General features: G+C 30.9%; 62 protein-coding genes, 1 riboswitch and 1 other annotated feature (2 of these 64 running past the window's edge). Of the genes, 10 read left to right on the top strand and 52 right to left on the bottom strand.

Annotation, left to right across the window (positions count from 1 at the left end; genetic code table 11):
- The 7 genes from ACK2WN_RS00815 to ACK2WN_RS00845 all read right to left on the bottom strand — a co-directional run.
- Nucleotides 1-869, bottom strand: the 5' portion of a protein-coding gene (locus tag ACK2WN_RS00815) for a coenzyme F420-0:L-glutamate ligase (protein ID WP_300527865.1). 322 nt of this gene lie to the left of the window's left edge; the window shows 869 of its 1,191 coding nt (coding positions 1-869); its start codon is at nucleotides 867-869; the stop codon falls past the left edge of the window.
- 130 nt (nucleotides 870-999) lie between these two features.
- On the bottom strand, nucleotides 1,000-1,521 hold the full coding sequence (locus ACK2WN_RS00820; RefSeq protein WP_329999817.1) for a hypothetical protein: 522 nt from the start codon (nucleotides 1,519-1,521) through the stop codon (nucleotides 1,000-1,002).
- A 1-nt stretch (nucleotide 1,522) separates the two neighbouring features.
- Nucleotides 1,523-2,026: a pantetheine-phosphate adenylyltransferase gene (coaD, locus tag ACK2WN_RS00825; RefSeq protein ID WP_118548241.1), complete on the bottom strand. Its 504-nt coding sequence runs from the start codon at nucleotides 2,024-2,026 to the stop codon at nucleotides 1,523-1,525.
- Complete coding sequence (rsmD, locus tag ACK2WN_RS00830) at nucleotides 2,019-2,588, bottom strand: 16S rRNA (guanine(966)-N(2))-methyltransferase RsmD (RefSeq protein ID WP_329999816.1); 570 nt, start codon at nucleotides 2,586-2,588, stop codon at nucleotides 2,019-2,021. The genes coaD and rsmD overlap by 8 nt, the downstream gene beginning before the upstream one ends.
- Nucleotides 2,589-2,662: 74 nt before the next feature.
- Nucleotides 2,663-4,729: an ATP-dependent DNA helicase RecG gene (gene recG, locus ACK2WN_RS00835; protein ID WP_416154547.1), complete on the bottom strand. Its 2,067-nt coding sequence runs from the start codon at nucleotides 4,727-4,729 to the stop codon at nucleotides 2,663-2,665.
- 102 nt (nucleotides 4,730-4,831) lie between these two features.
- Complete coding sequence (locus tag ACK2WN_RS00840; RefSeq protein ID WP_329999814.1) at nucleotides 4,832-6,466, bottom strand: DAK2 domain-containing protein; 1,635 nt, start codon at nucleotides 6,464-6,466, stop codon at nucleotides 4,832-4,834.
- Between the two features lie 10 nt (nucleotides 6,467-6,476).
- Complete coding sequence (locus ACK2WN_RS00845; protein ID WP_329999812.1) at nucleotides 6,477-6,827, bottom strand: Asp23/Gls24 family envelope stress response protein; 351 nt, start codon at nucleotides 6,825-6,827, stop codon at nucleotides 6,477-6,479.
- 384 nt (nucleotides 6,828-7,211) lie between these two features.
- On the opposite strand from ACK2WN_RS00845, the gene rpmB reads away from it, so the two are divergent.
- Nucleotides 7,212-7,400, top strand: a complete 189-nt coding sequence (gene rpmB, locus ACK2WN_RS00850; RefSeq protein WP_006440038.1) for a 50S ribosomal protein L28 — start codon at nucleotides 7,212-7,214, stop codon at nucleotides 7,398-7,400.
- A 258-nt stretch (nucleotides 7,401-7,658) separates the two neighbouring features.
- Here the strand turns inward: rpmB and pyrR are convergent, their stop codons facing one another.
- The 5 genes from pyrR to ACK2WN_RS00875 all read right to left on the bottom strand — a co-directional run bounded on the left by pyrR (nucleotide 7,659) and on the right by ACK2WN_RS00875 (nucleotide 11,851).
- Nucleotides 7,659-8,192 carry a bifunctional pyr operon transcriptional regulator/uracil phosphoribosyltransferase PyrR gene (gene pyrR / locus ACK2WN_RS00855; RefSeq protein ID WP_118548249.1) on the bottom strand — a complete coding sequence of 178 codons (534 nt, stop codon included), beginning with the start codon at nucleotides 8,190-8,192 and terminating at the stop codon, nucleotides 7,659-7,661.
- A gap of 63 nt (nucleotides 8,193-8,255) precedes the next feature.
- Nucleotides 8,256-9,212 (bottom strand): RluA family pseudouridine synthase, encoded by a 957-nt coding sequence (locus ACK2WN_RS00860; RefSeq protein ID WP_416154548.1) that lies wholly within the window; start codon nucleotides 9,210-9,212, stop codon nucleotides 8,256-8,258.
- A 29-nt stretch (nucleotides 9,213-9,241) separates the two neighbouring features.
- Nucleotides 9,242-9,694: a signal peptidase II gene (lspA, locus tag ACK2WN_RS00865; protein ID WP_300527879.1), complete on the bottom strand. Its 453-nt coding sequence runs from the start codon at nucleotides 9,692-9,694 to the stop codon at nucleotides 9,242-9,244.
- Nucleotides 9,695-10,102: 408 nt separating this feature from the next.
- Nucleotides 10,103-11,104: a tryptophan--tRNA ligase gene (gene trpS, locus ACK2WN_RS00870; protein WP_201416114.1), complete on the bottom strand. Its 1,002-nt coding sequence runs from the start codon at nucleotides 11,102-11,104 to the stop codon at nucleotides 10,103-10,105.
- 48 nt (nucleotides 11,105-11,152) lie between these two features.
- Nucleotides 11,153-11,851: a 5'-methylthioadenosine/adenosylhomocysteine nucleosidase gene (locus tag ACK2WN_RS00875; RefSeq protein ID WP_416154549.1), complete on the bottom strand. Its 699-nt coding sequence runs from the start codon at nucleotides 11,849-11,851 to the stop codon at nucleotides 11,153-11,155.
- Between the two features lie 54 nt (nucleotides 11,852-11,905).
- Nucleotides 11,906-12,115, bottom strand: a binding site (T-box leader).
- A gap of 184 nt (nucleotides 12,116-12,299) precedes the next feature.
- Here ACK2WN_RS00875 and ACK2WN_RS00880 point away from each other — a divergent pair.
- On the top strand, nucleotides 12,300-12,626 hold the full coding sequence (locus tag ACK2WN_RS00880) for a putative heavy metal-binding protein (protein WP_300527888.1): 327 nt from the start codon (nucleotides 12,300-12,302) through the stop codon (nucleotides 12,624-12,626).
- 321 nt (nucleotides 12,627-12,947) lie between these two features.
- Here ACK2WN_RS00880 and ACK2WN_RS00885 read toward each other — a convergent pair whose 3' ends face one another.
- Complete coding sequence (locus ACK2WN_RS00885; protein ID WP_300527890.1) at nucleotides 12,948-13,598, bottom strand: ECF transporter S component; 651 nt, start codon at nucleotides 13,596-13,598, stop codon at nucleotides 12,948-12,950.
- A gap of 168 nt (nucleotides 13,599-13,766) precedes the next feature.
- Nucleotides 13,767-13,910: riboswitch (FMN riboswitch) on the bottom strand.
- Between the two features lie 152 nt (nucleotides 13,911-14,062).
- On the opposite strand from ACK2WN_RS00885, the gene ACK2WN_RS00890 reads away from it, so the two are divergent.
- The gene (locus ACK2WN_RS00890; RefSeq protein ID WP_006440030.1) at nucleotides 14,063-14,278 is read left to right on the top strand and encodes a heavy-metal-associated domain-containing protein; all 216 of its coding nucleotides are present in this window, start codon (nucleotides 14,063-14,065) and stop codon (nucleotides 14,276-14,278) included.
- 103 nt (nucleotides 14,279-14,381) lie between these two features.
- On the opposite strand, the gene ACK2WN_RS00895 is transcribed toward ACK2WN_RS00890, so the two are convergent.
- From ACK2WN_RS00895 to ACK2WN_RS00905, 3 genes are all read right to left on the bottom strand, one after another.
- Nucleotides 14,382-15,026 (bottom strand): cyclase family protein, encoded by a 645-nt coding sequence (locus tag ACK2WN_RS00895; RefSeq protein WP_416154550.1) that lies wholly within the window; start codon nucleotides 15,024-15,026, stop codon nucleotides 14,382-14,384.
- Nucleotides 15,027-15,181: 155 nt separating this feature from the next.
- The gene (locus ACK2WN_RS00900) at nucleotides 15,182-17,590 is read right to left on the bottom strand and encodes a histidine kinase dimerization/phospho-acceptor domain-containing protein (protein WP_416154551.1); all 2,409 of its coding nucleotides are present in this window, start codon (nucleotides 17,588-17,590) and stop codon (nucleotides 15,182-15,184) included.
- Nucleotides 17,565-18,284, bottom strand: a complete 720-nt coding sequence (locus ACK2WN_RS00905; RefSeq protein WP_329998458.1) for a response regulator transcription factor — start codon at nucleotides 18,282-18,284, stop codon at nucleotides 17,565-17,567. Before ACK2WN_RS00905 ends, ACK2WN_RS00900 begins: the two co-directional genes overlap by 26 nt.
- Nucleotides 18,285-18,594: 310 nt before the next feature.
- Between ACK2WN_RS00905 and ACK2WN_RS00910 the strand changes: the two genes are divergently transcribed.
- Nucleotides 18,595-19,425 (top strand): histidinol-phosphatase HisJ family protein, encoded by an 831-nt coding sequence (locus ACK2WN_RS00910; RefSeq protein ID WP_300531051.1) that lies wholly within the window; start codon nucleotides 18,595-18,597, stop codon nucleotides 19,423-19,425.
- 229 nt (nucleotides 19,426-19,654) lie between these two features.
- On the opposite strand, the gene ACK2WN_RS00915 is transcribed toward ACK2WN_RS00910, so the two are convergent.
- The gene (locus ACK2WN_RS00915) at nucleotides 19,655-20,290 is read right to left on the bottom strand and encodes an HAD family hydrolase (protein ID WP_300531048.1); all 636 of its coding nucleotides are present in this window, start codon (nucleotides 20,288-20,290) and stop codon (nucleotides 19,655-19,657) included.
- 316 nt (nucleotides 20,291-20,606) lie between these two features.
- Here ACK2WN_RS00915 and ACK2WN_RS00920 point away from each other — a divergent pair, with 316 nt between their 5' ends.
- A complete protein-coding gene (locus ACK2WN_RS00920; protein ID WP_300531046.1) occupies nucleotides 20,607-20,807 on the top strand; it encodes a helix-turn-helix transcriptional regulator in 201 nt (66 codons plus the stop codon).
- Nucleotides 20,808-20,901: 94 nt separating this feature from the next.
- Nucleotides 20,902-21,369, top strand: a complete 468-nt coding sequence (locus ACK2WN_RS00925) for a DUF6773 family protein (protein ID WP_300531043.1) — start codon at nucleotides 20,902-20,904, stop codon at nucleotides 21,367-21,369.
- Between the two features lie 178 nt (nucleotides 21,370-21,547).
- On the opposite strand, the gene ACK2WN_RS00930 is transcribed toward ACK2WN_RS00925, so the two are convergent.
- From ACK2WN_RS00930 to rsgA, 3 genes are all read right to left on the bottom strand, one after another.
- Nucleotides 21,548-22,198: a thiamine diphosphokinase gene (locus ACK2WN_RS00930; protein WP_300531040.1), complete on the bottom strand. Its 651-nt coding sequence runs from the start codon at nucleotides 22,196-22,198 to the stop codon at nucleotides 21,548-21,550.
- A gap of 61 nt (nucleotides 22,199-22,259) precedes the next feature.
- A complete protein-coding gene (gene rpe / locus ACK2WN_RS00935; protein WP_270839929.1) occupies nucleotides 22,260-22,913 on the bottom strand; it encodes a ribulose-phosphate 3-epimerase in 654 nt (217 codons plus the stop codon).
- A gap of 3 nt (nucleotides 22,914-22,916) precedes the next feature.
- Nucleotides 22,917-23,798, bottom strand: coding sequence for a ribosome small subunit-dependent GTPase A (rsgA, locus tag ACK2WN_RS00940; RefSeq protein ID WP_300531036.1), 882 nt, complete (start codon nucleotides 23,796-23,798; stop codon nucleotides 22,917-22,919).
- 307 nt (nucleotides 23,799-24,105) lie between these two features.
- On the opposite strand from rsgA, the gene ACK2WN_RS00945 reads away from it, so the two are divergent.
- The gene (locus ACK2WN_RS00945) at nucleotides 24,106-25,215 is read left to right on the top strand and encodes an acyltransferase family protein (RefSeq protein WP_300531033.1); all 1,110 of its coding nucleotides are present in this window, start codon (nucleotides 24,106-24,108) and stop codon (nucleotides 25,213-25,215) included.
- Between the two features lie 261 nt (nucleotides 25,216-25,476).
- Here ACK2WN_RS00945 and pepI read toward each other — a convergent pair whose 3' ends face one another.
- From pepI to ltaE, 17 genes are all read right to left on the bottom strand, one after another.
- The gene (gene pepI / locus ACK2WN_RS00950; protein WP_300529769.1) at nucleotides 25,477-26,361 is read right to left on the bottom strand and encodes a proline iminopeptidase; all 885 of its coding nucleotides are present in this window, start codon (nucleotides 26,359-26,361) and stop codon (nucleotides 25,477-25,479) included.
- A gap of 187 nt (nucleotides 26,362-26,548) precedes the next feature.
- Nucleotides 26,549-27,280, bottom strand: a complete 732-nt coding sequence (ymfI, locus tag ACK2WN_RS00955; RefSeq protein ID WP_416154552.1) for an elongation factor P 5-aminopentanone reductase — start codon at nucleotides 27,278-27,280, stop codon at nucleotides 26,549-26,551.
- An 82-nt stretch (nucleotides 27,281-27,362) separates the two neighbouring features.
- The gene (gene pknB, locus ACK2WN_RS00960; RefSeq protein WP_416154553.1) at nucleotides 27,363-29,258 is read right to left on the bottom strand and encodes a Stk1 family PASTA domain-containing Ser/Thr kinase; all 1,896 of its coding nucleotides are present in this window, start codon (nucleotides 29,256-29,258) and stop codon (nucleotides 27,363-27,365) included.
- 18 nt (nucleotides 29,259-29,276) lie between these two features.
- Nucleotides 29,277-30,023, bottom strand: coding sequence for a Stp1/IreP family PP2C-type Ser/Thr phosphatase (locus ACK2WN_RS00965; protein ID WP_118548297.1), 747 nt, complete (start codon nucleotides 30,021-30,023; stop codon nucleotides 29,277-29,279).
- Nucleotides 30,024-30,042: 19 nt separating this feature from the next.
- Nucleotides 30,043-31,071: a 23S rRNA (adenine(2503)-C(2))-methyltransferase RlmN gene (gene rlmN / locus ACK2WN_RS00970; protein ID WP_416154554.1), complete on the bottom strand. Its 1,029-nt coding sequence runs from the start codon at nucleotides 31,069-31,071 to the stop codon at nucleotides 30,043-30,045.
- A 13-nt stretch (nucleotides 31,072-31,084) separates the two neighbouring features.
- The gene (gene rsmB / locus ACK2WN_RS00975; protein WP_416154555.1) at nucleotides 31,085-32,410 is read right to left on the bottom strand and encodes a 16S rRNA (cytosine(967)-C(5))-methyltransferase RsmB; all 1,326 of its coding nucleotides are present in this window, start codon (nucleotides 32,408-32,410) and stop codon (nucleotides 31,085-31,087) included.
- An 863-nt stretch (nucleotides 32,411-33,273) separates the two neighbouring features.
- Complete coding sequence (locus ACK2WN_RS00980) at nucleotides 33,274-33,981, bottom strand: zinc metallopeptidase (RefSeq protein ID WP_416154556.1); 708 nt, start codon at nucleotides 33,979-33,981, stop codon at nucleotides 33,274-33,276.
- A 15-nt stretch (nucleotides 33,982-33,996) separates the two neighbouring features.
- On the bottom strand, nucleotides 33,997-34,731 hold the full coding sequence (locus ACK2WN_RS00985) for a DUF116 domain-containing protein (RefSeq protein WP_416154557.1): 735 nt from the start codon (nucleotides 34,729-34,731) through the stop codon (nucleotides 33,997-33,999).
- Nucleotides 34,732-34,739: 8 nt separating this feature from the next.
- The gene (fmt, locus tag ACK2WN_RS00990) at nucleotides 34,740-35,669 is read right to left on the bottom strand and encodes a methionyl-tRNA formyltransferase (RefSeq protein WP_416154558.1); all 930 of its coding nucleotides are present in this window, start codon (nucleotides 35,667-35,669) and stop codon (nucleotides 34,740-34,742) included.
- A gap of 11 nt (nucleotides 35,670-35,680) precedes the next feature.
- The gene (gene def, locus ACK2WN_RS00995; RefSeq protein ID WP_329982358.1) at nucleotides 35,681-36,121 is read right to left on the bottom strand and encodes a peptide deformylase; all 441 of its coding nucleotides are present in this window, start codon (nucleotides 36,119-36,121) and stop codon (nucleotides 35,681-35,683) included.
- Nucleotides 36,122-36,191: 70 nt separating this feature from the next.
- Nucleotides 36,192-38,684, bottom strand: coding sequence for a primosomal protein N' (gene priA, locus ACK2WN_RS01000; protein WP_416154559.1), 2,493 nt, complete (start codon nucleotides 38,682-38,684; stop codon nucleotides 36,192-36,194).
- A gap of 73 nt (nucleotides 38,685-38,757) precedes the next feature.
- A complete protein-coding gene (coaBC, locus tag ACK2WN_RS01005) occupies nucleotides 38,758-39,960 on the bottom strand; it encodes a bifunctional phosphopantothenoylcysteine decarboxylase/phosphopantothenate--cysteine ligase CoaBC (RefSeq protein WP_300529801.1) in 1,203 nt (400 codons plus the stop codon).
- A gap of 1 nt (nucleotide 39,961) precedes the next feature.
- Nucleotides 39,962-40,231, bottom strand: a complete 270-nt coding sequence (gene rpoZ / locus ACK2WN_RS01010; protein WP_300529788.1) for a DNA-directed RNA polymerase subunit omega — start codon at nucleotides 40,229-40,231, stop codon at nucleotides 39,962-39,964.
- On the bottom strand, nucleotides 40,225-40,848 hold the full coding sequence (gene gmk / locus ACK2WN_RS01015; protein WP_006440003.1) for a guanylate kinase: 624 nt from the start codon (nucleotides 40,846-40,848) through the stop codon (nucleotides 40,225-40,227). The genes rpoZ and gmk overlap by 7 nt, the downstream gene beginning before the upstream one ends.
- Before the next feature lie 51 nt (nucleotides 40,849-40,899).
- Nucleotides 40,900-41,781, bottom strand: coding sequence for a YicC/YloC family endoribonuclease (locus ACK2WN_RS01020; RefSeq protein ID WP_416154560.1), 882 nt, complete (start codon nucleotides 41,779-41,781; stop codon nucleotides 40,900-40,902).
- A gap of 3 nt (nucleotides 41,782-41,784) precedes the next feature.
- Nucleotides 41,785-42,618, bottom strand: a complete 834-nt coding sequence (gene dapF, locus ACK2WN_RS01025; RefSeq protein ID WP_416154561.1) for a diaminopimelate epimerase — start codon at nucleotides 42,616-42,618, stop codon at nucleotides 41,785-41,787.
- A 667-nt stretch (nucleotides 42,619-43,285) separates the two neighbouring features.
- Nucleotides 43,286-44,317, bottom strand: coding sequence for a low-specificity L-threonine aldolase (ltaE, locus tag ACK2WN_RS01030; protein WP_416154562.1), 1,032 nt, complete (start codon nucleotides 44,315-44,317; stop codon nucleotides 43,286-43,288).
- Between the two features lie 379 nt (nucleotides 44,318-44,696).
- Between ltaE and ACK2WN_RS01035 the strand changes: the two genes are divergently transcribed.
- Nucleotides 44,697-45,497, top strand: coding sequence for an SDR family NAD(P)-dependent oxidoreductase (locus tag ACK2WN_RS01035; protein ID WP_416154563.1), 801 nt, complete (start codon nucleotides 44,697-44,699; stop codon nucleotides 45,495-45,497).
- A gap of 341 nt (nucleotides 45,498-45,838) precedes the next feature.
- Here the strand turns inward: ACK2WN_RS01035 and ACK2WN_RS01040 are convergent, their stop codons facing one another.
- From ACK2WN_RS01040 to ACK2WN_RS01110, 15 genes are all read right to left on the bottom strand, one after another.
- The gene (locus ACK2WN_RS01040; protein ID WP_329998430.1) at nucleotides 45,839-46,471 is read right to left on the bottom strand and encodes a hypothetical protein; all 633 of its coding nucleotides are present in this window, start codon (nucleotides 46,469-46,471) and stop codon (nucleotides 45,839-45,841) included.
- Nucleotides 46,472-46,484: 13 nt separating this feature from the next.
- Nucleotides 46,485-47,126, bottom strand: coding sequence for a CPBP family intramembrane glutamic endopeptidase (locus ACK2WN_RS01045; RefSeq protein WP_329998428.1), 642 nt, complete (start codon nucleotides 47,124-47,126; stop codon nucleotides 46,485-46,487).
- Between the two features lie 239 nt (nucleotides 47,127-47,365).
- Nucleotides 47,366-47,578, bottom strand: coding sequence for a hypothetical protein (locus ACK2WN_RS01050; protein ID WP_416154564.1), 213 nt, complete (start codon nucleotides 47,576-47,578; stop codon nucleotides 47,366-47,368).
- 32 nt (nucleotides 47,579-47,610) lie between these two features.
- Complete coding sequence (locus ACK2WN_RS01055; RefSeq protein ID WP_416154565.1) at nucleotides 47,611-47,883, bottom strand: type II CAAX prenyl endopeptidase Rce1 family protein; 273 nt, start codon at nucleotides 47,881-47,883, stop codon at nucleotides 47,611-47,613.
- 150 nt (nucleotides 47,884-48,033) lie between these two features.
- Entirely contained in the window at nucleotides 48,034-48,234 is a 201-nt protein-coding gene (locus tag ACK2WN_RS01060; RefSeq protein ID WP_416154566.1) for a hypothetical protein, read from the bottom strand.
- Between the two features lie 237 nt (nucleotides 48,235-48,471).
- Nucleotides 48,472-48,660 (bottom strand): hypothetical protein, encoded by a 189-nt coding sequence (locus tag ACK2WN_RS01065; RefSeq protein ID WP_416154567.1) that lies wholly within the window; start codon nucleotides 48,658-48,660, stop codon nucleotides 48,472-48,474.
- A 48-nt stretch (nucleotides 48,661-48,708) separates the two neighbouring features.
- Nucleotides 48,709-49,344, bottom strand: coding sequence for a lysostaphin resistance A-like protein (locus tag ACK2WN_RS01070; RefSeq protein ID WP_416154568.1), 636 nt, complete (start codon nucleotides 49,342-49,344; stop codon nucleotides 48,709-48,711).
- Between the two features lie 125 nt (nucleotides 49,345-49,469).
- Nucleotides 49,470-49,655, bottom strand: a complete 186-nt coding sequence (locus ACK2WN_RS01075; RefSeq protein WP_416154569.1) for a hypothetical protein — start codon at nucleotides 49,653-49,655, stop codon at nucleotides 49,470-49,472.
- A gap of 47 nt (nucleotides 49,656-49,702) precedes the next feature.
- Nucleotides 49,703-50,347, bottom strand: coding sequence for a lysostaphin resistance A-like protein (locus ACK2WN_RS01080; protein WP_416154570.1), 645 nt, complete (start codon nucleotides 50,345-50,347; stop codon nucleotides 49,703-49,705).
- 287 nt (nucleotides 50,348-50,634) lie between these two features.
- Complete coding sequence (locus tag ACK2WN_RS01085) at nucleotides 50,635-50,835, bottom strand: hypothetical protein (protein WP_416154571.1); 201 nt, start codon at nucleotides 50,833-50,835, stop codon at nucleotides 50,635-50,637.
- Nucleotides 50,836-50,865: 30 nt separating this feature from the next.
- Complete coding sequence (locus ACK2WN_RS01090) at nucleotides 50,866-51,504, bottom strand: lysostaphin resistance A-like protein (RefSeq protein WP_416154572.1); 639 nt, start codon at nucleotides 51,502-51,504, stop codon at nucleotides 50,866-50,868.
- A gap of 210 nt (nucleotides 51,505-51,714) precedes the next feature.
- Nucleotides 51,715-51,930: a hypothetical protein gene (locus ACK2WN_RS01095; protein WP_416154573.1), complete on the bottom strand. Its 216-nt coding sequence runs from the start codon at nucleotides 51,928-51,930 to the stop codon at nucleotides 51,715-51,717.
- 56 nt (nucleotides 51,931-51,986) lie between these two features.
- Nucleotides 51,987-52,598, bottom strand: coding sequence for a lysostaphin resistance A-like protein (locus ACK2WN_RS01100; RefSeq protein ID WP_416154574.1), 612 nt, complete (start codon nucleotides 52,596-52,598; stop codon nucleotides 51,987-51,989).
- A 199-nt stretch (nucleotides 52,599-52,797) separates the two neighbouring features.
- Nucleotides 52,798-54,129, bottom strand: a complete 1,332-nt coding sequence (locus ACK2WN_RS01105) for an ATP-binding protein (RefSeq protein ID WP_416154575.1) — start codon at nucleotides 54,127-54,129, stop codon at nucleotides 52,798-52,800.
- Nucleotides 54,123-54,860 (bottom strand): LytR/AlgR family response regulator transcription factor, encoded by a 738-nt coding sequence (locus ACK2WN_RS01110; RefSeq protein ID WP_416154576.1) that lies wholly within the window; start codon nucleotides 54,858-54,860, stop codon nucleotides 54,123-54,125. The genes ACK2WN_RS01105 and ACK2WN_RS01110 overlap by 7 nt, the downstream gene beginning before the upstream one ends.
- Before the next feature lie 156 nt (nucleotides 54,861-55,016).
- Between ACK2WN_RS01110 and ACK2WN_RS01115 the strand changes: the two genes are divergently transcribed.
- Together ACK2WN_RS01115 and ACK2WN_RS01120 are read left to right on the top strand one after the other, a co-directional pair.
- Nucleotides 55,017-56,786 carry an Rqc2 family fibronectin-binding protein gene (locus ACK2WN_RS01115; RefSeq protein ID WP_300528605.1) on the top strand — a complete coding sequence of 590 codons (1,770 nt, stop codon included), beginning with the start codon at nucleotides 55,017-55,019 and terminating at the stop codon, nucleotides 56,784-56,786.
- A 116-nt stretch (nucleotides 56,787-56,902) separates the two neighbouring features.
- Nucleotides 56,903-57,671: the 5' portion of an aminopeptidase P family protein gene (locus tag ACK2WN_RS01120; protein ID WP_329998415.1), read on the top strand. Its footprint extends 311 nt past the window's final position; only the first 769 of its 1,080 coding nucleotides appear in the window; it begins with the start codon at nucleotides 56,903-56,905; its stop codon lies off the right edge, out of view.

The raw sequence follows: 57,671 nt of genomic DNA on the forward strand, positions 1-57,671 counted from the left end.
ACTGGATCTTTGAAAGCTCCATCTCCGTATACCATAACTTCTACGTTTTTACCAGTTCTTTCTTTGAACTGTTTCTGAACTTCTTCAACGAAATCTTTACAATCTCTTGGGAATAATTTTACAGTTTCTTCAGTTGATTTATTAGTTCCTAGTAATCCGTAGTTTTCATTGAATCCACTTCCGTTTACTGATTTAGTTAATATGTCATCAAGACCTATTACAACTTCAGCTCCTGCTTCTTTAAGTATTCTCTTAGTTCTTTTTCTTGTGTGTATATCACAAGTTAAAACATTTTTAGTGTAGTTTAATATAACTTTTGGGTTGTTAGCGAATATAACTTCTACTTCAGCCCCAGCTTCTCTTATTAATGAAGCATAGTAATCTACATAGTCAACACCTGTGAATGTGTGTTTATTTTCTCCAAATAATTCTCTATATTTTTCAAGAGTAAGTACATCTGAGTATGGGTTAACACCTTTTTCATCAAGAAGCTCTATATCAACTAAATGATTTCCAACTTCATCAGATGGGTAGCTTAGCATAAGAACTACTTTTTTAGCTCCTCTAGCTATACCTTTTAAGCATATAGCGAATCTATTTCTACTTAATATAGGGAATATAACACCTATTGTTTCTCCACCTAACTGAGCTTTTACATCTTCAGCTATATCATCTATTTTTGCATAGTTGCCCTGTGCTCTAGCTACTATTGCTTCTGTAACAGCTACAACGTCTTTATCTCTCATTTCATAATTTTCGCTTTTAGCTGCATCTAATACAGATTCTACTACTATTGTTGCTAGATCGTCTCCTTCTCTTATGATTGGAGCTCTTACTCCTCTAGAAATTGTTCCTACTTTTCTCTCCATATTGGTATCACCTTTCTTTATATAAATTAATTGGTTTTAACAAATTTATCGTAAAATTTTATATCTATTAATAAACAATCCTTAACTAGTATATAAAAAAATTAGGTTAATGGCAAATATTTTTTGTTTTTTACTTAAATTCTTCGCGATTTTTTCTAATTTCGTCTAAAATAGTGACTATATGCTCTTCAACTTCAGATAAAAGTTCGTCAGCATACTCAGCAGTACCAACTTTTATTTCTTCAGAAACAGCTTTTGCATTGCTGATTATTTTCTGTGCTTTTTCTTCTGCTTCTAAAACAGGTTTGCTGCTATTTATATAATCGTTTACAGCATCTTCTGTATCTAGTCTTATTTCTTCAGCCTCAGCCTTAGCATCTTCTATTATTTCTACTGCTTTCTTTTCAGCATCGTCTAACATTTCCTGAGCTTCAGCTATTGCTCTGTTCATTATATCTTTACTTTCTTCGGCTACACTCTTAGCCTGTTCAAGTTCTCTTGGAAGAGCTCTTTTTATATCGCTTATTATATCTAGTGCATCCTGTCTTTCTATACTACACTTGTGAGAATTAAACGGTACTGAAGAAGCCTCCTGAATAAGAAACTCTAATTCTTTTATAAGGTCTATTATGTGTGAATCTTCTATATGCATACTATATCTCCTTTTTATTCATCTTAATTTTTAATTCTTTTAGCACCTGCTCTGGAACCAAATTTTGTATATCTGCTCCAAAAGATAGTACCTCTTTTATAAGTGAAGAGCTTATGAAAGAAAATTTAGTATTGCTTGGAAGGAAAATAGTCTCTATAGATGAATCTAGTTCTCTATTCATATGAGCCATCTGTAATTCGTAGTCTACATCTGCAGCACTTCTTATTCCTCTGACTAATGCATCTATTCCATTCTGCTCGCAATATTTTACAAGTAACCCATCAAACGAGATTACTTTTACATTGTCTAAGTCAGATGTACAGTCCTCTATTAATTTTATTCTCTCTTCTAAAGTAAATAATGCTTTTTTATTAGGATTTATTAATATCCCTACTTGAAGCTCTCCAAAAAGTTTTGACGCCCTTCTTATAATATCTAAATGACCATTTGTAATAGGGTCAAAACTACCAGCAAAAATAGCTTTTTTCACATTACATTTATTCATCGCTATCCTCCACACTTAGCTTATAAAAACTAAGTACTGTTATTCCATATTTTTTTTCCTTTACCTTGACTATATTTCCTATCTCGTCTGGTAGCTCATCTTTTTTATCATGCTCTACCACAATCACTCCATCCTCAGAAAGTATCTGGTTCTTATCTATTCTTTCTATACAGTCTACAAAAAGTCCTTCATAATATGGCGGATCTAGCATAATTATATCAAATTCTTGTTTTTTAATACCCATATCAGATATAACATTTTTATAATCCTTATTTATTACTGTACTTTCCTGCTCAACTCTAGCCTTTTTTATATTAGACTGAATTATCTTTATACTTTCCTTACTCAAATCTGAAAATACGCAATGTTCAGCCCCTCTAGATAGACATTCTATCCCAAGCGAACCCGATCCTGCAAAAAGGTCTAAAACATTTGCATCCATCACGTATGAATTTATTATATTAAAAAGTGATTCTTTTACTCTATCAGTTGTAGGTCTTACACTCTGATCCTTAGGTGGATTAAGTTTCAATCCCCTAGCTTTTCCAGAAATAACTCTCACGTTTTTCTCCTTTCAATTCAAATTATCATATCTATTATTATATCATATAGTAACTACTATTGTATTGATATAAATTAATTCATAGTTATATCTTTTTCTATTTTATCTTTAAATTTAGATTCTATTTCTCTTTTCAATCCTCTATATTCTTTAAAATCTAAAGTAGGATCTTCTCCAATTATAATTCTAGCCTCTTGCTGCACAGTCTTTAGTATTTTCATATGCTTAAATAAATTTGCAACTTTAAGCTCCGGAACACCGTGCTGCATAGTTCCAAAGAATTCTCCAGGACCTCTTATCTCTAAGTCCTTCTCAGAAATTTTAAATCCATCGTTAGTTTCTTCCATTATGTTCATTCTTTTTCTACAAACTTCACTATTTGATCCATAGATTAAAACACAATAAGATTGATGTTTTCCTCTACCAACACGCCCTCTAAGCTGATGTAACTGCGCAAGTCCAAATCTCTCTGCGTTTTCTATAATCATAAGAGTTGAGTTTGGCACATTTACCCCAACCTCTATAACCGTCGTTGACACAAGGATATCTAATTCGTGGTTTTTAAATGCTGTCATAATAGTATCTTTTTCAGATGGTTTCATCTTTCCATGAAGTAGCCCAACTCTTAAATCCGGGAAGAAATCTCTTTTTATTTCTTCAGCAGTTTCTGTAGCAGAAGTTATATCTAAAGTTTCACTTTCCTCCACAAGTGGACAGACTATATAAACCTGTCGTCCCTTGTCTACCTCTCTTCGCACAAGTGAGTTGTACACCTTACCTCTTTTTTTCTTTTCGACAGCTATTGTTTCTATAGGCTGTCTTCCTGGTGGAAGCTCGTCTATTATAGAAATATCCAAATCTCCATAAAGTATTAGCGCAAGAGTTCTCGGAATTGGAGTGGCTGTCATAACAAGTATATCTGGACTTTCACCCTTAGAAGATAATTTTCCTCTCTGTCTAACCCCAAAACGATGCTGCTCATCTGTTATAACAAGTCCAATATTTTTAAACTCAACATTATCTTCAATAAGTGCGTGAGTCCCTATAAGAATATCTATCTCTCCATCTTTAGCCCTCTGTAATATACCTTCCTTTTGTTTTTTAGTAACACTTCCTGTTAATAGCTCTACATTTATTCCAATATCTTCAAATGTTTCTGTAAACGACTCATAATGCTGCTGTGCAAGTATCTCAGTTGGAGCCATAAGCGCACCTTGATATCCATTAAACACACACTCAGCAAGTGCTAGAAGTGCGACAACCGTCTTACCACTTCCGACATCTCCCTGTACAAGTCTATTCATAACTTTTTCTGAGCACATATCGTCAATTATTTCATTTAAAGCTCTATTCTGCGCTCTTGTAAGGCTAAATGGCAATGACTTAAGCACCTCATCTAATCTCTGATTTCTTTTGAATAATATACCTTTTTCATCGCTACTTCCACCCTTGTACATAAACAGTCCAAGCTGTAGTACCAATAATTCTTCAAAAATTAATCTGTATAGAGCAATTTTTAAAGACTCTTTATCTTTTGGAAAATGAATATTTTTAATTGCATATTCTATTCCACACAATCTATATTTCTTTAAAATATATTCCGGCATATATTCTGGTATTTTTATATCCTTACTTTCAAATACCATCCTAACCGTATTCATAATATCTTTATTTGTAACACCATAGCTAAGTGGATAAACTGGCACTAACTTTTCTATATTTTTAGGTGATGCGGATAAGTATTCTAGTTCACACGAATTAAGCTCTACAAATCTACCATTTTTCTTTACCTTTCCAAATGCTAGTATACTATCTCCTACTCTAAAAGTATTTTTTATATACTCCCTATTGAAAAAAGTAAGCTTTGCAAATCCTGTATCGTCTTTTACATCTATTCTAGTTATAGTCATCCCTTTTTTAGGTGTATAGCTCTCTATATTTGTTATCAGCGCCTTTACAGTCACTTTTTCTTCATCTTCAAGCTGAGCAATTTTTTTGATTATACTTCTATCTTCAAACTGTCTTGGAAAATAATAAAGTAGATCTTTTATCGTATAAATTCCAAGTTTATTCAATTTTTCTGCTTTTTTAGGACCTATTCCCTTAACATACTGTATGCTCTCATTTATTACTCCGAACAAATTTATCACCTGCCTAAATTTTTATTCTTCTTAGAGCAAAATAAATCAAAAAAAATCCTGTACAACATATATCTCAGTCATACAGGATTGATTTACTTATTTTTATTCAACTGATATTAGGTAGTAGTAAAGAGGCTGTCCACCGTAGTAAAGTTCTACATCTATGTCCTCGAATTTTTCTTCTAATTCTCCTCTTAACTCCTCAGCCTGTTCTTCTGTAACATCTTCACCGTAGAATAATGTTATTATAGCTGAATCTTCATCAACTAATTTTTCTACTAGTTTCTTTGCTACTTCATCAACTTCGTCACCAGCTGCAATCATTTCTTTTTCAGCAATACCGATTATATTACCTTCTCTTATTTCTATTCCATTCATTACAGTATCTCTAACTGCAAAAGTAACCTGTCCTGATTTTACATAGCTTAATGCTTCTACCATGTTAGCTTCATTTTCTTCAGCTGTAGCTTCTGGATTAAATCCTACAAGTGCACTTACAGCCTGTGGAATATTTTTAGTAGGTATTACTATTATATTTTTATCGCTAAGTTCTTTAGCCTGGTTAGCTGCCATTATTATATTGCTGTTATTTGGTAATATGAATATATTTTTAGCATGTATTTTATCTATTGCTTTCATGAAATCTTCAGTACTTGGGTTCATAGTCTGCCCACCTTCGATTACATGGTCAACACCAAAATCTTTAAATATGCTAGCTAATCCATCACCCATAGAAGTAGATATGAATGCAAATTCTTTTTCTTCTACTGGTTCTTCGTATTCAGCGTTTTCTGCAACACCTTCAAGTATATTTTCATGCTGCATTCTCATATTTTCTATTTTTATTGTTAATAACTGTCCGTATTTTAATGCTTCCTGAAGTACGTTACCTGGTTCGTTAGTATGAACGTGTACTTTTATAACACCTTCATCTCCAACTACTGCTAAACTATCTCCATATCCTAGCATTATATCTCTTATTCCAGCATCGTCTATTTTATCTGATTCTAATATAAATTCAGTACAGTATCCGAATTTTATATCTTCTGTAGATGTAGTATCTGCTGATGATAGAGATACATTTTTAAGTTCTGCTTTTTCTGCTGTTGCTGGAACTACTGCTTTTCCAACTATTGCAAGATAGAACCCTTCTAATATAAGTGTTAACCCTTTACCACCTGAGTCTACAACCCCAGCGTCTTTAAGGTTTTTAAGTAGGTTAGGAGTATTTTCTAATGATACATTAGCTTCTCTAACTACTTTTCCTAAGAATTTTTCAATATTATTTTCTCTCTTAGCTAATTTAACCGCATATTCAGCAGTTTCTCTTATAACTGTTAGTATAGTACCTTCTACTGGTTTTATAACAGCTTTGTAAGCAGTATCTGAACCACCTTTTAAAGCTTTTGCTAAATCCACAGTTGAAAGTTTTTCTTTACCTTCAACAGATTTTCCTATACCTCTGATTATCTGTGATAATATAACCCCAGAGTTACCTCTAGCACCCATTAAAGATCCTTTTGATAACGCCTTTGCTATTTTAGTTATATCGTCTTCTCCTACTTTTTCTAATTCCTTCATTGCATAAGATATAGTAAGTGACATATTTGTACCAGTATCTCCATCTGGAACTGGGAATACATTTAGTTTATCTACTAAATCTTTACTATTCTGAAGATTATTAGCACCCGAAACAAACATTTCTCTGAATGCTTTGGCTTTTATATATTCGGTCATTTTTTTCCTCCTATTTTACTCTTATACCCTGTACATTTATATCTATTTTAGTTACTTTAACTCCGATTAATTTTTCGACTGTGTATTTTATTTTATCTATTATATTGTTAGCAACTGTAGATATATTAATTCCATACTGCATTATTACGAAAAGTTCTATTTCGACAGAATTATCTTCAGTTTCTTCTACTTTTACACCTTTTGTCGCATTTTCACCCTTTAAAAGTTCAACTATTCCTTTAGTTCTTGATGCAAGTCCAACTAGCCCATAACTTTCCATAGCTGCTCTATATGCAACCTGTGCTATTACATGCTTATCTATTTCTATACATCCGTATTCATTTATTATTTTTGCGGTCATGGTTCTGAACCCCCTCTTAAAAGTTTTTTGCCAATTTAATTTTATCCTCGGCAATAAATACATAAAGTATCTATTTTCTAGTCGATATAAACAATATGATACTATAATCTGGTTATAATTTAAACCTATATAGCATATAATAATCTAACTTTAACAATAATATCAAGTCTTTTTATCAAATAAACTTTTTTATTTTTACAAATTAGAAAACTTTTTGTTTACATTATCAGCATTTATATATATAATTTTATATGATAAATAGATATTCTTCAATATCTTCAAAAGAAATATATTTTTTTCTTGCAAAACTTTGTTGTTTATGATATTATAAATATGTTTTTAGTCTTTAAATAGTTATTTATTTTTTAAGGAGGTGCACGGTAAATGTCAAGAGTATGTAGCGTATGTGGTAAAGGTAAACATTCAGGAAACACAGTATCACACTCAAATAAACACAACAAAAGAACTTGGTCTGCAAACTTAAGAACTGTTAGAGTTGTAGAGAACGGAACTCCAAAAAGAGTTAAAGTTTGTACAAGATGCCTACGTTCTGGAAAAGTTGAAAGAGCTTAATTAAAATTTTGTTCGTGAGATCAAAGGTCTACCAAAAAGGGTAGACCTTTTTTTATTGCTTAATATATGGAAAAGAGTGAAGAAATATGTCATTTCCTTACACGCACGTCGAAGCCTGGAGAGAAGTTTGTCTATGCCTTCAATCCCCGAGAGATATTAACCTATAAATTTTGATTTAACCACTCTAATTAAGAAAGAGATTTATAGTAGATTAGGCAAAAAAATAGCTGTTGCAAATTATTGCAACAACTACATTTTTTATTCATTGATTGTTACTGAGTCTTCTCCATCAATTTCTGATAGTTTTACAGATATAAATTCATTTTTTGATGTCGGTACGTTTTTTCCTACGTAATCAGCTCTTATTGGTAGTTCTCTGTGTCCTCTGTCAACAAGTACAGCAAGCTGTATTGCTTTAGGTCTACCATTATCTATTATATAGTCTAACGCTGCTCTTACAGTTCTTCCTGTGTAAAGAACATCATCTATAAGTACAACAGTTTTTTTGTCTATGTCAAAAGAAGTATTGTCGTCGCTTAAGTTTCCTTCTACTCTTCTTTCGCTTATATCATCTCTATATCTACTTATATCTATATCGCCAACTGGTAGCAATTTACCTTCTATTTCTTCTATTTTTAGCTGAACTCTCTTAGCTAGAGGAATTCCTCTAGTCTTTACTCCAACAAGAACAAGGTCTTCTATCCCCTTATTTTTTTCTATTATTTCATGACTTATTCTAGTTATAGCCCTCGCCATAGCTTTTTCATCCATTAACTGAGCCTTTTCTATCATATCAAACTCTCCATTCCGAAAATATTTAATCAAATAATCTTACTTAAATATTAATTTCTTATATTATTTTCTTAATTTCTCCAACAGCTTCTGGAAATAATCCGGTAGCTCTGAATCAAATTCTATGTATTCCTTTGTCGTAGGATGTATAAATCCTAATTTTTTAGCATGAAGTGCCTGACCATTTAATTTTATCTTTGAATTTTTAGGTCCGTACACTGGATCCCCTACAAGTGGATGATTAATAGACATCGCATGTACTCTTATCTGATGAGTTCTTCCCGTTTCAAGCCTAGCTCTGACGTGCGTATATCCATTAAATCTTTCAATCACCTCAAAATGAGTCACAGCTCTTTTTCCATTTGGAACGATAGCCATCTTTAATCTATCTTTAGGATTTCTCCCTATTGGTCTATCAACTGTAACATTATCTTCTTTAAATACACCGTGGCAGATAAATTCATACTCTCTCGTTATAGAGTGATCCTTTAGCTGCTCAGCAAGACAATTATGTGCATTGTTGTTTTTTGCAATCATAAGTATCCCAGAAGTGTCTTTATCAATTCTATGTACTATCCCCGGTCTTATAACACCATTTATAGAAGAAAGATTTCCTTTACAATGATATAAAATAGCGTTAACCAAAGTACCCTCGTAGTTTCCAGGCGCAGGATGAACTACCATCCCCTGAGGTTTATTTACTATTATAATATCATCATCCTCATATACAATTTCTATTGGTATATCCTGTGGTACAACCTCCAAAACCTTAGGCTTTGGAATTTCTATCACAATCTTATCTTCCTCTTTTACAAGATATTTAGCTTTTTCAATTTTTCCGTTTACAGTTACCTTTTTATCTTTTATTATCTTCTGAATATAGCTCCTAGACATATCGACGAACTGGTCCGCAAGATAAATATCTAGTCTATCCCCTTCCTCGTCTTCTTCTACTAAAAATTCTCTTATCTCCTCGCAGCTAACATCAGATAATTTTTCTTCATTTATATTATCTAACATCTTACCTCCTATTAAACACAGTTTCTAATTTACTCCTTCGAATCCGAATACTTCCATATATAGAAGCACAGCAATATTGTTCCACATACAACAAGAATATCGGCAAAATTAAAAACATACTGCCAAATTATTCTAAAATCAAAATAATCCACAACAAATCCCAGTCTAAGTCTGTCTATTAAATTACCTATCGCCCCAGAAACAATCATTATAATAGACGCTTTCCCAATTATGTTTATTTTTTCCTTATTCTTATGTAGCCAATAAAGTCCGATTACTGTAGCAAGTCCAGCTATTATCACAAATATAATCTGGTTATTCTGAAGCATTCCAAATGCTGCTCCTCTATTTTCTACATAAGTTAGATGAAACACACCATCTATAACAGGTATACTTCCTTTTTCTTTAAGTACATTTAAAACTCCGTACTTTATCGCCTGGTCAATACCTATCAAAATGGCAATTATTACTTCATATATCAAAAAACCACCCCTATTTTTAGTTATTATACTTTCATACATAGTTATACATATTCTATTATATCACAATAGCATATTACTTTATTATTTGTTTTTTATATTTGACATTGATTTTTTTATAACATTTTCTTGATAATTTCTTGACACTTTTATAATTAAATTGTATAATTTATTTATAGATTGAAAATAACAGATTAACCTAAATATAATATAAATTGTTAATCTTTGATTCTACTTTCCCCAAAAGTAGTAATAACCTTACCCTTTTGATGAGCTTCGATGGCTCATTTTTTTTACGCAAATTTACTTCCTACAAAAACTATGTACAAAAATAAGGACTTGATTCAGTTAAAAATTTTAATCGAAAACAAGTCCTCTTTTTACTATTAAAATATTAAATTCGTCAATCTATTAATATTTTCTTTCTAAGAAACCAACTTTTTTGTATACTTTTCTAAGAGTTTTTCTAGCTTTTGCTTCAGCTTTTTTAGCTCCTTCACAGTATATTTTTTCAAGATATTCTTTATCTTCTAATAGAGATAAGTATTTCTGTCTCATAGGTTCTAATACGCTTATTATAACTTCAGCAGTATCTGCTTTGAATTCTCCGTATCCTTTACCTTCGTACATCTTAACTATCTCATCTATTGATTTTCCTGATAATGCTGAGTATATATCAAGAAGATTTTTTATACCTGGCTGTTCTGGTGAATATCTTACCACACCTTCAGAGTCAGTCACGCATTTTTTAATTTTTCTTCTTATTGTATCTGGATCATCTTCAAGAAGTATAAATCCATTTACATTTTCATCAGATTTACTCATTTTTTTAGTAGGATCCTGTAAGCTCATTACTCTTGCTGCTTCTTTTGGATAATATCCTTCTGGTATTTTGAATGTATCTGAATATCTATTGTTAAATCTATTTGCTAAATCTCTAGCTAATTCAAGGTGCTGTTTCTGGTCATCACCAACAGGTACTAAATCTGTCTGGTAAAGAAGTATATCAGCTGCCATTAAAACAGGATATGTAAATAAACCTGCATTTAAGTTAGCTTCAGATTTCCGCGCTTTATCCTTGAACTGAGTCATTCTGTTTAACTCACCCATGTATGTCATTGTATTTAATACCCACATTAATTCAAGATGTTCTTTAACATGTGACTGTATAAATATAATATTTTTTTCTGGATCTAGTCCACAAGCTATATACTGAGCTAATAATTTTTTAGCATTTTCTCTAAGAACTTTTGGCTCCTGAGGAACTGTTATAGCGTGTAAATCTACAACACTAAATAAACATTCGTATTCGTCCTGAAGTTTTGTCCAGTTTTTTATTGCTCCTAGATAGTTACCTAATGTCATTTTTCCTGATGGCTGAGCACCACTAAATATTACCTTTTTTTCGCTCATCGTAATCCCTCTTTCTATTTTAGACTTATATATTTTCAAATTTTAAAATTATACTGTTTCAAGCATATCCATAACTATATTTGCTGAAGTAATAGCAGCTTTTTTAGAGAATTCTTCAAAAGTAACATCTGCACTTCCGTCCGCTTTATCAGACATAGCTCTTATTATAACGTATGGAGTTTTGTTTAAGTAGCAAACATGAGCCATTGCAGCTCCTTCCATTTCACAGCAGAATCCACCGAAGTCGTTTACTAATTCGTTTTTAGTTTCCATATCTGCAACGAATAAATCTCCAGTAGCTATTCTACCTTTCATAACATTGTGTCCTTTATTTTCTTTAACTGCTGCATCAAAAGCTGCATTTATTAATCTTTCATCAGCTTTAAATTCTGAGCAATCCATTCTTGGTATAGTACCTTTTGGATCACCAAATGCTGATGCATCCATATCGTATTCTATTGCATCTGTTGAAATTACTATATCATTTACGTCTAATTCGTCATTTAATGCACCTGCAACACCTATATTAACAAGAGCTTCTGCACCAAATTCGCTTATTAATATCTGAGTACACATAGCAGAATTTACTTTCCCAACTCCACATTTAACAACTATTACGTCTTTTCCTCTTAATTTTCCAACGTAGAACTCAAGTCCTGCTTTATCTACTTTTTCTTCTAATTCTATTTTTTCAAGAAGTAATGCTACTTCTTCTTCCATTGCACCTATTATTCCTATCTTGTTCATAATATCCTCCTAAAATTAATTTTTCCAATAAAAAAACGCCCTCGTGTTAAAAAACACTAGGACGATATTACCGCGGTACCACCTAAATTATACACTTATCGTGTATCTCTCAAACTGCGTAACGTGCAGTGACGGTTCGGCTACTATAATTCACCTATCTCCTCGTGGACCCATTCACCGAATCTATTTATGCTGCAATCTCAGCTACTTGCAACTCTCTGTATCAAACTCAACTCGACTACTCTCTCCAGTCTTAGGATTTACAATTTAAAATTTTCTATATTTTTATCATACAAGCAATCTTTTTTTATGTCAAGAAAATAAATTTAAATTTTATCTAAATTTCCAAAGGAATTTTCTTCTTTCCATAGAATATATAAATAAACCAAAATTAATATAATTTGGTTAAAATCAAAATAAATTTTACCTATAAAAGGGGGACAAGATTATGATAGTAACTACAACACCATCAGTAGAGGGATACAAAATAGTTGAGTATAAAGGAATAACTTACGGAGAAGTTGTTTCAGGGGTTAACTTCTTCAAAGACTTTGCAGCTGGATTATCTAATATATTCGGTGGAAGATCAAATTCTTACGAAGACGAATTAAAAAATGCCAGAGAAAAAGCTCTTGAAGAATTAGAAGGAAGAGCAGCTGCAAAAGGTGCAAATGCAGTTGTTGGAGTTGACACAGACTATGAAGTACTAGGTGCTGACAATGGAATGCTAATGGTAACAGTATCTGGAACAGCAGTAGTAATAGAGAGAATATAAGAGAAAGGGCAAGAGTGTAACTGCTCCTTGCTCCAGGCTTCATCTTATATACTTACTTACAGGTTAAGCTAAAAACAAATTTAAACTTAATAAAATTTAATTATACAGAAAAAGGTTGTTACAAAATTTGTAGCAACCTTTTTTGTAAACTATTTACATTCTTCATAAGTTTTTCGTTGGAATAATTTATTGTATAAAAGAAGAGGGTTATAGCAAAAACTACGACAATCTACAGACGCCATGCAACATATAAATGTGTTACATATATGGGCATGGCGTCGAAGCCTGGAGTGTTTTTGCTATACCCTCTTCTTTGCTATATTATATTATTCCTTTCATTGCTAGTACTAGCATTACACATGTTACTATTACTAATACCGCTACAGCCATTACACCTGGATGTACTATCATTTTTGGTGCATCTTTAGCTTCTGATTTTAACACTGTTCTTCTAAGTGCTGATACTATTGGTTTATATATTAATAAAATTATTGCTGAGTCTATTCCACCTTTTATTAAGTTGAATGGCATTATCGCTGGAACTAAAAGTTTTACAACTTCTGCTCTTGGAATTCCCATATATATTGGTGTTACTAAGTAGTTCCATAACATCATAACAACTGTAAGAAGTACTGTACCACTTACTAAACCTATTATAGAACCTCTTAAAGTTCTATCTTTTTTGTATATAAAAGCTGCAGTACAAGAAAACGCACAAATAGAAATTATATTCATTACAAGTCCTATTATTCCATCTTCACTTATAGTTAAAAATTCGATAAACGCTGTTACTACTGCTACCATCAATGACATGAACGGTCCCCAAATAAATCCACCTATTGTTATAATTACGTTCTTTGGATCATACTCTAAGAATAATACCATTGGTATTCTTATGAATAATACCGCTGCAAATGCCAGTGCACTAAGCATTGCCACCCTTGTCATTGTTTTTGTCTTGCTTTCCATCATCTTTCATCACTCCTAAAATTTAAAATAAAAAACACCTGATAGACTAAGTGTCTTTCAGGTGTTGTAACTCTCTATTATAAAAATATCTTTTGATTATTAGTATGTAAAATATAACCTAAATAGGATTTATTTTGCACAATAAAAAATCTAACTAATAGATAATTATTAACACATCTTCTCTCATCCAGACTATACTGTCGGTTTTGGAATTTCACCAAATCCTGAATTGAACTTATGCCAATTCCTGCGTTTAAAAAAACGCTCGCGGACTATACCGCCGGTCGGGAATCTCACCCTGCCCTGAAGACATCTTAACTAATTCAGTTGTCTATTATTAAATTAACACAAATAAAAAATAAAATCAATACCATATTGACTTTATTGACTAACAAACATATAATCAAATTATAGTGATTTATACCCCTACTAGGTATATTAAGTATTAAAACTTGGAGGATAAATATATGAAAAAAATAATAAAAATAGATGGCATGGGATGCCAGCACTGTGTAAATAGAATAACTGAAGCACTTTCTGCTATAGATGGTGTAGAAGTATTAGAAGTTAGCTTAGAAGACAAATCTGCAACTGTTGACGTAGAAGAATCAATAACTGATGAAATTTTAATGGAAGCTATAGATGAAGAAGGATTTGAACCTATAGAATGTTTCTTAGCATAATCTATTAATTATAAAATCTAACATAGTTCACCAATTTAAATTAATCATAAATAAAAAGAGCTTTTTCTCCATACAAGATTAAGCTCTTTTTTTATTTATATATTTACTCAAACCAAGCAACCGCCCTAACTGGTGCACCATCGCTATTTTCTACTTTTAACGGACAACAACTAAAATTAAAAATTTTATCTCCACAAAGTTCAAGATTTTTTAGATTTTCAATATTTACAATATCCTTATCTTTAAACAACTTCTTATGTCTTGTAAGTTTTTCATCTGAAACAGGATCTATCCCTATCGTATCAAATCCAATTCCTTTATAATTTCCATTAAGCACATAATCTAAAACTTCATCGTTCACACATGGATAATCTCCAAAATATTTATCAGTTCCCCAATATTTATCCCAACCAGTGTTGAACAATAAAAAATCAACTTTCTCAGCTTTTTTACCGTATTTCAAAATACAGTCTAATGTAATATCCTCGCCTTCATTTAAATCTCTACAATCTATCACAAGTCCTTTTCCTATAAACTGGTTCGCAGGAAACTCGTCTAAAGTCGTTCTATCTGGATATATATGTGCTGGTGGATCCATGTGAGTCCCTACATGAGAATATATACTAATAGAAGTTTCCCTAAAACCATCTTTTTCATAATTACTTGTGTTAATTAACTTTGGCATTTCTGTACCTGGAAAAACTGTCATTTCTTCTTTTATTGTATAAGTTAAATCTATTGCTTTCATACTCTTCACCTCTTAATACTCTAGCTTGATTATCATTTTAATTATATCATATACAAAATTTTTAATTATATAATAAAAAGTAGGATGAACAAATTATCTCTCAAAGCTCATCACTTATTCGATAATCGCCATCCTACTTTTCTAAAACAACTTATTTAATTTTTACTTTCCTGCTTACTTTCTTCTTTCTTTAAATTTCTCTCATTCTTAAAAGTAAGCACTACCTTAAATAAATCTCCATCTGAGCTTACCTTCATCTTACCGTCCTGAAGCTCTGTGAAGCTCTTAGCTATTGCAAGCCCAAGTCCACTTCCCTCAGTATTTCTCGATTTATCCCCTCTAACAAATCTTTCTGTTAGATTTTCAACATCTCCGTTTAATTCCTCTGCAGAAATATTTTTAAACTCTATCTCTGTATTTTCTGCATCTCTCTTAACATTTATGTATACTCTAGTGTATGGCATTGAGTATTTCGAGATATTAGATATTAAGTTAGAGAATATGCGGAAAGTTCTCATACTATCTAATTCTAGTATCACCTTTTCTTCTGGGAAATTACCCTTAACTTCTAAATGGGCTGCATTCAATTTATCCTCAAGTTCTACTAAAGTCTGTTTTATTAAAGATACAACATCTACCTTCATAGGATTCATTTTAACATTTCCACTTGTAGCCTTACTTACTTCAAATAAGTCTTCAATAAGAAATTTTAATCTATTTGATTTTTTATCTATAGTATCAAGATATTTCTGTCTTTCTTCTTCTGTTATTCCCTCTTTTTTAAGAAGGTCAACATAAGTTATTATTGAAGTAAGTGGAGTTTTTAAATCGTGTGAAACATTAGTTATAAGCTCAGTTTTCATCTTCTGGCTCTTAACTTCTTCACTAACTGCTGCACTGAAACCTTTTTCTATATTTTCTAGGTTTTCTTTTATTGGATTGAATACTCCTAAATCTTCTTCCGGAACTGATCCAAAATCGCCATTTGCTATATCTTTAGTTATTGTTTCTAGTTTATTGTAGTCTTCTAATACTTTGCCAAATTTTTTCTTTATTAAAATGTAAAGTATTACAGAGTATATAGCTCCTGTGATTATACCAAATCCCCAAATTGCAGAACAGATTGCTATTGCTAGGAAGTTTACTCCTAATGCTGCCAATATGAATTTTTCATATCCGTCTTTTAAATCTAAGTTGTTCATCCAATTAAAGAATATTTTAACTTTTGAAATCATCCATTTTACTACTCTTATTGCTATACAAGAGTTGAATATTACTCTTCTATCTCCTTTAGCAATCATATCTCTTAGATATATACCGCCCATTAAGAATAGTGCAAATAATATCATCCAGTATCCAATATTTCCTATTACTACTCCCCACGAAGCTGTTGTCGCTGATATAGGAAGCATCTGCATAAGTAGATTTTCTAATGAATCTGATGTGCTAATATCTATAAGCTGTAATGGGTTTATAGCTACAAATGCTGAAGCTATTAAAGATACAAGTATCACTATTACTTCTATAGGCACTTTTATCACGCTACCCATTGCAAATACATCATTTCTTATTGAATTTGGTAGTAGGAATCCTACTAAAGCGTATACACACATTATTAAAACAGCTACCATAGTCATCTGTCCTAATGTATGCATCTTATCTCCTGATAGAAGATGGTAAATTCCATTGTAGTTATTTATACTTGAATTATATGGAGCATTAACTATTTGAGTTGCTCCTTCTTTTGTTAATCCTATTGTAAATGTTGCATTTTTTATAGGAGGCAATTTATATTTTAAAGATCCATCTGTATATTTTTTATATAAATTTGCACTTCTTACATTCCAGCTTTGTACTGTGTTGTCCATAACAGTCTGGCATTTATCTGCATCTATCCCATGAAGTGCTTTAAAGCTATAATTTCCATCTTTATCAAAGTCTAAAACCATGTAGAATAAATATTTTCTATTTATTTCATCCATTCTTTCTTTAACCTGATACTCTTCCATTCCTGAACCTAGTTGAGCTAAAGATTTATTTTTGATAAATTCTAAGTCGTTTTTTTCGTTTCCGATTGTCTTTTTATTTTCTTTATTGAATACGTTGTACTTTACAGGTTTGTTAGCTGCATTTAGAGCTATTTCAGCGTAATCCATATCATTTTCGAACGCTTCATTAAAATCCTCTTTAATAGCTTCTTTATTCAGTATTACATCTCCATTTTCATTTATTGCATCTGTCAATTCTTCTGGAGTACCTAAATCTATATCTGCATTTTCAAGAGCATTTTTTATTGCATCTTCTGTTAAGAAGACATCTGAAGGGTTTGCTTTATTCTCAGTTGCATTCTTCAAATCCCAATACATTGGATAAATCTGACCTAAGAAGTAGTCTGCTCCTGTTTCACTATTTAAAACCTGTTCTTCTACTGTAAATTTATCCGATATATTTCTATACGTCGTCAACATTCCCAATGAGGAAATTAACAACACTATAAGTACTACTATATTGGCTAATATTTTCTTTGATTTATCATCTCTAGATTTTTTCAATTTTGTATCCAACTCCCCACACCACCTTTAAGTATCTTGGATTTTTCGGATCCAATTCTATTTTTTCTCTTATATTTCTTACATGTACCATTACGGTATCTGTGTTTATCGCAGCCTCATTCCAAACTCTTTCATAAATTTCTTCCGCTGGAAATACTCTGCCAGGATTTTTTATAAGCAATCCTAAAATCTTAAATTCTATTGGAGTCAGTCTTACTGGATTTCCGTCAACAGAAACCTCTTTTGTATCGTCGTTTAATTCAAGCCCTCCTATTGTATATATGTTCTCATTCACAGCTTCAATTTCTGCTTTACTCGCTTTTTGAATGTTCATATATTTTGTGTATCTTCTTAGCTGAGAATTTACTCTAGCTAAAAGTTCAAGAGGTTTGAAAGGTTTTGTAACGTAATCGTCTGCCCCTATGTTTAGTCCCATTATCTTATCTACTTCTTCAGATTTTGCTGAAAGCATTATTATCGGGAAATTGTGATTTTCTCTAGCTTTCATAGTGAATGTTATCCCGTCCATTACTGGCATCATTATATCCACGATTGCTAAATGTATTTCTTCATTTTCTAAAACCTTAAGGCCTTCCATTCCGTTGAAAGCCTTAAAAACATTGTATCCCTGATTTAATAAATATATTTCAACAGCCTCTGCTATTTCTTTTTCATCTTCAACTACTAATATGTTATATGCGTTCATAATTTTTCTCCTTTGTCGTATGATTTCTACTCTTTAATTATACAACAGTATGCAGTTATTAGATGAAATTTTATTATTACTATAATTTTTATTAATATAAATAGATAATGGCTTTTTTAATTTTTTCTTTTCAGTCCTTTCCATCTCTCAAACTTCCTTTCTCTCTTTTGTTAATTATATTGTATTGAATAATTTTAAAGATAGACTTTGTATAATTTTAAAGAATTTCTTAAGAGTTTCTATATATTGAATTTAGTTTTGTCGGTGATATAATTAAAAGTATAACTACAGAAAAAAAGGGGGCGTTTTTATGTTTTGCGATTACCATACTCATACAATATTTAGCGACGATTCAAATTATCCAATGGAGGAATGTGTAAAAGACGCAATTTCTCTTGGAATTAAAGAAATTTGTTTCACAGACCATGTAGATTACGGTGTTAAATACGATTTAAAAGATTTAAAACCAGAAGAAGTTGAGGGGAAGGTTTTAAATGTCGATTTTGAAAAATATTTTCCAGAGATAGAAAGAGTTAAAGAGCTTTATAAAGACAAGATATCTATAAAAACTGGGCTTGAATTTGGTGTTCAAAAGCACACAATTCCACAATATGAGGAGTTATTAAAAAAATATCCTTTTGATTTTATCATAATGTCTGTTCACGAAATAGACAATAAAGAACTTTGGGATCATAGTTTCCAGAACGGAAAAACTGAGGCGGAATATTATAGACTATACTTTGAAAATATATACTATCTTGTTCAGAATTTCCATAACTACTCTGTTTTAGGTCATTTAGATTTATTAAAAAGATACGACGAAAAAGATGGATACAACCCATTTGTAGAGAATAAAGAGATTATAACTAAGATTTTAAAATACGTTATAGCTGATGGAAAAGGTATAGAATTGAATACTTCTACTAAAAAATATCACTTAGACGACTTAATGCCATCAAAAGATATACTAAAACTATACTTAGAACTAGGTGGAGAAATCTTGACTATCGGCAGCGATTCTCACTGCAAAAAAGACCTAACAAACTCACACATAGAAGAATTAAAACAAGAACTTAGAGATATAGGTTTTAAGAAATTCTGCACATTCGAAAAAATGAAACCTATATTCCACGAATTATAAAATTTTCTAGGCTAACTTTAAATGCTAAAAATAGCTGACTTCTCTGCTATTACAAACATCAGATATATTTAACTAAAATAAATGACGATAATTTTCTATAAAAAAACTCCTTTTGCTTGACATCATTACTGAAATGAACTCGACAATGCAACTTGATCGTCTGGAGAGGAATTCAGTAATGATGGCTAGCTTTTAAAGGAGTTTTTTTAGAAATTATCGCCATTATTACTTAGTTAAACATATCTAGTTTTAATAAATCAGAGAAATCATCTATTTTAGCATCATACTCTTCTACTGTATCAAATCCATATTCCGCATATATAAACGGTATTCCAACAAATTTTGCACTTCTCGCATCTCCTGGAGTATCACCTACATATACAGGATTTTTTAAATCATTTCTTTCTATCACTAATTTATTATTTTCGCCTTTCTGAAGCCCTGTATTTTCGGCATTTTCTGTGTCCTCAAAATATTTTTCAAGTCCATTTATTCTTAAAAATGCTTCAATATATCCCTTCTGGCAGTTACTTACTATAAATAATCTGTAGTCTTTAACAAGCTCATCAAGAGTTTCTTTTACATTAGGGAATATTTTTCCACCATTTTTTCTATCTATTGTCTGAGCTTCTATACTTGCACACTCATCCATCATTATTTTTCTAGTTTCTTCAGGTATGTGCCCTAACATCTGTTCCATTGCTTCATCGTAAGGCATCCCCATATAACTTGCCACTATTTCGCCAGTTAAACTAGCTTCAAATCCATACTTCTCAAAAACTTCATTCCATATTTCTGCGACATCATCTCTTGTGTCCCACATTGTTCCGTCTAGATCAAAAATTATCGAGTCTGGTCTATTCATAATTTTACCCTCACTTTATTAATTTTAATTTAGATTTCAAAATCTATCTATTTAATTATATCATCTTTAAACTATTCTGGATATATTTTGCACTTATTTTGTATATACATATTATAAATTTTATTTACATATCATTTACTTATTATCTTAATTTTTCCTTCTATCTTTGTATTTTTCCAAATACTTCCAAATATTTTTTGTAATTCTCTTACATCTAAAAGTAATATTTATTTATATAAAAGTAAAATATATTTGACTTTTTGTATTATATATATTATATTTAAACTAAAGATAAGGATAGAAATGAGGTGAGCAAATGCCTAAAAATTTAAAAATAAAATCAGCTCGAGCAGCTTTAGATATGACACAAAAAGACTTAGCAGAAAAAGTCGGCGTAACTAGACAGACAATAAGTGCGATAGAAAAAGGTGACTACAACCCTACTATCAATCTATGCATACAAATTTGCAAAGTTCTCGGAAAAACATTGGACGAATTATTCTGGGATAGCGAATAAAATTGGGATTTAAAATTATTTTTAAGTCTATTCAAAAATAAATAAGCGAAATACGAAAATATAAATAAATGCAATATGATTGGAGGAAAATTTTATGAGAAATATATTTAAAAGAAATTATTTAGACGAAATGCAAGAACAAAAATTATTAAAAATAGAAAGCCATGGGGTTTGGATTGCATTCTCACTACTTGTAATATCTATATTAGTACAAGTAGCATACGCAAACTATACTAAAACTGGAGCTCATATCGAAGGAGAAGTCATAACATTTTTAACATTAGATGCATACATACTATTTAGCTGCATAAAAAACGGAATATGGTCAAGATCTATAAAAGCATCTAACAAAACAAATGCAATCGGAGCATTAATAGCAGGTCTAATAGTTGGGCTATTAAACGCATTCACATTACCACTAGAAACTGAACAGGAAATAGTTGCTACATTCATAATGTCTGCACTATTTACAGGAATACTAACATACATCCTACTAGAAATCTGCATGAGCATAACAAACAAAAGAAGAAACAAACTTGACGAAAACGACGATGAAGAATAAAAATGGCTCAGAAATTGTTATTTCGTAAATTTAAACCAGTTTATAAACGTAAAAAAGAAGAGGGATATAGCCAAAAACGCGACAATCTGCAAGCGACACGCAACACATAAATGTGTTACAAAAATGGGCGTGTCGCTGAAGCCTGGAGCACTTTGGCTATTCCCTCTTTTTTCTATATTTATACTTCTTTTAAATTTCTAACAACAATTGCTGAGCCATTTTTTATCTCTACTGTGCACTCATCTCCAAGCATCACATTAGATATTCCTCTAGGCTGAGCATAGTCCATAGTAAAATTATCAAGTGGGTACTCTAAATTGTAAAGGCTAATCCCTACTGCATCTCCTCTAATAGGAATAACAGATAAAGTATCTCCCTTATTACCCTTAACATTTAAACTACCATTATGAACAAGATAAAGTATCTCATCCTCAGTTATAATCCTCGGAGTCATACCTTTTCTTCTCATATAATCTAATAACTTCACATTTGCTAAAGTGTGGTCTATTCTTCCTCCAAGAGCTGCATACAAATCAACTTCCTTAGAACCAAGCATATCAGCTAATATAATACAAAGCTCTGAATCCGTTTCATTTTTCTTCTCTGGGAATTTCTTAAATTCCACACCCTTTTCTTTATAGTATTCTACAATTTTCGGATTAACTGAATCCAAATCACCTATAATATATCCCGGAGTCATCCCCATTTTATAGACGTGATTTGCACCACCATCCGCACAAATTATATTATCGTAATTCTCTGATTCTATCTTACTTTTTATATCTTCATAATCGTAAATAGAACCATTTAAAAATATACAAGTTTTCAAATCTTTCTCACTCTGTTTCTAGTTTTATTTTAAGACACTAACTATTTATCTCAAATACTGACTATTTTGCGCTTTCTCTAAGATCTTTAACAGCTGCATCTATATCATCTTTACCGAATATAGCAGAACCAGCAACACAAACATCTGCCCCAGCTTCTACTACTTCTTTTATGTTAGATGGTTTAACTCCACCATCAACTTCTATTTCAACATTTAGACCTCTTTCGTCTATCATTTTTCTAAGTTCTCTTATTTTTTCAGTTACACATGGTATGTATGACTGTCCGCCGAATCCTGGGTTAACAGACATTAAAAGAACCATATCAACGTCATCAAGAACGTATTTTATAGTATCTAAAGATGTAGCTGGATTTAAAACAACCCCTGCTTTTATACCATGAGATTTTATGTTCTGTATAGTTCTGTGAAGATGAGTACAAGCTTCAACGTGAACTGTTATTATATCACATCCTGCTTTTACGAATTCTTCTATGTAGTTATCTGGATTTTCTATCATAAGATGAGCGTCAAATACCATATTTACGTCTTTTCTTAAACTTTTAACTATTCCAGGTCCAAGAGTTATATTTGGTACAAAATGACCGTCCATAACATCTATGTGAAGATACTCACATCCTGCTTTTTCAACTTTCTTTACGTCTTCTAGTAATCTAGCAAAATCTGCTGATAATATTGATGGCGCTAATTTAACCATAACCTAATACCTCCTACTGTTTTTCTGTCTTATTTCGTTTAATAACTGTAGATAACTTTCATATCTCTGTCTTGATATCTCCCCATTTTCTACAGCCTCTTTTACGTCGCAAGCTGGCTCATTTTCGTGTACACATTTAGAGCCAAATTTGCATTCGTCATATTTATCGAATTCAATGAAATACTCTTTTAATTCCATTTCATCAATTCCATCTAATTCAAGTGAGCTAAATCCTGGAGTATCTGCTACAATTCCTCCACATTCTAGTTTTAATAGCTCTGCATGTCTAGTAGTGTGTCTACCTCTACCAATTTTTTCACTTACTGTTCCTGTTTTTAACTGGAAACTTTCATCTATCTGGTTTAGTAAACTAGATTTACCAACGCCTGAAGGACCAGCAAACACAACAGTATTTCCTTTTAATTCTTCTTTTACTTTGTCTATGTTTATATGTTTTTCGCTGCTGACAGGTATAACCTTGTATCCAGCTTTTTCATATATTTCAACCAATTCATCTAGTGAGCCATCGTCTAAATCCATCTTAGTAAATATAATCACTATCTCAAGATTTTCTCTTTCGGCATGGACAATAAATCTATCTAAAAGAGATAAATTAGGTTTTGGATCTTTAACGGCAAACACAATTAGAGCCTTGTCTACATTTGCAATAGGTGGTCTAACAAGCTCAGTTTCTCTTTCCTCAATTGTTTCGACAACACCTTTTTTATTTTCCTCATCTACTATGCTTATCTCAACATTATCTCCAACAAGAGGTGTGATTTTTTGCTTTCTAAAAATTCCTCTAGCCTTGCATTCATATAAACCGTTTTCTGTATCTACATAGTAAAATCCGCTAAGACCTTTAATTATTTTTCCCTTTAGCATTACATCGCTCCTTTTTATATAAGTTCTTACTCTTTCTATTTTATCATAATTCTAATTTTTATTCTTTAAATACTTCTATTTTTTATTCTTTAATTTTCTAAAAAGTATGCTAATGTATGAAAATAATTTTTAAAAAATAATCTAGTAAATTTTTATTTATAATTTAAGCACCAATAAAGCTTTAGTTATTATAATATTTTTAGAATATGATATAATAAGAATTGTTTGATTTTAAGATTTTTGAAAAGATTGATTATTTAAAATAAAATTGATAATTATTTAATAGGAAAAAGGGTGATTGTTTAATATGAAAGAAAAAAATTTGAGGATGACAGCTTTTAAAGCTCTCGGCATAATTGTCGTTGTAAGCTGCCATTTAGATGAAAATTTATTTAATTTGATAGGAATACCGATAACTTCAAGCAGGGAACTTTTCCCAGAATACTCGTACCATATACCATTATTTATATTTGCTTCGGGGTATTTTTACAAAAGAATATACGAGAGCGACTATTTTACATTAGTTAAAAAGAGATTTAAGAATATAACTAAGTACTACAAGACAAATTTATTTTACCTCTTCCTTACTCTAGTATTGGTTGGACTTGGACTTTTAGAAAGGGAAATACACTTTAATCTGCACAGCATTTTTATCGAGCCATTTTTAGGAGGATTCCAATTTTACTTTAATGGCCCTGGATGGTTTGTTCCATTCTTATTCACTGTGCGGATTGTCTTTCCACTTACAAGAAAATTCTTCTCTTTATTTGTGAAGTCATTTAAATCTGGAGAAGAAAAGAAATTACTCGATGAAAGTATGTTTACAATCTTCCTTTGTGTAGTTGGATTATTTGCAGCTCACTTTGCAAACATGTATCCTGTACAAAATCAAGATGTAGCATTATTCCATGCTATGCTTAGAACTGCATGGGGACTTCAATTTATGCAAATTGGACTTTTCTACAAAGAATTTGTAGAAGAACATATAAAATATACAGTAAAAGGATTTGTTGCAATCGTGGCTACAAAATCAGTATTTTATCGGATATTTGGATACTGCACATTCTCACTTAGGACTGTAAGCTTCAACGGACACACATTTATAAGCCTATTTACTTCTATCTTAGGAATATTATACGCATTGTATCTAGCAGAATTTATGTGCAGACTAGCGTTAAGATTTAAAAGAAGACTGCCAGAACTGATAAACTTGGTAGGAAACAACACTTGGAGTATAATGATACACCATTTACTAATAAAATGGCTACTAACACAATTTGCAGACACAGGAATACTAGGAAACTCAAGAGAACTATTTGACTACTTCATCTCTCCTGTACTATGCCTAGTACTACCACTTGTATTTGTACATATCTGCAATAAAATAAAAGAAAACAAAGAACTAAAACAAGCATAAAAACAAAAGAGATTAATCGACTAAATAATCAAAAATCGACTAATCTCTTTTTTATATTCCTTTCATAAAATCAATTACCATAATAACTTAAAACAATACAATTTACTAACTTCTCCCTTTATCAACGATTAACATATAACTTACTAAAAAGAAAAAAATCATATCCTAATACCAGCGCCAATCTGCAGGCGGAGGCTTCGCCGTAGCTGAAGCCTGAAGCGGTATAGGATATGATTTTTTCTTTTTTAATAACTTTATATATTAATCGTTTGCATTTAACCAATCTATTAATAGGTTTATGTATTTTTCGTTGTCTTCAACGAAGCACATGTGACGACAATCTCTGAATAATTCCCATTTAGAATTAGGTATTCTATCGTACATATATTTAGCTATATATGGAGTACATAAGTCGTTTCCTCCTGATATAACTAGAGCTGGTTCTTTTATATCTTTTAACTGTTCTGTAACATCGTAAGTTTTTAATGTTCCAAGAGGAGTAAATTCATTTGGTCCCCAACCAACTACGTATGCTTCAGCACCTTTTTTAACTGGTCTAGTTAAGCATTCTGGATCTCCTTCACCGTAAGAACCTGCAGCGTGACGTCTCATGTATTCAGCTTCTGCTGCCTGATATTCTGGAGAAGAATAATCATTGTTTGCAGTTGCGTAGTCTATAGCTTTCTGCATATCTTCTGGAAGCATAGATATTAATCTTTTCCGTTCTAAGCCCCACATCCAAGATGCTGGAAGTGTACTAGATAGTATTATACTTTTAACACCTTCTGGTTTGTAGTTGCATATATATTCAAGAAGCTGCATTCCACCCCAAGACTGTCCAAGTATATGAACTTCATCAAGTCCTAAGTGTTTTCTTAAAGCCATTAATTCTTCTATCCAAACTTCTTTTGTCCATAGGTCAGGTCTATTTTCAACGAATGATTCTCCACAACCTATCTGGTCGTACATTATTATCTGTCTATTGTCCATTTCAGCCATTTTGTCTAACACTTCAAAGTAGTTGTGTGTAGACCCTGGGCCACCATGAAGTAATATTATAGGAGCTTTTTCTGGATTTGGTTCCCCTACTATACGATAATATGTTTTGTACTCTTTAAAAGGCATGTATCCTTCTACTATTTTCATTAAATTCACTCCTCACTTGTGATTTTTATTATTCCCTTAAATGGCCTATCAAAAATTTGCCATTTGACTATATTATAACAATAGTGTACTAGTTTTACAAGTAATTTTATAATAGTATTTTCCAATATGTGCATATTTTTTTAAATCAGAAAACGTTTTTTATAATTAATTGTAACATTTTACAAATTTATATAACCATTCCTCCATTAACTCCTACAACCTGACCAGTTATAAATGATGCTTTGTCTGCTAAATAATATACAGTTTCTGCAACATCCTCTGCTTTTCCTAACCTCATTAAAGGAGTTTCCTCTTTTAGTTCATTTAAAGTTTCCTCTCCATAATATGCGCACATATCTGTCATTATTACACCCGGAGATACTGCATTTACTCTTATATTAGAAGGGCCTACTTCCTTAGCTAGTGCCTTTGTCATACCGATTATCGCTGCTTTTGAAGCTGAGTAGTGCACCTCACAAGAACCACCAGTTTCTCCCCACATAGATGTTATATTTATAATACTTCCACTTTTTTCCCATATCATATGTTGAAGTGCTTTTCTTGAGCAGTTAAACACACTTGTGACATTTACAGACATCATTTTTTCCCATTCTTCATCACTTATATCCGTAAATAACTTGTCCTGGCTTATACCCGCATTATTTACAAGTACATCCAATCTTCCAAACTCTTTTAAACAATAATCTATCATAGCATCTGCCTCTAGACTTTTAGAAACATCTGCCTTAAAAATTTTTACACTACATCCTTCTTCAATTAACATTTTTTCCACTTCTTTAGCTTCTTTTTCTGAGTTATTATAATTTGCCAATACATTATATCCATTTCTTGCAAATTCTATAGCTATTGCCCTTCCAATTCCTCTAGAAGCACCTGTTATAACCGCTGTTTTTTTCATTTTATATTCCTCCAAATTATCATAAAAAAAGTATCCCCCGATTGAAAGGATACTTTTTTATTTATCTTAAATTATTATTTTCTTATTCAGCAGATTCTCCGCCACCAGATTCTCCACCTGATGAACCGCCTGAATCTCCTCCTGATGAGCCACCATTGTCAGATCCACCGCCTGATGAACCACCTGAATCTCCTCCTGATGAGCCACCATTGTCAGATCCACCACCTGATGAGCCACCACTATTATCAGATCCACCGCCTGATGAACCACCGCTGTTATGATCTCCTCCACTTGATGAACCACCATTGTTGCTAGAACCACCGTTATTATTTGTTCCACCATTGTTGCTAGAACCACCATTGTTAGCATTTGGATCTTCTGGAGTCGGAACTGTTGGTTTATTAGCTGTATCTTCACCCTTACTTACTACAAGTGATATCTTACCATTTGAAGTACTCTGTTCTAAAACAGTTCCTTCTTTATATGCAGAACTAAATTCATAAGTTACATTACCAACTGCAAATCCTTTTGCCTGAATCATACTCTGAGCCTGACTTAAAGTCATACCAATTACATTAGGTTCTTCTTTATTGTTATTACCTTTACTTACAACAACTGTAATTGTATCGCCTTCTTTTAATTCAGTACCAGCATCTGGATCCTGAGAAATTATTTCATTTTCAGCTGCCGAATAGCTGTATTCATAGCTAGCTATTTCTAATTTTAATCCCATTTCTTCAAGTGTAGCTTCAGCCTGAGTTACCTGCATACCTTCTACATTAGGAGCCATTAATTCATTATCGCCTCCACCAAATATACTTGAACCAAATAGTTTGAAGAATAATCCTACCTGTGCTAGAAGTATTAATGATAGTATAACCGCAACTATTTTTAATCTCTTCTTAGTCTTAGGAGTTTCTTCTTTTATTACTTTTTTCTTTCTTTTTCTCTTTGGAATGTAATCTTCTTCTTCCTCTTCATCGTCATATAAATCGTCATCGTACTCGTCATCATCATCGTAATAACCAGCATCATCGCCGTCTATATCTGCTATAGCAGCTGGAGCTATTCTAGGTTTTCCAACTGTATTTAGATTTCTTTCATCTATGTGTTTTGTTGCAAAATCATCGTATTCTTTTATAAAATCTAAGTCTATATTTTTTTCGATGTATTCTATATCTTCTATAAGTTCCTCAGCAGTCTGATATCTATCAGCGCTATTTTTTTCTGTAAGTTTTTTGATTATAGTTCTTACACTCTGAGGTATTCTTATTTTTTCTTCTTCTGTAAACTCTATATCATCATTTATGTGCTGAAGAGCTATAGACACAGGCGTATCCCCTCTGAAAGGTAGTTTTCCTGTAAGCATTTCATAAAGCACTATACCTAATGAATATAAATCGGCATTATTTGTAACAAATTTACCTTTTGCCTGTTCTGGAGAGAAGTAATGTACAGAACCTATTACCCCACCTATATTAGTCATTGTAGAATTTGAAACAGCCTTAGCTATACCAAAGTCTGCAACCTTAGCTATACTTCTACCTTCGTTTGATATAAGTATATTGTGAGGTTTTATATCTCTATGTATTATTCCTCTTTTGTGAGCACATCCAAGAGCCATAGCTATCTGTTTAGTTATGTCTAAAGCTGTGTACTCATCAAGAGTACCTTCTTCCTGTATTATTTCTTTTAAGTTTTTACCGTTTACATATTCCATTACTATGTAATGAACTTTACCGTCTTCTCCAACGTCGTAAACATTAACTATATTTGGATGCGAAAGACTTGCAACCGCTTCAGCCTCTCTTTTAAATTTCTTTAAGAATTCCTGATCATCTACAAACTCAGGTCTTAAAACTTTAACAGCAACTACTCTATTCAGCAATTTATCCTTTGCTTCATAAACATAGGCCATTCCACCTTCGCCAATCTTCTTTTCTATTTTATATCTATTTCCTAAAATTGTATCTCCCACGTTATATCACCGTCCCAACTAAACTCTAACTAGTATTACGGAAACATTATCGTTTCCAGCATTATTGGCTGTATCAATTAATTCATCGCTCATATCTTCAAAATCTTCATTTTCTTTAATTATCTCTTCTATTTTAGAATCGATAATGCAACCTGTAAGACCATCTGTTGCTAAAAGTATTATATCACTTTTTTCGATATTTTGTTTAAATATATCAACTATGACAAAAGGATCTGGACCAATTGCTCTAGTTATAATACTTCTATTTGGATGAGTTAAAGCTTCTTCTTCTGTAATTTCATTGCTTTCAACCAATCCCTCAACATATGAATGATCTCTTGTTATTCTTTTTAATCCATTTTCTTCACTGTAGACGTATCCTCTACTATCGCCGACATTAGCTACATACAAATAATTTTTGTACAATATAGCAGTTGTCAATGTAGTTCCCATTCCTGAAAAGCTTTCATCTTCTTCGGCTTTTTCAAAAATTAGGCTATTCACATTATTATACGCTTGTTTTAGTATATCGTCTATATATTCTATCTTAATTTTGCTAGTTTGAAGTAAGTTTTCTTTTAGAAATAATATAATATTCTCGGCTGCCATCTTGCTGGCTACCTCTCCTTTTTTATAGCCTCCCATACCGTCAGCTATTGCAAACAAGCCAATTTCTTCATTCTCTACTTCAACAATCTCACATTTACAATAATCCTCATTATTTTTTCTAACCAGTCCCACATCAGAGGCAAAATAAAATTCCATAAAATCCCTCCTTTTCAGATTACTTGTGTTTTCTTCTTAACTGTCCACAAGCTCCACTTATATCAGAACCCATAGAAATTCTGACAGTCGCTGGAATATTTCTTTCTTCAAGATAATCTCTGAATTTATATATAAATGCCTTATCAGGTTTTTTGAAATCTCTCTCATCAACTTCATTTATAGGTATTAAATTTACGTGGCAAAGCATTCCTTTTAATAGAGCTGCTAAAGCCTCAGCTTCCTTCTTACCATCGTTTACACCTTTTATTAATGAATATTCAAATGTAACCCTTCTATTAGTCTTTTTAATATAGTATCTACAAGCATCTAATATTTCATTGATGCTGTATTTATTAGCAACAGGCATTATTTCTTTTCTCTTATCGTCATATGGAGAATGAAGGGATATCGCTAAGTTTATAGGAATTTCTAAATCTGCTAGTTCGTAAATTTTAGGAACTATACCGCATGTAGACAATGTTATATGTCTGTATCCTATATTTAATCCATTTTCATCGTTTACGATTTTTAAGAACTGTTTTGTGTTATCGTAGTTGTCTAATGGCTCCCCACTTCCCATAAGAACTAGGTTAGATACTCTCTTTCCAGTGTCTTCCTGTATTTTCATTATCTGGTCTAATATTTCCCATGGTTCAAGGTTTCTCACTAGTCCATCCATAGTAGATGCACAGAATCTACATCCCATTCTACAACCTACCTGGTTAGAAACGCAAACAGTAACTCTGCTGTCGTAATCCATCATAACTGTTTCTATTATATTTCCATCATTTAGTAAAAATAGATACTTTTTAGTCTTTTCATCTTTAGACTCTAATTTTAATTCTATATCTATATTACCTATGTAAGAAACTTCTTCCAATTTTTCTCTAAGAGATTTTGGAATGTTTTTCATATCGTCGAAAGTCTTAGCACCTTTGTAAATCCAAGAATAAACCTGAGTTCCTCTAAATGCTTTTTCTCCGATTTCTTTCATAAATTCTTTCATCTCAGCTTCTGTAAAATTTTTCAAAGCCTTTTTATTTTCCATAATATTACCTCGTTTATTTAACTCTTTTCATTTTCGCTATAAAGAATCCATCCATTCCATGAACATTTGGATATATTTTTATGTATCCTTTTTCCTGCTCATCTGGATCCACATTTATTCCTTCTATTGGAACTAATTCGTAGTTTGGATTTTCTTTTAAGAATTTCTCAACAACTTCTATATTTTCGCAGTCCTGAACTGTACAAGTTGAATATACTAAAGTTCCATTTATTTTAACATATTTAGATGCATTTTCAAGTATTTTACTTTGAATTTTTGGTAAATCTACCAATTCTTCTTTAGCTTTATATTTTATTTCTGGTTTTCTTCTTATTATTCCAAGTCCAGAGCAAGGAACATCTGTAAGAACACAGTCAAATTTTTCTATACTATTTTCGTCTAAATTAGCTGCATCAAATTCTTCAGCTTCTATATTTTTTATACCTAGTCTTTTCGCAGCAGCTTTTATTACCTTAATCTTATGCTCGAAAACATCTCTAGATACTATTTTTCCTGTGTTTTTCATAAGCTCAGCCATGTGAGTACTCTTTCCACCTGGAGCACTACATACATCTAATACCATATCCCCTTCTTTAGGAGCTACGACCTTAGCCACAAGCATAGAGCTTATATCCTGAACAGTAAATAGACCTTCTTTATATAATCTAGAATTTTCTATTCCCTTGAAGTTTTCAACCATTATTGCTTCTTCTGGAAGTAATGCCTTATGAGCCTTTATACCTTCTTTTTCAAATTCTTTTAGAAGAGAATCTCTGTCTGTTTTTAAAGTATTTGTTCTAACATATAAATCTGGTCTTTCATTTAAAGCTTCAAGAAGCTCCTCTGCAAACTCTATACCAAAGCTTTTAACCCAATCCTCTACTATCCACTGCTGATATGAATACTTAACAGCTAATCTTCTGATTGGATCCTCTATGTCTATGTATTTTATAGTTCTCTTCTGTCTTATCTCATTTCTTAAAATAGCATTTACAAATCCCTTAGACTTTCCATCGTATTTGCTAGCCAGCTTAACTGTTTCATTGACAGCTGCATAATCTTCTATACTGTCTAAGAAAAGAATCTGGTATGTCCCCATTCTAAGAATTATCTTAACAAAACTAGACATCTTCTTAACTTTTATCTTTGATAATTTATTTATTATAAAATCTAAGTATTTTCTATTCTCTATAACCCCATAAACAAGCTCTGTCGCAAGTCCTTTATCTTTGTCGTTTATCTTTTCATTCTTAAAAATTTTATTAATTGCCATATTAGAGTAATTTTTCTCTATCTCAATATCACAAAGAATCTTAAATGCCGCCTCTCTTGCGTTCATATTATTAACCTCTCTATCTCAATGCAATAAACTTGCATAGTAATCTAATATTAATTATACACTATATAGTGTAAATCTGTCACAATTTCTTTTCATCAACAAATTTTGCACCTAGCACAATCACTCTCTAGACAGGCTTCGACGACACGCCCTTTTATGTAACACATTTAAAAGTTGCGTGTCGTCTGTAGATTGTCGTATCGAGTTGATTTGTGCTACGATACAAAATTTTAAGTTGATAAAAGCAAAGCTGCGACATATTATATATTTAATGTATATCTTAATATCACACAAAAAAAGCAATCTTTATCAGATTGCTAATTTACTAAACTTTTATTTTTCCATTATTTTTCGTCTAATATTTCTATTTTTTCTATACTTGATTGTACCTCAGCGAAGTCATCGTCTATAAGTAACATCGGTTCCGCCTCTTTCATTTTTTCTATACTAATCATAATCTCAACCGCCCTTCTTAGATTGATATACTTTCATTATAAGTATTTTTTATTCAAAACTCAATGTTTCATACTTAAAATAGATAAATCACTGGCTGTTGCAATTTTTTCAATTGCTCTTTTATCGAGTAATCACAAATTAATTTGCATCGACAATTCTGCAAAAAGTTCATACATTTTACTTTCTTATATCTTTTTACCCTTAGGCCTGGCTGGCACTTATATTTTGTTGGCAGTTCTTTTTGTCTTGAATAATTATTTGAAATGAACTCGACAATCTGGAAATACCCCGCAACAGACTTAAGGTTTTATATAATTTTGCGGGGCATTGAAGCCTGGAGAGGAATTCAAATAATTATTCAAGGCATAAAAAAAGACTGCCACAAAATATTGTGACAGCCAGTCTATTTAGTCATCTCTATTGTTTGCTATTAGTAATAGTCTTGCAAGTTGTAGTATTGCAGTTAATGCCGCAGCAACATAAGTCATAGCAGCTGCAGATAGTACTTTTCTACTTTCCTTAGCTTCTCCACTATCCACAATACCTAAATCCTGTAACTGAACTAATGCTCTACTAGAAGCATTAAACTCTACTGGAAGAGTTATTAACTGGAAGATTACTGTTGCAGAGAACATTAATATCCCAATCTGTAGCATAGTATTATTTCCAGAGAAGAATAAACCTACAAATATAAGTATCCAAGATAAGCTAGATGCAAAGTTTACAACAGGAACTATTGCCCCTCTTATTGTAAGTGGTGCATATCCATAAGCGTGCTGTAGTGCATGACCACATTCATGTGCTGCAACAGCAACAGAAGTTATAGAAGTGCCGTAGTACACTTCTTCTGATAATCTAAGTACTTTTCTTCTTGGATCGTAATGGTCAGTTAAAGTCCCTCTTATTGGAACTATTCTAACATCTCTTATACCATTTGCTGCTAAAATTCTCTCAGCAGTCTGCTGTCCATTATATCCACTACGAGATTTTATTCTAAAAAATCTATTTGTAGTTGATGATACTTTAAACTGTGCGTACATTGTAAATAGTATCGCAGGTATTAAAATCATCATTGTTGGGTCATAAAACATACCCATTCCATAATATGGCATCATTTTAAAATCACCTTCCTATTCCCCTTTAAAAAACGATACAGCTTCTCTTACCATATCCATATTTACCCTAGTGTCAAAGCAAGGTCCATTAGGTCTTTCATTGTAGACACCAAGTACTGGAATTCCCTTAACATCAATAATTCCTTCAGTTAAATCTCTCTCACAAGCAACTGCAATTACAGCTTTTGGTCTATTTTCTATTATGACCTTTCTCGCTAAAGTCCCCCCTGTAGCTATAAATACGTGTACGTCTTCATCATCACCCAACTTTGCAAGATCTGCTATATTACAAAGTCCACATCTCGCACAGTTTTCTATTGTAGAGGTAACTCTAAATTTACATGTATGCTGCTGTAAACAGTGAGGTAATAGCACTAGTATATCCTTACCCTTTAAAGAATATTTTCCAGTTCTAACATAGCTATTATTTAACTTAATAAAAACTCTTCTAATTCCACTCTTAGACATACCAGCTAATTCTGAAATAACTACAATTATAGGGTATAATAATTTTACAATTCTATAATTGATTTTCATTAAGCTTGGACTAACTTTTTTATCATCTAAAACTTTTTTAGTTATAATTGCAGAAAATAAGAATATAATCGCAATTATAGAAATAAGAGCTATACTTATGTATATTATTAAACTAGGTGTTCCAGCTACTAAAAAATCACCTATCAAAGTTATTGCAAGTAGCACAGAAAATAAAATAGCTATACTTATTGAATACTTCTTCATATCTGACATAATATCACCTATGAAAGAACAGCTCCAGTTTCTATACTGTTACCTTTTATATATTCAGATACAGGCATTCTCTTTTTATTTGGCATCTGCATTTCTTTTATTAAAATTACGCCATCACCTGTACTTACTTTTATCCCCATTTTATCTGTACCTAGTATAGTGCCCGGCTCTTTATTGCTAGTTTCGTTTAATACTTCTGTTTTCCAGATTTTCATCTTTCCTTCATTGTATATAGCATAAGCACTTGGCCAAGGATTAACTCCTCTAACTAGGTTGTGTATTTCTCTTGAAGTTTTGCTAAAATCTACATGTCCTAACTCTTTATCCATTGTAGGCGCATAAGTAAATTCAGCGTGGTTCTGCTGAGTTCTTGGAGCTTTTCCTTCTGCTATTAAATCAACAGTTTCTTTTAATACCTCTGCTCCTTCAACCATCATTATGTCGTGAAGTTCACCTGCAGTTATCTGATCATCTAACTTAAATTCTCTTGTTAGTATCATATCTCCAGTGTCTAATCCTTCATCCATGTACATTGTAGTAACACCAGTTTTTTCTTCACCGTTTATTATTACCCAGTTTATAGGTGCTGCTCCTCTGTATTTTGGAAGTAATGAAACATGTACGTTTACGCATCCAAATTTTGGTATTTCTAGTATTTCTTTTGGTAATATTTGACCAAAAGCTACAACTACTATTAAATCTGGATTTATTTCTCTTATAGTTTGAACAAATTCTTCATCTCTAGCTCTAATTGGCTGATAAACAGGTATATTGTGTTCAACAGCTAGTTCTTTTACTGGTGGCATTGCCAGTTTTTTACCTCTGCCCTTTGGTTTATCAGGCTGAGTAACTACAGCTAATATCTCATGCTTTTCGTCTATTAATTTCTGTAAGCATGGAACAGCTATATCCGGAGTTCCCATAAATACAATCTTCATTTACACCCCTCCTATTTTTCTACTCTATCAACGAATAATATTCCGTCTAAGTGGTCTAACTCGTGGCAGAAAGCTCTAGCTAGTAATTCTTCTCCAGCTAATTCAAACTCTTTACCATGTCTGTCCTGAGCTTTTACTTTTACAAAGTATGGTCTAGTAACAGGTTCGTTTATATTATCTACACTTAAACACCCTTCTATATCTGTCTGTTCTCCAGCAGTTTCTATTATTTCTGGGTTTATTAATTCTATAAGCCCTTCACCGATATCTATAACAACCGCTCTTTTTAACATACCAACCTGAGGTGCAGCAAGACCTACACCATCTGCTTCGTACATAGTATCAGCCATATCATCTAATAACTGTCCTAATTTTTCATCGAATTTTGTAACCGGTTTACATTTTTTTCTTAATACTGGTTCACCCATTTTTGTAACTCTTCTTAAAGCCATTTTTCTTCCTCCTAATAGCAGTCTTTTACTGCCGTTATTTTATAAATTTTAATGATTTTAATTTTTTATTTTAAAGTACGCTGTTTGGATTAACCGAGATAGAAATATTTATTCCCTTGTCAAATACAACATCTCGTTTTGTTATGCATACATATTTAATTATACCCTTTAAAAGATTAATTTCAACACCATCATCCTTAAATAATATCTGCCATCTATAGTTTTTATTTATCCTAGAAATAGCACAAGGATTCGGCCCTAGTATAAAACTCAAATCCTCAATTCCTCTTCCTTTAAATAAATATCTTAAAGAATTGTACATTGAGTATGCGTTTTTTTCTACTAAATTTTCATTCTCTCCACTTATAACAACACTTATCATATTATTAAATGGTGGGTATTCAAAAGTTTCTCTGATTTTAATCTCATTTTCGTAAAACTTCTCAAAATCGTACTCCATTGCACATTTTATCGCATAGTGATCTGTGTTATAAGTTTGGAGCACAACTTCTCCTTCTTTATCAGCTCTCCCTGCTCTTCCCGCAACCTGTGTAATCAACTGGAATGTTGTTTCGAAGCTTTTAAAATCAGGGAAGTTTAGCATCATATCCGCAGAAATTATTCCTACTAGTGTAACATCAGAAAAATCTAGTCCTTTGGAAATCATCTGAGTACCTATCAAAACATCAGCTTCCTTATTTCTAAATTTCTCTAAAATTTCCTCAGTAGCTCCCTTTCTAGCTGTAGTATCCTTGTCCATTCTTAGCACTCTAATCCCAGGAATTAAGTGCTTTAGTTCTTCCTCAATTCTCTGAGTTCCAGTTCCAAATGGTCTTAGATAATTACTGCCACATTCTGGACACTCCTGTGGAACCTGCTTTTCATATCCACAGTAGTGACATCTAGCAGAGTTGCTTCTTTTATGATATGTAAGAGAAATATCACAGTTTTCACATTTCATGACGTAACCACAGTTTCTACAAGATACAAAGTTTGCATATCCTCTTCTGTTTAAGAATAATATCGTCTGATTTTTTTCTTCTGTATTTTTCTTTATCTTATCTATTAACTTTCCACTGAATATGCTCTTGTTACCCATACCCAGCTCGGCCTTCATATCCACAACCTCTATTTTAGGCAATGGCTTAGAATTTGCTCTTTTATTTATTTTTAATAGTTTGTATTCTCCGTTTTTTGCTTTATAGTATTCCTCTACTGAAGGTGTTGCTGAACCCATCACCAAGGTCACATTGTTTTTAAAAGACATATATCTCGCAACTTCAAGTGCGCTAAACTTAGGATTCATCTCAGATTTGTATGAAGCTTCGTGGAATTCGTCAATTATTACAACTCCCAAGCTTCTAAACGGTGCAAATAGTGCTGATCTTGCTCCAATAAGTATTCTTATCTCGCCTTTTTTAACAGCTCTAAAAACATCGTGCTTTTCTCCTTCAGATAGCTGACTGTGGAAAACTCCTACTATATCGCCAAATCTATTCTTTATTCTAGCAACGGTCTGAGGTGTAAGTGAAATCTCTGGGACTAGTATTATACTATCCAATCCTTGAGATAATGCGTATTCTACTATATCCATATATACCTCTGTCTTACCACTTCCAGTTACACCATGAAGTATGTACGGCTTTTTGTCCTCTTCAAACATCTCATTTTTTATAATATCAGCAACCTCTTTCTGTTGCTCATTTAGCTCTATTTTCTTTGATTCAGCACCATATCTGGATTCAGGCTTTCTATAATATGCCTTCATTGTAAAATCAACTAAACCTCTATCTTTCAATGAATTTATACTCTGCTTAGAAACCTTTAAAATCTCAACAATATCATTTATCTCAGCTTCCTCATTTAATTTTAAGAACTCTATAATCTCTCGCTGCTTATTTCCAATTCTTATCTTATTCTCAGAAATATACTCCTCTGTATCATCCTCGTCATATCTCAGACTTACAAAGCACATATTTTTTTCATTTTTTGTGTTAGTATATTCCCATTTTATATCTACAACACCTTTATTCTTCATTCGGTGTAATATATTATTAATATTTTCCAAGTATTTTAACTTTTCTACCTTAATTTTTCCTTTATTTTCCGAAATTTTTACTGCAACTTTTCTCTCATCATCAGATAGAGAAGATAACTTTTCCAAATAATCATTTTTTAAAACTGCAACTTTATAATTTTTTAATTTAAGTCCCTTTGGATAAATCATATTTATACATTCCATATAGGTACAAATATATCTATTCTTCATCCAATGAACTAGCTCTAGCTGCTCAGGTAAAAATAAAGGCTCTTCATCTAAAATATCTTCAATCTCTTTTATCTTAAATTTTTTGTCTGAATTCTCTTCCTCTAAACCTTTTTCATCTCCAAAATTATTCTTAATCTTAAAGACAAATGCCTCTATAGGCTTATTACCCTTTCCAAAAGGAACTAAAACTCTATGTCCTATTCTAACAATATCCTCTAGAAATTCTGGGATTTTATAAGTGAAGAGATTGTCTGTGTAAACCGTATTACTTCTGACTATAACCTCTGCATACATTCACTAAATCCCTCCTTTTTCTAAAATATTATGTTAAAAAATAGAGGAGTTACCTCCTCTATTTTCTAATTTATTACTGATTTTCTATTATTGCTTTTACTTTATCAAGTATTATGTCTGCAACATCTTCTTTGCTCATCTTTGGATAGTCTTGCATATTTCCGTCTACATCTATTATCTTAACTATATTAGTATCTGTATTAAATCCAGCACCTTCTTTAGTTAAGTCGTTTGCAACAATAAAATCTAAGTTTTTAGATTCTATTTTTCTCTGAGCATTCTGAAGTAAGTCATTTGTTTCAGCTGCAAATCCAACTAAAACCTTGTCCGCTTTTATTTTACCCATTTCTTTGGCAACGTCCTTAGTTCTAGCCAATTCTATTGATAGGTCTCCATCTTTCTTTTTAACCTTTTTCTTTGAATAATTCTTAGGTTTATAATCCGCAACTGCAGCACTCTGTATAAGTGCATCGCAATCTTCAAAATTATCATTTACAGCATTATAAAGACTTTCTGCAGATGAAGTCTGTACAAATTTGTGTACTCCTCTAGGTCTTTCTAAACTAGTTGGCCCAGATATAAGAGTTACTTCAGCACCTCTCATAATTGCTCTCTTAGCTATTGAATAACCCATTTTCCCTGAAGATCTATTAGTTAAATATCTTACTGGGTCTATATCTTCAACTGTAGGGCCTGCTGTAACAGTTATCTTCATACCTTTTAAATCATCGCTTCCAAATAGAGAAACATATACTTCATGAACTATATCGTCCACGTCAGCTAATTTTCCTCTACCTAAATCTCCACAAGCAAGTCTACCAGAAGCTGGTTCTACAAATTTGTATCCATATCTTTTTAGTTTTTCGATATTATCCTGCACTATAGGATTTTCGTACATATTTGTATTCATAGCAGGTGCTATTATAACTGGTGCTTTTGTAGCCATAACTGTAGTAGTAAGCATATCATCTGCTATACCTCCAGCTATCTTCCCTATTACATTAGCAGTTGCAGGCACTATTAAGAAAGTATCCGCTTTTTTTGCAAGAGATATATGCTCTACATCCCAAGTCTTTGGTTCTTCAAACATATCTGTTATAGCAAAATTCTGGCTTAATGTCTGGAAAGTCATCGGAGCTACAAACTCACAAGCAGATTTAGTCATTATTACATGAACATTTAAATCTAATTTTTTTAACTTACTAACAATATCACAAGCTTTATATGCAGCAATTCCGCCACAAACTCCGATTACTACTGTTTTCTTTTCCATAATATTACTCCTGCTGTTCAGCTATCTGTCTATTCTGTTCTTCCTGATGTAATTTTTCTTTTATTGCTATTTCTTCTTCTGTTAATAATCTGTAAGTTATTTTTCCTTCTGCAACTTCTTTAGTAGCAGTTATAACTGGTTTTTCTTTTTTAGCTGTTTCTACATAAGGTTCAGCTCCGTCAACTAATTCTCTAGCTCTTTTTGCTACTGTCCAAGCTAAATAGTATCTGTTGTCTATTTTTTCTAATACGTCGTTTATTGATGGTTTTAACATTTTTTATATTCCTCCTCAAATTCTTTAAGTATTGCTTCTTTGTATCTTTCTGTTTTGTTTTTTTCCGCTGCTATTATAGATTCTATATCTTTAGCTGCAGTTTCAACATCTTCATTTATTATGAAATAGTCGTATTCTTTAAGAGTCTGTATCTCTTCATACGCCATGCTGAATCTTTTTTCAATCTGTTCTTCAGTTTCAGTTCCTCTACCAACTAATCTTCTCTTTAATTCTTCTAAAGATGGTGGTAATACGAATATTAGCACTGAATCTGGGCACATTTTTTTAACATTTAAAGCACCTATCATTTCTATTTCAAGAAGGACATCCTGACCTTTTTCAAGATTTTCCATTATAGCTGCTTTTGGAGTTCCGTAGAAATTGCCGTATCTCTCAGCATATTCAAAAAGATCTCCTTCTTCTATCATTTTCTTAAATTCTTCGTGTGTTTTATAGTAGTAATTTACGCCTTCTTTTTCCCCTTCTCTAGGAGCTCTAGTTGTTGCAGATACTGATAATTTTATGTTTTCGTTATTTTTTAATAACTCCTTACATATAGTACCTTTTCCTGCACCTGAAGGTCCTGAAACAACAGTTAGAATCCCTTTTCTATTCATTTTCAAAATCCTCCGTTAAATTTATTTTCATATAGAATAAATCTTACCAAATTATTCTATATTCTGAATCTGTTCTCTTATTTTTTCTAATTCGCTCTTGATTTCAACAACTGTGTTTGTTATTTCTAAATCTGATGATTTTGAACCGATAGTATTAGTTTCTCTGTTCATTTCCTGAATTAAGAAGTCTATTTTTCTACCTATAGAATCATTTCTTTCTATTGTTGTTTTTAACTGAGCTATATGGCTTTTAAATCTAACTATTTCTTCTGTTATATTGCTCTTATCAGCGTATATAGCAACTTCCATAGCTATTCTGTTTTCGTCTATTATCTCAGGGTTATCTAAGAATTCTTTTATTCTTGAAGTTAATTTTTCTTTATACTCAACAACTACTGTTTCAGAGTATTCTTCTATTCTATCTATGTATTCTCTAAGTAATCCGCATCTCATCTTAATATCTTCTGCAAGTTTCTTACCTTCTATAGTTCTCATTTCAGTAAGTTTTTCCATAGAAGCCTTAACTGCCTGTTCTAACATATTCCAAAGAAGGTCTTCATCGTCCTCTTTTTCTTCTGTTCTAACAACATCTGGGAATTTTGCAATATTCATTATAGATATATCGTCATCCATAGAGTATCTTTCTTTTATCCGAGTTAGTATATTGTAGTACTGATCTGCTAGCTGTTCATCGAATTTTAAGTTTACATCTTCACTACCAGTAAGTTCTAATTTTATAAATACGTCAGCTCTACCTCTTTTTACATAGTCTTTTACTAAATTTCTAACTTTATCCTCTAAAAAAGCTATTTTTCTAGGAAGTCTTATATTTATATCAGAATATTTATGGTTTATAGTTCTACATTCTACTAAAAAATAATAATTATCATCCTTATATTCGCCTCTTCCGAAGCCTGTCATACTTATTGCCATCTTTTAAACCTCCAGATATCCTTCACATATTTTAACAGCTGGTCCTGTCATAAATACTTTATCACCTATATCAATTTTAACTGTTCCACCTTTTGATGTAACATTCATGCTCTTTTCTGTTTTTCCAAGGTAGTTGCAAATTATAGCCGCTGCAGTCATACCTGTTCCACAGCCTAATGTATATCCACATCCTCTTTCCCAAGTGTAGACATTTATATTGTACTGATCTCTAACCTTTACAAAGTTTACATTTGTCTTTTCAGGGAATAAATCGCAATTTTCAATAGCTGGTCCGTATTTTTCTATCATATCTAAATCAAATTCATCTATAAATACTATAGTATGAGGTACTCCCATAAGCATAGATGTTATTGTAAAATCTCTATCTAATATATGTACTCTTTCCTCGATGAATTTTTCTTTATCTGTAGCCATAGGAATGTCACTAGTTTTAAATGAACCTTCTCCCATGTCTACCTTTATATTTATTACATCTCCTAAGTCTGAAGTATTTATTGTTACATGCTTTATACCTGCTAACGTATCTACATCAAACTCTTTTTCGTTGACTATACGGTTATCATAGACAAATCTGCAAAAACATCTAAGTCCATTTCCACACATAGCAGCTCTTGAACCATCGGAATTGTAATAAACCATTTCTATATCTGCTACATTTGAATTTTTTACAACTAAAAGTCCATCTGCTCCAACAGACATTCTTCTGTTACATACCTGTAACGCTAACGAAGAATATTCAGAAGGGCTTTTTCCATCATTTCTTCCATCTATAGCTATAAAATCATTTCCTATACCATGCAGTTTCCAGAATTTCATATTTTTACACTCCTTATTAAAGTATTTTTACTACCTACTTCTGAGAATCATAAAATTCTGTATAACTTAAGTGGTAGTTTTCATTGACACTTGAAAGTTCCGTATGTGTGCTTCAAATAGTCTTCCTTAACTATATAATTATACACTAAAATTTCATTGTTTCCAAATTATTATTTACATTGACGTTAAACTTTTGTTTTAAATATGATTAATTCTATTATTTTTTTAATAAATCTAATTAATTATATTTCATTCCTTCTCACAAATTCTTTCAACTCTTAGAAATACATCACATTAATTTTTCTCCTACTTATTTACTTATTAATATTAGATACTGTTATAAATACAGATTAAAAATTAATTTTAGAATATAAAAAAGGGACTCTTAGCAATTATTTTGTAATAAGTTTCTTTTTTTATATTTTTTTAATTTTTACTTATAAATACAGTTAAGTATTATTTTCTAAATGAATATATTCAAGAAGATATTATAATTATTTTGTAGATAGTCCTTTTAAAACTTAAACACAAGTAGCTCGCACCGACAATTCTGCAAGCGCCCAACATCATTGAAATGTGTTGGGCGCTGAAGCCTGGAGGGCGAATACTTGTGTTAAGTAAAAAAGGACTACCACAAAATAATTGTAGTAGCCCTATCTTCAATATATTATTTAGAAATTAATTCTTTAACTGTATTTATAACAGTATCTACATCTTCTCTACTCACATTTACATGAGTTACAAATCTGTATTCTCCGTTTTCCATTCCACTTATTTTTATTCCTCTATCGTACATTTTCTGAACGAATTCTTTTTCTGGTATAACATCTTCACCCATTGTGAAGTAAACCATACTTATATCATTAGTATTTTTATTTACTGATATTCCATCTATCTTATCTAACTCGTCTGCTAAGTAGTGACTGTTTCTGTGGTCTTCATCTAATCTCTGAGTCATTTCGTCGATAGCTATAAGTCCTGCTGCTGCAAGTATTCCAACCTGGCGCATTCCTCCGCCCATTAGTTTCTGTTTTCTTCTAGCTTTTTCTATAAATTCTTTGCTTCCTGCTACTATTGATCCAACTGGTGCTCCAAGACCTTTTGATAAACAGAACATAACTGAATCACAGCAAGCAGTTATTTCTTTTACATCTACACCTAGTGCTTCTGCTGCATTGAATATTCTCGCTCCGTCTAAGTGAACTGGTAAATTGTGTTTTTCTGCTACATCTTTTATAGCTCTTAAATTTTCAACACTTACTACTGTTCCACCTAAACAAGCATTTTCAACACATATAAGCCCTGTTGATGGCTCATGTATATCATCTCTTCTTATTGCTTTTTCTACTTCTTTAGGATCTAATTCACCTTTTTTTCCTGTGTCTAAAGTTCTTAACTGAACCCCAGCTATAACTGCAGGTGCTCCAACTTCATGCACAACTATATGATAATCTCTACCTATTATTATTTCTTGTCCTCTTGTACAATGAGTGAATAAACAAAGCTGGTTTCCAAATGTTCCACTTGGAACAAATATAGCAGCTTCTTTTCCAACTTTTTCAGCAGCTCTTTTTTCTAATTCATTTAAAGTAGGGTCATCTCTGTATATTGAGTCACCAACTTCTGCTTCTGCCATAGCCTTTCTCATTTTATCTGTAGGCATTGTAACTGTATCACTTCTTAAATCGATAAATCTCATATCCTCAATTCCTTTCATTAGTTAAATTTTTATAATTTAATTATATCAAAATATAATTACTTTTCACATATTTTAATATTTTAAAAATAAATTTTAAATATTTTGTAATACTTTTTATTTTATTGGGTATATATCTATCATAAAAAATACTGTAATACATTCTTATACAATATTATTTTCTAAATTTTTTCCTATGAAATTTTTTAGATTTATACTATTTTGTTATAGTTTATTTATAATATTGTGAAATTTAATACTTTTCAAAAAACTATTGAACTTTTATGAAAAAGATTGTATTATAAAGCCATAATATAAAAAAATTATTTTATATATAGGTTAAAACTTTTTTTATAGTTTATGCGAAAGGGGAAACACTATTATGGGATTTTTAAATGGAAAAACAGTAATCGTTACTGGTGGAGGTAGATCTGTATTACGTGATGGAAGATGTGGATCTATAGGATATGGAATAGTTACAGCATTTGCTAAAGAAGGAGCAAATATAGTAATAACAGGACGTAACGCTAAAAAATTAGAAGACGCTAAAGAAGAAATAGAAAGATTATACGGAGTAAAAGTACTTCCAGTTAGAGCTGATGTAAGTGCTGGTGGTGACAATAAAGCTGTTGTTGATGAAGTTATAAAGCAGACAATAGATGCTTTTGGTAGAATAGACGTACTTGTAAATAATGCTCAGGCTTCTGCTTCAGGTGTTACTTTAGAAGATCATACAACTGAACAATTTGATTTAGCTATATATTCAGGATTATATGCAACATTCTACTATATGCAGGCTTGTTTACCATACTTAAAAGAAACTAAGGGAAGCGTTATAAACTTCGCATCTGGAGCTGGCTTATTCGGAAACTATGGACAGTGTGCTTATGCAGCTGCTAAAGAAGGTGTTCGTGGTTTAACTAGAGTTGCAGCAACAGAATGGGGTCAGTTTGGAATAAATGTAAATATAATCTGCCCACTTGCTTGGACTGCACAGCTTGAAAACTTTGAAAAAGATTATCCACAGGCATTCAAAGAAAATGTTAAGATGCCACCTGCTGGACACTACGGAGATGCTGAAAAAGAAATCGGACGTGTATGTGTACAGTTAGCTTCACCAGACTTCAAATATATGAGTGGTGAAACAATAACTCTTGAAGGTGGAATGGGATTAAGACCTTAATTAATTAGAATATCAAAGATGTCGCTCTTTTGAGTGACATCTTTTTTATAGAAAAAGCAAGGGATAGAAATAATTTTTAGAGGCATCACATTTTGTGTAAGATTTTGTATTTTGAAAAGTTTTCTTTTTAGACACAAAAGTGATGACATCTCTAAAATTTATTTTCTATCCCTTTGCTTGTCAGTAAAAAATAAGCCACTCATAAAGAGCGACTTATCTTTTATATATTCTAAACTAATTTAAGGTCTTATATACTGGTATGTTGTACTAGCAGTTGTTAGCCTTGTTCCTATTTTTATGTCCACAATTATTTAAGTTCTTAATTTTGAGGTTTGCAAAATTTAAGCTAATATTAGTATGCATGCTATTATGTTGTTTAGCATAGTAGCTGCTATACAGATGTCTATTCGTTCTGTTTTGTAGTATGCTATTAGCGGAATTATGTTTATTGCAAATCTTATTAGCATTTCTGGTATTCCACTTATTCCACCAAGTAGTACTATTACTACTGCTGCTATTGGGATGGCTGATTTTTTCATGTTACCTATGCTTTTTAGTGCTACGTGTACATAGATAAACTCTGTAATTATTGGTAATATGAAGCATATCTCAAACAATGCTAGTCCTAGTTTTGCACCTGTTAGTGTTCTTAACTGGTTTTCTAAGAAATAATCTTCTGCTATAGGAGCTATTCCCATTATTTCAACCATTCCGTTAGCTGCATAAGCTGCTGCTTTTGATAGTATGTAGATTAGTAGGACGTATTTTAAGTTTTCCCACTTGAATAAATCTTTTATGTTTGCATATCCTTCTTTGTTAATATAAACTAATAGGATTATTGTTAGTACACTTAGTATAGTTAAATTCATAAGTTGTGGCATGAATTTTATGTTTATAAATATTTGAATAATAATTAATACTAACCCTGCCAATAATTCTAAAGCTGATTTTAATTCTTTATTTACTTTTGTCATTTTTCTCACCTTCTTATAAGAAAATATTTAAAACACTATAAATCATACTTGTTACGATACATACATCTATTCTCTTGGTTTTACAATATATTATCGCTAGAATTAGACCTATTAAAAAGTACATAGCACAGTAAAGTGGACTTCCTAATTCGTGACTAAATGCATATAACACTGTTGAGAAGATTAACATTGATTTTTCAATATTTTTTGTATTCCCTATACTTCCTACATCTCCAATGAATATGTATCTATACTGAAACTCTTCTATTATTGGAATCCAAAGTATTGAAACTATATAATATTCCACTATAGACAAATCTCTTAAACTATTAGTTATTCCATGTAAAATATCTCCTTGCATTGGTATTATCCCATATTTCGCTGCAATCGATGAAAATATTACTGTTATAGCTTTCATAATTATACACCCAATAGCTATATATTTAAGATTTTCCAATTTGAATAAATCTTTGATATTTATTTCATTTTTTTTGTAAAGATATGTTAGTAAAAGTATCAAAGATAGCACTTCTATAGATATTATCACCGCTATGTTTGATATATTTATAGAATGTATTATTCTAAATATTAAGTGTAGTGTAAGTAAAATCATTAAATTTATTACTAATCTTCTGTGTTCATTTTCCTTTGTCATGATATTCACCCCAATCTAAAATATCTTTCTTTGTTTTCACTACAGAAATTTCCATCTCTCAAATAAAAAAGAGAGCTAAGATTTGATTTAATATCTCTTCTTACTCTCTTTTTATCATTTATCTATTCTGTTTTCAATCACTTTGCTCCAACTGGACGTTTTAATGTTCCAACTGGGCATAATCTATTTTGAAGAGCTAGTATTTTTATTTTTTATACTTTATCATTTTTATTTAACTTCTATTTTCTTCTTCCTGTTGAACCTGGGCAATTCTTTTTACTATTACAACATCCTGTACATCCTGAACCTGCTGTATATTCACAATTTTTTATTGTTTCGCTAAGTATTTCAGTTGTAATCTTTGATAAACAATCCATATCCGTAGCTATACGTTCATCGCTATTGCTACTTCCATTTTTTCTATTTATTTCGAAATCTTTATAATTTGTCATTTTATCCCTCTTTCTTTAAAATACTAACTCTTTTAATACACTACTACCATATTATTTAGCATATGTTCAGCAATACATATATCCACTCTTCCGGTTTTTTTGTATATTATAGCTGGTATCAATGCCATAAAAAAATACATTGTAAAATATAATATGTTATTTGCTCTATGACCAAAACTAAATATAATTGATGATATTATTAATGAAATATATCTCATTTTTCCAATATTCCCTATAATCATATATTTGTATACATATTCTTCTCTTATAGGAGCCCAAAAGTTTTTATATATATAAAACTCCACTAGTTCTATTCCATTTAAACTATGTGCATACTTTATTAATGCCTGATCATTTGCTGATACACCTCCGTATATACCTATTCCTATATATGAAAATACTATTCCTATAATTCTATTTATTAAAAATATAAATAGTATATACTTTAGATTTTCCTATTTAAATAAATTTTTAATATCTATATCATCTCTACTATTTAAATAAATTAATACAAACAATCCCGCTAAAATTTCCATTACTATCGCTATCCATATATTAATATTTAATATTATATGTCTAATCAAATATAACCCTATCAATAAAAATCCTACAGCTATATTTTTATCTCTTACTTCTTTGCTATATTCCTTTACCACAACACTCACCTCAATTTAAAATAACTTTCCTTGTTTTCATCGCATAAAGTTATATCGCTCAAATAAAAAAGAGAGTATGATTTGATTTGTATCTCTTCTTACTCTCTTTTTATCATTTTTCTATTCTATTTTCAATCACTTTGCTCCAACTGGACGTTTTTTTGTTCCAACTGGACATAATTTACTTTTAAGAGCCAGTATTTTTATTTTTTATACTTTATCATTTTTATTTAACTTCTATTTTCTTCTTCCTGTTGATCCTGGACAATTACGTTTGCTATTGCAACATCCTGTCCCACATGATCCATTTGTTGAATCACAATATTTTATTGATATTGTTGTTATTGGTAATATTGTTGTCCTTGTTTCTTTATTTTCTCCAGATGTTTTCTTTATCTTTATATCAAAATCACTATATTTTGTCATTTTAATATCTCCCTTCTTAAACACTAGTTCTCTTCTTTGCAGCACTAATCAAATACACATAATAAAAGCTAATAAGTTATTCAAAGAATGAGCTAACATACTTGTTTCTATTTTTTCTGTTTTCTTATATATAATAGCTAATATCATTCCCATAAAAAAGAATGTTAGCCAATGTATTATATTCGTTGTCATATGCATAGAAGTAAATATTGCTGACGATATTAACATTGATATTTTACTCATTTTTCCTAAAGTTCCTATTATTACATATCTATATACAAATTCTTCGATTATTGGTATAAATATAATTGAATATAAATAAAATTCTATAATTTTCATTCCTTTTGATTGATTTAGTATACTTTGTAAAATCAAATCATTTTCTATTCTTTTTTCTTGCAAGATAATTTCTCCTAAATATGTACCTCCATATGCAACAACTCTTAAAAGCAATACTCCTATAGCTATATATTTTAAATTTTCCCATTTTCTTAAATTTTTTATATCAATATCTTTTATTTTATAAAGATATATAATAACAAAAGATACAAATATTATCTCTATCATTATTCTTATATTAGTATTTAGTATATATTTTGAATGAATAAAACTAAAAATTAAATATGATATTAATGCTATTAACAAATTTATCCCTTTTACTTTTTCACTATATTCATTTGACATTTTTTTCATCACCTATTTTATATATTTTTATATTTTAAATTATTTTCTTATATTTAGTCATGATATGTTAAAAGAGAACTAGTATTCTTCTACTTTTTATTTTCTAATTATATATTTTGTTCTACTTATTTTCTTCTACCTGTTGAACCTGGGCAATTCCGTTTGCTATTGCAGCATCCTGTACATCCTGAACCTGCTGTATTTTCACATTCTTTTATTGTATAAGTAATTATTGGAGTTATTGTTCTTGTTTCTTTGTTTTCTCCAGATGTTTTCTTTATCTTTATATCAAAATCACTATATTTTGTCATTTTAATATCCCCTTTCGTAAATACTAGTTCTCTTATTTAAACACTAATCAAATACATCTAAAAAATGCTATAAAATTGTTTAAAATATGAACTAACATACTTGTTTCTATTTTTTCTGTTTTCTTATATATAATAGCTAATACCATTCCCATAAAAAAATAAATCATCCAATGTAGTATATTAGTTGACATATGAGCTAAACTAAATAAAATTGATGATATTATCATTGATATTTTGCTCATTTTTCCTAAATTACCTATTATAATATATCTGAATATATATTCTTCTATTATTGGACCAAATATAATTTTAGAAAAATAAAACTCTATTAACATCAATCCATTTAATTGATTTATCATATTTATCAAAGCCATGTCATTTGCCGTTCTTTCCTCATGTATAATAATTTCTCCTAAATATGTACCTCCAACTGCTATAATTCTTAAAAGTACTACACTTATTAGTATATATTTCAAATTTTTCCATTTTATTAAACTTTTTATATCAATATCTTTTATTTTATAAAGATATACAAGTATAAAAAGTATTGTTACACATTCTATCAATATCTTTGTATATATATTGATATATGTATTGCCTATACGGTTAGAATAAACAACACTCAAAATAAAAAATAATATTGGTGCTAATAGTAAATTTATCCCTTTTATCTTTTCACTATATTCCTTCATGATACTCACCTCAATCTAAAATTACTCTCCTTGTTTTCACCGCATAAAGTTATGTCGCCGACGAAATTTTTTCATTATCATTTCAAAATTTCCGTAGCTCAAATAAAAAAGAGAGTAAGATTTGATTTATTATCTCTTCTTACTCTCTTTTTATCATTTATTTATTCAATTTTCAATCATTTTGCTCCAACTGGACGTTTTAATGTTCCAACTGGACATAATCTATTTTATTTAAAGAGCCAGTATTTTTATTTTTTATACTTTATCATCTTACTTTAATTTAATTACTATTTTCTTCTTCCTGTTAATCCTGGGCAATTTTTTTGACTGTTACAACATCCTGTACATCCTGATGCATTCGTTGGATCACAATAGTTTATAGACATCATTATACTATCGCAAATATAATTTGTAAAAGCTGCTTCTTTTGTATTATTTTCATCAGTATATTTTTTCTTTTTTATTTCAAAATCGCTATATTTAGTCATACTAACCCCTCCTTAATAAATATTGGCTCTTTAAACTCCCGATAAAGCATTATTTAATATATGTATAATAATACTTGTTTCTATTTTTTCTGTTCTATAATATGAAAAAGATAGCACAAATCCCATAAAAAAGTACATAAACCTTTGTATTAGGTTATAGCTTACATGCATTAAAGCAAAAAGTATTGAATTAATTATTAGTGATAATTTACTATTTTTACCTATACTATTCATTAGTACATATCTAAACTCAAATTCCTCACAAATAGGACAAAAGATGAGAGTATATATATAAAATTCAACTAATCCTATTCCTTTATAATTTACATATATTTCACTATTCATTAACTCTTGGAGAATTTTATAACCATATACTTCTTTTATCATATACGTAGTAGTTCTACCTATTATAAACATAGCCATTGTTCCAAATATAATATATTTTATATTTGGAATATCAAATATTTTTTTTATATTTATTTCATTATTTTTTTTTAAATATATCAATACAAATACTATAACAATTAATTCTACCGATATTATCGTATAAACAGTTGATTCATTTTTATAATTAAATATAAAACTTCCTCTTATAAAAGTTAATAAAAATAACATTAACCCTATAAATATATTTCTATCTTTTACTTCTTTGCTATATTCTTTTCCCACAATCCTCACCCCAATCTAAAATAACTTTCCTTGTTTTCATTGCAAAAAGTTATGTCGCTCAAATAAAAAAGAGAGCTAAGATTTGATTTATTATCTCTTTTTATCATTTATCTATTCTATTTTCAATTAGTTTGCTCCAACTGGACATAATTTATTTTAAAGAGCTAGTATTCTTATTTTTCATATTTTCCCATTTTATTTATTTAGCTACTATTTTCTTCTTCCTGTTGAACCTGGGCAATTCTTTTGACTGTTGCAACATCCTGTACATCCTGAACCTGCTGTATATTCACAATTTTTTATTGTTTCACTAATAATTTCACTAAATATATCTGATAAGCAATCCATATTTGTAAGACTGCGTTCATTACCATTACTACTATTTCCATTTTTTCTATTTATTTCAAAGTCTTTATAATTTGTCATTTTATTTTCCTCCTATCTTTTACTAGCTCTTTAATGACAATAGAATACATCTATTTTTATAAAATATTATTTAACATATGAACAGCAATACAAATATCTATTCTTTCTGTTTTATAGTATGCTATAGCTAAAATCAGCCCCATTAAGAAATACATTATCCAATACCATAAATTGCCAGCTGCATGAATAGAACTAAACAGAGCTGATGATATTATTATGCTTAATTTACTCATTTTGCCAATATTACCAATAATTACATATCTATATACAAACTCTTCTCTAATTGGTCCCCAAAAGTTTTTATATATGAAAAATTCTATCATTTCTATACTTGTCAACCCATTAATATAATCAATAATAGCTTGATCATTCAAGGATACATCACCATACATTTTTACACCGATAAATGTAAATCCTAGTGCAACTACTCGCATTATTATAACTAAAATTAGTATTGTTTTTATATTTTTCCACTTGAACAAATCTTTTAAATTTATATCTTTCATATTATTTAAGTACACCAATACTGATATAACTATTGCTATTCCCATCAGTATTGCTAAATAAATGCTAAAATCTATTATTATTGCTCTTGTGTAAAATAATCCAACTAGCATTAATCCTATAAATATATTCCTATCTTTTACTTCCTTGCTATATTCTTTCACAACACTCACCCCAATCTAAGATAACTTTCCTTGTTTTCACTACAGAAATTTATGTTGCTGACGAAATTTTTTCATTATCATTTCAAAATTTCCGTCACTCAAATAAAAAAGAGAGTAAGATTTGATTTAATATCTCTTCTTACTCTCTTTTTATCATTTATCTATTCAATTTTCAATCACTTTGCTCCAACTGGACGTTTTAATGTTCCAACTGGACAAATTTCTCTATTGGAATCAAAATCACAACTCTAAATCTATCTTCTTCATAGTAGTATTCAATATTTCCACCATACTTTTCAACTGACTCTTCTACTATCTTAGTTCCTAGTCCATGTCTAGTTTTGTCCTCTTTGCTCGTTTCAAGATTGCCTTTTTCGTCCTTTTTAATCTCTCCCACTTTGCTATTTTCCGCCTTTATCACAAAATAGTTCTTAGCAATCTTTCCTTTTATCGTTATGAATCTATTTCCAGGTTCTACCTTTTGACAAGCTTCAACTGCATTGTCCAATATATTTGAAAAAATAGAACAAATATCTACAGATTCCATATCTTTTAGTACATTAAACTCTATATCGTATTTAAAGTTTATACCATATTTTTTACATTCTTTGTATTTTTCAGACAGGATTATATCCAAAATCATACTTCCAGAATTTATTCTATTTCTGTTGTAATCTAGTTCTTCGTATATTTTTTTCTTGTACTTCTCTCTTTCTTCACCATCCATACTCTCCATACACATTATATGATTGTTTATATCGTGTGATAGTTTTCTGACCTTTTCTTGATTTTCTTTAAGAGTGTTGTAGTATTTGTACCGAGAATTTATTTTTTCCTCGACAATCAATCCCTCATATTTTAACTTGCTGTTTTTAACAATCATATTTGTGATTACACTTATCAAGAATATATTCGCCACTGTCATAAGCATATATATTACAAAGAATAACACAAATTTCTTATGATCTAGCATTTTATTTTTAGCAAATATTATAAATACAAACATTATATTTACTAAGTTTATTATCATAGGAGATGCTGCAATTATATACTCGCTAGGATTCAATTTAAATTCTTTTAAATCTCTAAATTTAAACATAGATGCGATAAATATTATTATTGAACTTGACATCATCTGAATCTGTAAATCATATATATCACTTTTAATCATCTGTAAATTTCGCCCTATTAGCGGGAATATTATTCCTATTACTATAGCTATAATACCAATTGTAAATACTCTGTATATTATAATATTTAAAATAGCTTTTGAAATTTTCATACCATAACATTTTTTCAAATATATAATAATCATCAGCAATGTTAAGAACGGTATTCCTATTCCTATACTGCTTTCAACTCCTCCTATAATTAAAAATGCCAAAATCAAACTAATAGTATACACAAATAATGAATCTTTTCCTATTATTCTTTTTTCTACTTTACATTCTATATATGCAAAAGATATTATTTCAACTAATGTAAATATTACTCCAGTAAAAAATTCTATTATTATATTCAAACTTAGCATATCATATCACCCAAAATAGCTGTAAATTCTCTTTTTAAATCCTTTGCTCTATACTTACTAACTGGCACATTTTCTCCATTTACCACTACTTCATCCGTCTTTACCGAATCTACCTTTTCTAAATTTACAAGGTAGCTCTTATGACATCTAAAGAACTTAAAATCTTCCAGCTTTTCTTCTAATTTTTCAATACTAGTACCTGTATACTCAACTTCTTCGCCGTTTTTATGCACGATAATATTTCTTTTAATAACCTCAATATAATCTATATCGTCTATTTTTAGTTTTTCCATCTCACCTTTTCTGCTAAGCGCAATAAATCTTCCCTTTTTCTTGCCAAGTTCTGCAAAGCAACTGATTATACTCTCTTTCAATTCCTCAATTTCCACTGGCTTTAGGATATATCTGTACGCATTTACTTTATATCCGTCTATTACAAATTCCACATTCCCAGTAATAAATATTATCTCAGAATTTATATTCATCTCCCTTATCTTTTTAGCTGCGTCCATTCCGTTCATCTCGCCCATCATAATATCCATTAGAAAAATATCTATTTTGGATAGGTCAGATTTTAATAGCTCTTCAGCAGACTCAAATTCCTCGATAATTATATTTTCTATTTCAATTTTATTTTTCATATCCTCAGCTAAAATTTTTTTCAAATTTTCTTTTAACTGAATTCTTTCTTTTTCTTCGTCCTCACAAATAGCTATACGATATTTTTCCATAACTTTTCCTCGCATTTTATTAAAAAGTATTCTTATACTTTAAATTATATCATAGATTTATTTTTTCATTATTTCAAAACTTTAAAACTGATTAGATTAAATAAAAGATATATATGATATAATTAAATGATAAACATTTTTGAGAGGAGAAAAATTATGGCATTAGATGGATTAGTTATACATTCAATTGCAGACGAATTAAATTCTCTGTTGAATGGTGCAAAGATAGATAAAATATATCAACCTGAGGAGGACGAGATCCTTCTTCAGATAAGAAACAACAAGGTAAACTACAGACTTGTGCTTAGTGCAAGTGCATCAAATCCAAGAGTTTACTTAGCTGAGGATTACAAGAAAAACAATCCTAAGAAAGCACCTGTTTTCTGTATGCTACTTAGAAAGTATGTTCAGGGCGGTGTGATTACGAATATTGAGCAGATTGGTTTTGAGAGAATTTTAAAGATAAGTGTAGAGTCTTTTGATGAATTAAAAGAAAAGACTATCAAGGATATCTACGTTGAGATAATGGGTAGACATAGTAATATTATCCTTGTCCAGAGAAATGAAAATAGGATAGTAGATGCAGCTAAGAGAATCCCTGTTAGTGTGAGTAGGGTTAGACAGATACTTCCAGGTCAAGAGTACAACCTTCCTCCAGCTCAGGACAAATTAAATCCACTTGACAGTATTTCTCTTGCTGATTTTTCTAGTAGAATTAAATCTTTTGAAGGACCTTGCTTCAAATCAATTTACTCAGAATTTTTAGGGATAAGCCCTTCAATAGCTAGAGAAATATGCTTTAGAGCTGGAGTAGAAAAAAGCGAGCCTACTGCTTCACTTTCAGATTCAGATTTAAAAAATCTATTCAATGCATTTGAAAATTTATTTAAAGATATAAAAGAAGGAAATTATTCACCTTGTATCATACTTAATGAAAAAATTGATAAAATAGTAGATTTTGGATGTATTAATATGGATATGTACCACGAATTTACTACAATTCACAAGGACAGCATATCTGCAGCTATAGAAGATTACTACAAGACTAAGGATATAAAAGATAGAATAAATCAGAGAGCTTCTGTTATGAAGAAAAATATCTCTATTAAGTTGGAAAGACTTATCCACAAATTAGAAAAACTTGAAAAAGAACTTGAAGAGTCTGAAAACGCTGAGATTTTTAAAATTAAAGGTGAACTTATCACTTCTTATATATATATGATTGAAAAAGGTATGGAAAGCGTAGATGTTCAAAACTTCTATGATCCAGAGTATAAGACTGTTACAATAGCTCTTAAAAAGAACTTAACTCCTTCTGAAAACGCTCAGAAGTACTTTAAAAAATACAACAAACTTAAAAACGCAAAGATAGAAATAACAAATCAGATGGCTATGACTAAGGAAGAAATTGAATACCTTGAAAATACGATACTTGGTATAGAAAACTGTGAAAATCTTAAAGAACTTAAAGATATAAGAGAAGAGCTTGTTAAAACAGGATATGTAAAATCTCAGAAAAAAATCGGCAAAAAAGAGATACAGCCTTCTACTGCGCCAATGGAATTTAAATCATCTGAAGGATATCAGATTTTAGTTGGAAAAAACAATAGACAGAACGATTACCTTACTCTAAGACTTGCAGATAACGACGATATTTGGATGCATACTAAAGATATCCCAGGTTCTCACGTTATAGTTAAGTGTGCGGGACATGAGCCTTCTGACCAGACATTATTTGAAGCTGCTGTTTTAGCTGCTTATTACAGTAAAGCTAGAATGTCAGCAAAGGTGCCAGTAGATTATACTAAGAGAAAAAATGTTAAAAAGCCTGGTGGAGCAAAACCTGGAATGGTGATATACGAAACTAATAATACTGCATACGTTACACCTACTGAAGAAATCGTTGCACAGTTAAAAATAAAATAAAATATTTTTTTAATTTTATTAATATTTTTTGTCAAAATCTATTCACTTTTTTTATTATTGTGCTAAAATTAAAGATGGTAATAAAATTTTATAAATAGCCAGGAGGTAGTTTTGCAATGAAAACTCAGAGATTAAATGCCGTTTTAGAACAGATGAAAAAAGACGGAATACAGCAGATGATAGTAAGTGATCCTTACTCAATATTCTACTTAACAGGATTAATGTTACACACAGGAGAAAGATTATTCGCTCTTTACCTAAATGTAGATGGTAACCACAAATTATTCGTAAATGAATTATTCCCAATAGAACAGGATCTTGGAGTTGAAAAAGTTATCTTCAAAGATACTGACGATTCTGTAAAAGTTGTTGCTGACAGAGTTGACCACAATGCTGTTATGGGTATAGACAAAAACTGGCCAGCAAGATTCTTACTAGGATTAATGGAACATGGAGCTGGAAGCAAATTCGTTAACGGTTCTTACATAATAGACAGATTAAGAATGTGCAAAGACGAAGAAGAAAAAGAATTAATGAGAAAAGCTTCTCAGTTAAATGATAAAGCAGTTGAAAGACTTCAGAAAGAAATAACAGCTGATTTAACTGAAAAACAGTTAGTTACAGTTCTTAAAGGAATATACGAAGATCTTGGTGCTGATGGATTATCATTCGATCCAATAATAGGATTCGCTGCTAATGGTGCTAACCCACATGGTGAACCAGGAGACAGATACGTTAAAGAAGGAGACGCTATAATACTTGACCTTGGTTGTATAAAAGACCACTACTGCTCAGATATGACAAGAACAGTATTCTATAAATCAGTTCCTGAAAAAGGAAAAGAAATATTTGATATAGTTCTTGAAGCTAATAAGAGAGCAATAG

It is taken from the genome of Peptacetobacter sp. AB800, from assembly GCF_047807365.1.
In the GTDB taxonomy this organism is placed as follows: domain Bacteria; phylum Bacillota; class Clostridia; order Peptostreptococcales; family Peptostreptococcaceae; genus Peptacetobacter.

Coding starts and splice junctions, on each gene's coding strand:
- ACK2WN_RS00915 (WP_300531048.1), bottom strand. CDS start 20,290: ATGAATAGACCAGACTCGATAATTTTTGATCTAGACGGAACAATGTGG.
- rlmN (WP_416154554.1), bottom strand. CDS start 31,071: ATGGAAAATAAAAAGGCTTTGAAAAATTTTACAGAAGCTGAGATGAAA.
- ACK2WN_RS00875 (WP_416154549.1), bottom strand. CDS start 11,851: ATGAACAAGATAGGAATAATAGGTGCAATGGAAGAAGAAGTAGCATTA.
- ACK2WN_RS00945 (WP_300531033.1), top strand. CDS start 24,106: ATGAAAGAAAAAAATTTGAGGATGACAGCTTTTAAAGCTCTCGGCATA.
- rpe (WP_270839929.1), bottom strand. CDS start 22,913: ATGGTTAAATTAGCGCCATCAATATTATCAGCAGATTTTGCTAGATTA.
- ACK2WN_RS00985 (WP_416154557.1), bottom strand. CDS start 34,731: ATGTCAGATATGAAGAAGTATTCAATAAGTATAGCTATTTTATTTTCT.
- coaD (WP_118548241.1), bottom strand. CDS start 2,026: ATGAATAAATGTAATGTGAAAAAAGCTATTTTTGCTGGTAGTTTTGAC.
- pepI (WP_300529769.1), bottom strand. CDS start 26,361: ATGAAAATAGTAGAAGGATACATGCCTTTTAAAGAGTACAAAACATAT.
- ACK2WN_RS00910 (WP_300531051.1), top strand. CDS start 18,595: ATGTTTTGCGATTACCATACTCATACAATATTTAGCGACGATTCAAAT.
- ACK2WN_RS00860 (WP_416154548.1), bottom strand. CDS start 9,212: ATGTTAGATAATATAAATGAAGAAAAATTATCTGATGTTAGCTGCGAG.
- ACK2WN_RS00905 (WP_329998458.1), bottom strand. CDS start 18,284: ATGAACGCATATAACATATTAGTAGTTGAAGATGAAAAAGAAATAGCA.
- ACK2WN_RS00885 (WP_300527890.1), bottom strand. CDS start 13,598: ATGATGGAAAGCAAGACAAAAACAATGACAAGGGTGGCAATGCTTAGT.
- ACK2WN_RS01075 (WP_416154569.1), bottom strand. CDS start 49,655: ATGACAAAATATAGTGATTTTGATATAAAGATAAAGAAAACATCTGGA.
- rsgA (WP_300531036.1), bottom strand. CDS start 23,798: ATGCTAAAGGGAAAAATAATTAAAGGTCTTAGCGGATTTTACTATGTA.
- ACK2WN_RS01040 (WP_329998430.1), bottom strand. CDS start 46,471: ATGACAAAAGTAAATAAAGAATTAAAATCAGCTTTAGAATTATTGGCA.
- ACK2WN_RS00845 (WP_329999812.1), bottom strand. CDS start 6,827: ATGACCGCAAAAATAATAAATGAATACGGATGTATAGAAATAGATAAG.
- ACK2WN_RS00840 (WP_329999814.1), bottom strand. CDS start 6,466: ATGACCGAATATATAAAAGCCAAAGCATTCAGAGAAATGTTTGTTTCG.
- fmt (WP_416154558.1), bottom strand. CDS start 35,669: ATGAAGATTGTATTTATGGGAACTCCGGATATAGCTGTTCCATGCTTA.
- ACK2WN_RS00895 (WP_416154550.1), bottom strand. CDS start 15,026: ATGAAAGCAATAGATTTAACTTATACAATAAAAGAAGAAATGACAGTT.
- ACK2WN_RS01050 (WP_416154564.1), bottom strand. CDS start 47,578: ATGACAAATTATAAAGATTTCGAAATAAATAGAAAAAATGGAAGTAGC.
- ACK2WN_RS00820 (WP_329999817.1), bottom strand. CDS start 1,521: ATGCATATAGAAGATTCACACATAATAGACCTTATAAAAGAATTAGAG.
- ACK2WN_RS00890 (WP_006440030.1), top strand. CDS start 14,063: ATGAAAAAAATAATAAAAATAGATGGCATGGGATGCCAGCACTGTGTA.
- ACK2WN_RS01035 (WP_416154563.1), top strand. CDS start 44,697: ATGGGATTTTTAAATGGAAAAACAGTAATCGTTACTGGTGGAGGTAGA.
- ACK2WN_RS00965 (WP_118548297.1), bottom strand. CDS start 30,023: ATGGAATTTTATTTTGCCTCTGATGTGGGACTGGTTAGAAAAAATAAT.
- gmk (WP_006440003.1), bottom strand. CDS start 40,848: ATGAATAGAAAAGGGATTCTAACTGTTGTTTCAGGACCTTCAGGTGCA.
- trpS (WP_201416114.1), bottom strand. CDS start 11,104: ATGAGCGAAAAAAAGGTAATATTTAGTGGTGCTCAGCCATCAGGAAAA.
- ACK2WN_RS00925 (WP_300531043.1), top strand. CDS start 20,902: ATGAGAAATATATTTAAAAGAAATTATTTAGACGAAATGCAAGAACAA.
- dapF (WP_416154561.1), bottom strand. CDS start 42,618: ATGAAATTCTGGAAACTGCATGGTATAGGAAATGATTTTATAGCTATA.
- ACK2WN_RS01020 (WP_416154560.1), bottom strand. CDS start 41,781: ATGGCAATAAGTATGACAGGCTTCGGAAGAGGCGAATATAAGGATGAT.
- ACK2WN_RS01085 (WP_416154571.1), bottom strand. CDS start 50,835: ATGACTAAATATAGCGATTTTGAAATAAAAAAGAAAAAATATACTGAT.
- ACK2WN_RS01115 (WP_300528605.1), top strand. CDS start 55,017: ATGGCATTAGATGGATTAGTTATACATTCAATTGCAGACGAATTAAAT.
- ltaE (WP_416154562.1), bottom strand. CDS start 44,317: ATGAGATTTATCGATTTAAGAAGTGATACAGTTACAATGCCTACAGAT.
- ACK2WN_RS00980 (WP_416154556.1), bottom strand. CDS start 33,981: ATGATGCCATATTATGGAATGGGTATGTTTTATGACCCAACAATGATG.
- rsmB (WP_416154555.1), bottom strand. CDS start 32,410: ATGAACGCAAGAGAGGCGGCATTTAAGATTCTTTGTGATATTGAGATA.
- ACK2WN_RS00880 (WP_300527888.1), top strand. CDS start 12,300: ATGATAGTAACTACAACACCATCAGTAGAGGGATACAAAATAGTTGAG.
- ACK2WN_RS01105 (WP_416154575.1), bottom strand. CDS start 54,129: ATGCTAAGTTTGAATATAATAATAGAATTTTTTACTGGAGTAATATTT.
- ACK2WN_RS01110 (WP_416154576.1), bottom strand. CDS start 54,860: ATGGAAAAATATCGTATAGCTATTTGTGAGGACGAAGAAAAAGAAAGA.
- def (WP_329982358.1), bottom strand. CDS start 36,121: ATGGCTTTAAGAAGAGTTACAAAAATGGGTGAACCAGTATTAAGAAAA.
- ACK2WN_RS01080 (WP_416154570.1), bottom strand. CDS start 50,347: ATGAAGGAATATAGTGAAAAGATAAAAGGGATAAATTTACTATTAGCA.
- ACK2WN_RS01045 (WP_329998428.1), bottom strand. CDS start 47,126: ATGACAAAGGAAAATGAACACAGAAGATTAGTAATAAATTTAATGATT.
- ACK2WN_RS00920 (WP_300531046.1), top strand. CDS start 20,607: ATGCCTAAAAATTTAAAAATAAAATCAGCTCGAGCAGCTTTAGATATG.
- rpmB (WP_006440038.1), top strand. CDS start 7,212: ATGTCAAGAGTATGTAGCGTATGTGGTAAAGGTAAACATTCAGGAAAC.
- rpoZ (WP_300529788.1), bottom strand. CDS start 40,231: ATGTTAAAACCATCAATAAACGACGTATTAGAAAAAATAGACAACAGA.
- ACK2WN_RS01095 (WP_416154573.1), bottom strand. CDS start 51,930: ATGACAAATTATAAAGACTTTGAAATAAATAGAAAAAATGGAAATAGT.
- priA (WP_416154559.1), bottom strand. CDS start 38,684: ATGTATGCAGAGGTTATAGTCAGAAGTAATACGGTTTACACAGACAAT.
- pyrR (WP_118548249.1), bottom strand. CDS start 8,192: ATGATAGAAAAGGCTCAGTTAATGGATGAAAAAGCTATGGCGAGGGCT.
- ACK2WN_RS01070 (WP_416154568.1), bottom strand. CDS start 49,344: ATGTCAAATGAATATAGTGAAAAAGTAAAAGGGATAAATTTGTTAATA.
- ACK2WN_RS01065 (WP_416154567.1), bottom strand. CDS start 48,660: ATGACAAAATATAGTGATTTTGATATAAAGATAAAGAAAACATCTGGA.
- ymfI (WP_416154552.1), bottom strand. CDS start 27,280: ATGAAAAAAACAGCGGTTATAACAGGTGCTTCTAGAGGAATTGGAAGG.